Below are 57,671 nucleotides of genomic sequence, written 5' to 3'. Positions count from 1 at the left end.
CTGGACTCCGCCACACGCTGGTTCGGCCGACGCTTCGCCGACCTCGATCACAGCACGCGGCGGGCGCTGACCCACGCCGCGGATCGCCGCGCCATCGCCACGGCCCCCGGCGCGCACGCGGAAGTCGCGGCCAGTTTCGGTGAGCGCATGGCCGACCGCGTCGCGCGCTTCGGCGGTTCGTGGGTCTTCATCGGCTTGTTCTGGCTGTTCCTGATTGGCTGGAGCGTGCTCAACACGCAACTGCCGCGTGCGCTGGCATTCGATCCCTATCCCTTCATCTTTCTCAACCTGATCCTGTCGATGCTCGCAGCGCTGCAGGCCCCCGTGATCATGATGAGCCAGAACCGGCAGGCGGCCAAAGACCGCCAGATGGCCGTCTACGACTACGAAGTCAACGTGAAGGCCGAGATCGAGATCATGGCCTTGCACGACAAGCTGGACGCCCTGCGCAGCGACCATCTGGCGGTACTGCTGCAACAGCAGCAGGCTCAGATCGACCTGCTCACCCGCCTGATCGCAGCGCTACCGGCCGCAGCTGCGCCGGCACCGCGCTGAATCCCGCTTCCACGGCACCGGCATCGAGTTGATCCGCATCAAGTCGGCCCGTGCTGCAAAGCGCATCCTGTTGCTCACGCCCCGCTACCGGAGTCGCTCATGAACCCATCCAGCAACAGCAATGGCACCTCTCCCCCGCAGAACCTGTCAGCCCTGCCGATGAGCGCCGAATCTCCGCAATGGACACACACGTTGCGCAACGGTTCGCAGGTCACCATCCGTCCGCTGGGAAAGGGCGATGCCGCGCTCGAACGCGCGTTCATCGAATCCCTGTCCGCGCAGTCGCGCCGCTTCCGCTTCCTCGGCCAGATCGGCTGCCCCAGCGACGAGATGATCCGTGGGCTGACCGATATCGACTATGTGCGTGATGTTGCATTTGCCGCGATTGCCGACTTCGGCGGCACGGCACGGGAAATCGGTGTCGCCCGCTTCAGCGTTTCCAAAGACGGACAGTCCTGCGAAGCTGCGGTCGCCGTCAGCGACGACTACCACGGCCAGGGCCTGGGCACGCTGCTGATGAACCACCTGATCGACATCGCGCGTGAGCGCGGCATCGACGAAATGATTTCGCTGGATTCGGCCGAGAACTTTGCCATGCGCGATCTGGCCGAATCGCTGGGCTTCCGGCGCGAGCCGGACCCCGATGACGGCGCGCAGGTCATACACCGGCTGAAGCTTTGACGGAAGGCGGACGCCACGCAATTTGTGATACCTCAGCCGCATCTGCGATGCGGCTGCTTCCTGCGTGAGTACCGCGACCCCCTGCGGCCGATGACACGACATTTGCTGCTGCGCTCGCGCGTGGTCTAGTCGCTGCGCTGGCGAATTCGTGGTCCCGCGGCGGCACGCTGGCAAGACTGTTGCTCCACAGCCAGCCAGCGCGAAATGGAGGGGATCGCCCGCGAGCAGAGCGCGCGAGCGAAGGCTTCCCGCAGGACACGGCAAGCGCGGCTCGCGCCGTTCGAGCAAGGCGCCTGCGCTGCTTTCTCAACAACCGGCCAGATCAGCGCCCTGGGCAGCCCGGGCAAGCATCAGCTCTTCGTCGACATGTACCACGTAGACCGCAACGCGCGTGCCGGTAAGGCTGATGCATTCGTCGCCCCGCTGGTTGGCGGCAGCATCGAGTTCGACGCCGAGCCAATGGCAGCGCTCCGCGATGCGCGCGCGCAATGACGGAGAGCCGGCGCCGGCGCCGCCGCTGAATACGATCGCATCCAGCCCCTGCAGGCGCGCAGCCATCGCGCCGATTTCGGCCACCGCGCGGTATACCAGCAGATCGAGAGCCTGCCGCGCATGCGGATCGGTGCTGGCTTCCAGCACACGCATATCGGCGCTGACACCGGAAACACCGAGCAGGCCGGAACGGCGGTACAGCAGGTCTTCGACGTCCTTCACGGACAAATTGCAGGTGCTGAGCAAGTGCAGGACCACGCCCGGGTCCAGGCTGCCGCAGCGCGTTCCCATGGGCAGGCCGTCCAGCACGCTGAAACCCATGCTGCTGGCGATGCTGCGCCGCTGCTGCAGCGCGCACAGGCTGGAGCCGGAGCCCAGGTGGACGACGACGACGCGACCGTCCGCCGCCGGGCCAGCCAGGCGCGGCAGTGCATCGGCGATGAATTCGCAGGCGAGACCATGGAAGCCATAGCGACGGATGCCGGCTTCCGTGTACTGGCGCGGCAGCGCATAGCATCGGGCCAGCTCCGGCTGATCGGCGTGGAAGGTGGTGTCGAAGCAGGCCACTTGCGGCAGGTCGGGCCAGCGCTGCGCCAGGCGCGACACGGCTTGCAAGGCCACCGACTGATGCAGCAGCGCCATCGGCGCCCAGCGCTGCAGGCGCTCGATGAGCCCCGCATCGATCCGATGCGGCCGTGGCTCCAGGTCACCGCCGTGCACGATGCGGTGGCTCGCACAGCGTAGCGACAGCTGCGGCAGACCGCTGTGCAGACTGTCGATCAGGTGCTCGACGGCCTCACCCGCATCCTGTCCCGCCACGACGAAGTCGCCCAGTTGTCCGGCCAGCGGCCCGCTCAGCGATGTGCGCGCAACGGCATGGCCAAAATCCACATGTCCACGCAGGCGCAGCGCAAGATCGGCCGCGTCGAACAGCGCAAAGCGCAGGCTCGACGAACCCACGTTCAACGCCAGGATATCGTCGCTCATGGCTTGGCCGCCCTGTGCTGCAGCAGCCGCTGCGCCAGCGCGCAGGCGGCCATCCGGGCGGCGACGCCATCGGCACGGCTGCTCAGCATGATCGGCACGCGCGCGCCGATGATCAGGCCAGCCGTGCGCGCACCGGACAGATAGACGAGCTGCTTGACCAGCATGTTGCCCGACGCCAGGTCAGGCACCAGGAGGATGTCGGCACAGCCGGCGACCGGCGAGCTTATGCCTTTGGCTGCCGCCGCCTGCGGTGAAATGGCGTTGTCCATCGCCAGCGGCCCTTCCAGCAGCGCCCCGCTGATCTGTCCACGATCCGCCATCTTGCACAAGGCCGCTGCGTCCAGCGACGAAGTGACGGCCGGATCAACCTCTTCCGACACGGAAAGCAGCGCGACCTTCGGTGTGGCCACGCCGGTCGCCTGTGCGAGATCGATCGCGTTCTGCACGATGTCGCGCTTGTGCAGCAAGCCCGGGGCGATGTTCAGGGCCCCGTCGGTGATGAACAGCGTCCGTGGGTAAAGCTCCACCTCCAGCGCGAACACATGGCTCATGCGCCGGCCGGTGCGCAGCCCGGACTCCCGCGCGACCACAGCCTGCATCAGTTCCTGCGTGTGCAAGGCGCCCTTCATGAGCGCCGCCACGCGTCCGTCACGCACCAGCTCGACGGCGCGATCGGCTGCAGCGTGGCTGTGCGGCGCGTCAATGAGCTCCGTTCCGGCCAGATCCAGCCCGGCCTGTTGCGCCACTTCGGCGATGCGCGCCCGCGGGCCGACCAGCACGGCCTGCATCAGCCCGCGCGACTGCGCCTGCAACGCCCCCGCCAGGGATGCCGGATCGCAGGGATGGACTACCGCTGTGCGCAGCGGCGGCAGCGCGCAGGCCGCGTCGACCAGAGTTTCGAGCACGTTTTCACCTCGGTATTTTCACCAGCTAGGGTTGCGTCGACGGCGTCACCGGTCAGCCGGCGGGAGCAGCGCTCGCACGCGGTGCCGGCATGGAGTTGCGACGCGCATCCGCCAGCGATACCCGCGGCAACGCGGCTGTCCCTGCAGCATACAGGGGACCGGCAACGGCGCAGCCCGACCACCGGCCGTTGCGTACTACTGAGCCGGCCACGCTAGCGAGTTGCAGAGCTTAGGTGCTTGATCTGCGTCAACGCTCGCGCCCGATTGACACGCGTCAATTCCCGCAGGCGCTCCTCGGCCTACGCTCTGGTTTCCGCAACAAAGCGAGGATTTCCCCATGGTCGAGTCCACCCGCTCCGCGACACCGACGAAGGCCGGCACCTGGCTGCCCGGCCTGGAAATACCGTCAGGCGCCTTAGGCACAGTCGGACAGGATTGGCTGCAGCTGGCCCGGCACTGGAACAGCGAACTGCTGCGTTTTGCCAGGCAACGCTGGGAGAAGGATCTCGACACGATGGTCCAGCTCGCCTGCTGCCGCAGCGCAGCCGAGATCTTCTGCGTCCAGTGCGATGTCGCGGCCGATGCGGCCTCGGACTACCTCGGCGAAAGCCAGCGATGGCTGGCCAGCCTCGACACTGCCCTCCGGCCCGATGCGAAAGCGACCGCGTCCACGGATGAGGGCTGAGCCGTCCGTCGTCTGCCCGCCGCGACGAACCGGCGGGTCTGTGCGCCGGTCAGGCGAGGTCGAGCACCACACGGCCGTCCACGCGGCCTTGCCGGAGCTCCGCGAATATGCGGTTGATGTCTTCCAGCGCAGCACGGTGGTAGTGCGCGCGCACCTTGCCTTCGGCCGCCAGGTCGATGGCCTCTGCCAGATCGTTGCGGGTTCCGACGATGGAACCACGCAGTGTGATGCGCTTGAGCACCACGTCGAACACCGGCGTGGCGAACTCGCCCGGCGGCAGGCCAACCAGGCAGACGGTGCCGCGCCGCCGCACCAGTTCCAGCGACTGACGGAACGCGGGCAGCGAGACCGCCGTGACCAGCACGCCGTGCGCGCCGCCGCCCGTTGCCTTGAGCACCTGCGGTACGGCATCGGCGGCGCTGGCGTCGACGGCGAGATCGGCACCGAGCGAGCGCGCCAGAGCGAGCTTGTCTTCACTCACGTCCAACGCGGCCACCAACAGGCCCATGGCCTTGGCGTACTGCACCGCGATATGGCCCAGCCCTCCGATGCCGGAGATGGCAATCCACTGGCCCGGCCTGACTTCGGTTTCGCGAATGCCCTTGTAGGTCGTCACGCCGGCGCACAGGATCGGCGCAAGCGCATGGAAATCGGGTTGATCCGGAAGGCGCGCGACATAGTCCGCCGCGCCAATCGCGTACTCCGCAAACGTGCCGTTCACGCTGTAGCCGCTGTTGTGCTGCAGTTCGCACAAGGTTTCCCACCCGCCGATGCAGTGCTCGCAGCGGCCGCAGGCGTCATGCAACCAGGCCACGCCGACCGCATCGCCTTCGCGCAGGTTTTTCACGCCCTCCCCCAGCGCCGCCACGATGCCGGTGCCTTCATGACCCGGAATGAACGGCAGCGAGGGCCTGACAGGCCAGTCGCCGTCGGCGGCATGCAGGTCGGTGTGGCAGACACCACTGGCCCGCAGCCGTATCAGCACCTCACCCGGACCCGGCGTCGGCACAGGGACGGATTCGATCTGCAAGGGCTGGCCGAATTCGCGCACGACAGCCGCTTTCATCATCGTGGACATGACGGGATTCCGCAGTGACTTCGAGGAGACGAAACTAGCCGGACGCGCAGGCGCCGCGCTTGATCGAAATCAATGCCCTAAACTGACCCGCGATTGATCCCGATCGATGCTGCCGCCACCGGTGGACGCGCCATCACAGGCGAAGTCCTGCTACTGCTTACCGCGACGGGAGGCAGCACTACGTCACTCGCATGCCCGCACCAAAAGGAAGCCCATGAACGCGCTGTCCGGGAATACGTCGTCGCGCTATCCGTTGTTGCTCCTGACCGTATTTGCCATCGCGTGGATCGCCCTTGCCATAGCGCCAAGCTACCGTCAGGACTGGCTGCTCGAAAACGTGCTCGTGCTGATCGCCGTGCCGCTGCTGGTGGCCGGCCATTCCCGAATGCGATTCTCCAACACCGCATACACCTGTCTGTTCGTATTCCTGGTGCTGCATGAGATTGGCGCGCACTACACGTATTCCGAAGTCCCGCTGCCCTCCTGGTTGACCGGCTTCGGCGCGGACGGGAGCCTGGCCGCGTCGCGCAACCATTTCGACCGGTGGGTGCATTTTCTCTATGGGGTGCTGATCACTCCCATGGCGGTGGAGCTGCTCGATGCCCGCGCGCCGCAGCGGGGAATGTGGCGCTGGCTGCTGCCGTGGTTCTTCGTCGTCTCTCATGCGACCCTGTTCGAGATCGTGGAAGCGGCGGCCGCTGGCGTATTTGGTGGCGAACTGGGCCAGGCCTATCTCGGCATGCAAGGCGACGTCTGGGACTCGCAGAAAGACTCCGCCCTGGCTGCGGTCGGTGCGGCCCTGGCCGTCATCGCGTTGCGATGGGGCGCGACCCGGACAGCGCCTGCACGCTGAGGCGCTGTGTGGATATTTGGATTAAGTGATTACTTCCGCCCGTCCTTGCACGACCACATCCTTCGGCGGCGACGGGAAAGCCCGAGACGCTGCGCTGTTGCGGGTTGCGCCGCCAGAGAACTGACCTTACGGGTACGCGCGGGAATAGCGTTGGCATCCATCGATCTCGCCGCGGCTCACGTAGAGAAAAGCAGGATTTCTGCTTTCAACCACTGACAACCCGGCGCCAGGGACGATGGCGCCGGTCTGCGGCGCTGTCCCTATGAAACTGGCCCGAGCCTGGGATGCAGGTGCCAACGGCAGCTTCACCGGAAGCCGCGCGCCGACAGCGTGTTCGCGCCGTCGATCGCTGGCGCGCGTCAGGACGATGGCCAACCGTTGATCGGCCGCGCTATCAGGCGGATCGATGCCGTTCGCCCTGCGCAGGCCGCGAATGATCTCCACCGAATCGGCGTCGAGGTGTATGGAAACAGCAACCCCAGCCGCTTCGCAGCGCTTTTCGTGGCAGGCCAGGCAGAGTGCGAGCGCAAGAAACAACGGCCCGGCAATGCGTTTCGCTCTGACCCGCAGGAAGGACTTACGACCGCACTTGGCCTGTGTCATAGCCACCTCGGCGCCTAGCCTGCCAATCCGACCAAATTCTATATTTTGGTCAAATATCTATTTATGCAGACTAGCGCCGAGGAATGCCGCGCAGTTGACCCACATCAAGCGAAATGGGGCGCCGGAGCGACTGTTACAAAAAAACCAATCGTCAAAGAAAAAAGCTGAATATTTCAATCACGCAGCCGCGCATGCGGACGCGCCCGGTCCGGCGAGCACGCGCCCCATCGACCGGGCGCCCGTTCCGCATCGTGGCGGTCGCGTGAATTGCCGGCTTCAATGCTGCAGGAACAGCGGCAATGCGGAGTGCTGCAACAGATGGCGCGTGGCGCCGCCCAGCATCCACTCGCTGAGGCGGTTATGGCCGTAGGCGCCCATGACCAGCAGGTCGGCGCCGGCATCGGCGGCGGCGCGTGCCATTGATTCGCCGGCGGCGTCGGAGTCGATGCGGTGTCGGCTGGCGCTGAGCGGTACATCCTTGGACTCGAGGTAGGCGGTAATGCCGCCGGGCGGGCTGCCGCAACCCCGCGGTCGCGATAGCCCGACGTCACCGAGCACGATCACTTCCTCCGCTCGCTGCAGCAGGTCGAGCGCGGAACGGACGGCGCGTACGCACTCGGCAGAACCGTTCCAGGCCAGGGCGATGCGGCGCGGCGGCGCGAACACCGCGGCGCTGCGCACCACCAGGCACGGTCGCCGGCAGGTCAGCACGAGCTGGCCGAGCGTGGTGACATCGGCGCACTCGTTGCCTTCGTCGGCTTCCAGCACGACCAGATCGTGCCAATCGGCGGCGGCGGCGACGGTTTTTTCATACGGCGCCTCGACCGCCTGCCAGCGATACCCATCCAATCCACGCCGTTGTGCCCAGTCGCCGAAAGCCGCACTGCCCTCGCCCGCTGCGCGGCGCTGCTCCCGAAGGAATTCGATGGCATCGGAGATGACCGCCGGGGAATCGAAGACCGGGCCGCCGAGAAAGGCCTGGATCACGTACAAGGCCGTCAGCGGGGCTTTGAACTCGGCACTCAGCCACGCCGCGTAGTCGAAACTCGCCGGCCGCGCATAGGCACGGGTAAGGGGTAGCAGCAGATCGCGCATGCTTGTCTCCGTAGAAGCAGGTTCAGTGGGCCAGCAACAGCGGCATGTCGGCGCTTCGCAGCAGCCGGGCCAGGGTCGTCGCGCCGTCCCACTCGCTGAAACGCACATGCGGGAAGGCGCCGAGTACGAGCAGGTCAAGCTCATGCCGACGGGACAGTTCGGTCAGGTGCGCGCAGGCATCAGCCGGCGCGGCAGTGCTGTCGATCCGGAGCGTTCCCACCCCATGCCGGCCAAGATAGGCGCACGCGGCATCGGCGTCGGCCGCATGGCCGCCGGCCTGGAACATCACCACCCGCGTGGCGTCCTGCAACAGGGGCAGCGCCGCGTGCAACGCGCGCCGGCATTGCAGCGAACCGTTCCAGCCCAGTCCGATATGCCGGGGCGGCGGCGGCTCCGCACGATCATGTGCGGGCAGAACCAGACACGGCCGCGCGCTGTCGCAGACGACGCTGCGCCAGACCGTGAGATCGTCCAGTCCATCGATGAGCACGGCATCTGTCCAGGCCGAATGCTGCACCAGTGCTTCCGTCAGCGACGGCGCTCCCCGCGCGACCTCAGTGAGCAGCACCCCGCCTTCGAGCGGCGCTGCGCAGACCTCGCTATCGCTCGACGAATCATCATGCAGCCTTACGATGAGTCCGGCACCCGGCGTGAGCAGGCAGCGCGCATAGGCCAGGACATCAGGCCAGCGTGCAGGGTCGCGGCAATAGACGAGCAGGTCCTGATACATGGCGATTCCGCTTGTCGATGGAAGGAGCAGCGGCCTGCGCCGCACTCGTGAGGCACAGCCTAGTCCCGTCGCGAAGTCGCAGTGACCACAGCCGGGCAACCGTCGGTAACGGTCGGTAACGACACACGGACTACCGGCCGTGGCGATCGTGGCAGGTGCATGCCCGGGGGTGCGCGCCTATAGTGGGCGGAGCTATCAACTGGCGTCACGATGGAAGCACGTATTCCACATATCATTTGCGTGGACGATGAGGAAGAAATCCGCATCCTGCTCGAACGCTACCTCGGTCAGCACGGTCTGCGCGTCAGTCTTGCCGCCAACGGCAGCGAGATGCGCCGACTCATTGCCGAGGGTGGCGTGGATCTGGTGTTGCTCGACCTGGGCCTGCCGGGAGACGACGGCCTGACGCTGATGCGTTACTTGCGCGAGCACTGGAACGGTGCGGTGATCATCGTCAGCGGCCGCGGCGACGCAGTCGATCGCGTGGTCGGACTGGAACTGGGTGCCGACGACTATGTGACCAAACCGTTCGACCTGCGCGAACTGCTGGCGCGTGTGCGCAGCGTGCTGCGGCGGCTCGAGGCGACTCGCACCGTGCCATCAGCCACGGATCAATTGCGCCGCGTTGCGGTATTCGCGGGGTTCCGCTTCGATCTCGGCGCCCGCACCTTGCACGACCGCGCCGGCGCGAGCATCGACCTGACCAGCGGCGAGTTCGACCTGCTGCGGACGTTCGTGCAGCAGCCCAACCAGGTGCTGTCGCGCGACGCCCTGATGAACAGCATCCACGGCCGCGAAGCCGGTCCCTACGATCGCGCCATCGACATGCAGATCGGCCGGCTGCGGCGCAAGATCGAGGCCGACCCGGAGCGGCCGGCGCTGATCAAGTCGGTGCGCGGCGCCGGCTACCTGTTCGTCCCCGCGGTGGAGCTTCAGCCTTGAACATCCCCGGCGAAGCGTCCTCGCCCCTTTATCGCGCGCTGTTCGAGACGGCACCCGACGCCATGATCGTGGTCGCCCGCGACGGACGCATCGTGCTGGCCAACCCGCAGGCTGAGCGGCTGTTCGGGTACCCACAGGATGAGCTGGCTGGCCAGCCGGTGGAGCTGCTGATGCCAGAGCAGGTACGCGACCGTCACCATGCCCACCGTGCCGGCTACATGGAACGTCCGCGCGAGCGCCCCATGGGAGCGGGCCAGGAACTGGTCGGCCGCCGCCGCGGCGGCGGCCACTTTCCGGTGGAACTCGCGCTGAGCCCCATCAACAACGGCAGCGAAACCCTGTTCGCCGCCTCGATACGCGACATCTCCGAAACCCAGCGCCAGCGTCAGGCGCGCGCGCGCGCGCTTCGACGCCTATGCGGCACAGATCGGCCAGCTCGCCCTGCAGACCGGCAATTTCGAAAAGATGGGGGAAAAGATCGCCCAACTCATGCTCGAAGCGCTGCAGGCGCGCGCGGTCGGGATCGCGCTGTTCCACTCCCCACGCGGCCAGCTGCTCAGCAGCGCCGTACAGGGCACGGACGAAGACATCGTGGAGAAAGCCTGCGAGGCCTTGGGTCTCGGCCCGGACAACTGTCCGGCTGATCTCGATGCCTGGCTGCAGGATACAAAGTACGCGTCAATGTGGTCCCGCGCCGGTGTCGGCGGGGGCCGCCTTTTTCCCATCCTGGATCACGACCGCACCTTGGGCGCCTTGATCGTGCTGAGCCGCGCACCGTGGCAGGCCGAGCGCGACGCAGACCACTTCCTCAGCATGGTGACCAACGTGCTGGCGACGGCGGCCCTGCGTCATCACGCCCAGGAGCAGCTCGCCCATTCGCAGCGCCTCGAGGCGGTAGGACAATTGACCGGCGGCATTGCCCATGATTTCAACAATCTGCTCACTGTCATATCCGGCAACCTGCAATTGCTCGAGGATCTCGCGGAGCGTGATCCGGCCGCCAGCGATGCCATCGCGCGCGCGCTGCGCGCCGTGGGGCGCGGCGCCGAGCTCACGCGCAAGCTGCTTGCCTTCGCCCGGCGCCAGCGCCTGAGTCCCGACGCGGTCTCGCCGGCAGAACTGCTGCGCGAACTCGGCCGCATGCTGGAACGCACACTGGGTGAAACCATCCAGCTGCAGATCGACTGCCCTGACGACCTGCCCGCCGTGTTCGCCGATCCGGCGCAGCTGGAGGGTGCGCTGCTGAATCTGGCCCTGAATGCCCGCGACGCGATGCCACGCGGTGGCCGTCTGTCGATCAGCGCCCGGGAGCACCACGTCGCAGACACCAGCGACGGCGTCGAGCTGCCTCCCGGCCACTACATCCGCCTGACCATCTCCGATACCGGCCTGGGCATGACACCGGAGGTACTGGCGCGCGCCTTCGAGCCGTTTTTCACCACCAAGGAATCGGGCAAAGGCAGCGGACTGGGTCTGAGCATGGTCTACGGATTCGTCAAGCAGTCGGGCGGCCATCTGGTGGCGCAAAGCCAGCTCGGCTACGGCACGCAGATGGATCTGGTCCTGCCGCTCGCGCCGTCCGCCGCTGTCAGCCCGGCGGTCCAACGGACCCAGCCGGGTCTGCGCGGCAACGAAACGGTGCTTGTCGTCGAGGATGAACCGGAAGTACGCGGCATCGCTGTCGCGTTCCTGAAGGCCCTCGGCTACGTCGTCCACGAAGCGGCCGATGCCCAGAAGGCTTTGCAGCACCTGCGCGACGATCCGGCCATCGCCCTGCTGTTCAGTGACGTGGTATTGGGCGGCGGCACGAACGGCATCGAACTCGCCCATGCGGCGCGTGTACTGCGTCCTACACTGCCAGTACTGCTGACCTCGGGCTACGAACTGGGCAACACGGAGACACGGCACGAATTTCCGCTGCTGCGCAAGCCTTATCGCAAGGAAGATCTGGCGATCGCCTCACACGAGGCATTGCACCAGCACCGGTAAGTCAGCGGACTCAGGCAGCGCACCGTGCCAGCTCGGTACCACCGGCGCAGCGGTCCAGCCGCTCGGCGCACGCGATACGGATCTCCCGCCGTTCCACCGCGATGATGCCGGCAGCCGCCAGGTGGGACAGGGCACGGGTAACTGTTTCGTGCTTGAGAGCAAGAAAGCTCGCGATGTCGATGCGACTCATGCGCAACACGAAATGGCTGGCGGAAAATCCCAGCGCGCGATGACGCGCGGCAAGATCCTGCAGGAAGGCTGCTACCCGCTGATCCGCGTTCAGCGTTCCCAGCGTGAGCATCCAGTACTGGTCGCGGCGCAGTTCCTGTGCCAGCGCCTGCGTCAATGCGCCCTGCAGGGTCGGTGTCGTGGCACACGCGTCGAGCACGGCCGGATACGGCAACTCGATGATCTCGCAGTCGTCCAGGGCGATCACGTCGATCGAATAGTGGCTGCTGCCGATGGACTCGACACCCAGCAGCTCGCCGCGCATGGGAAATCCGGTCACCTGCTCGCGCCCGTCCGCCGTCGCGACGCTGCGGCGAAGGAACCCGGCATGGACGAAGAACAGCGCCCGGAACGGCTGACCGGCCCGGTAGACAGCCTGCCCGCCGCGCACCCGACGACGCAGCACCGCCATGTTCGCCGACAAGGCGTTGATGTCGAGCGAATCCGCGACGAGGCGCAGCGTCGACGACGGAAACGGAACGGGGTTGGCAGTGGTCATGGCATTCATGGCGGTTCCTGATCGGCGACGGCGTTGACTACGGGAGCAAGCCTAGCGACCGCCAATCACGTGGTGACCACGCGCCGGCAACGGTGAGTAACAGCGCGTAACGTCGCCGGGAATTGACATGGCTCAACATCGGCACTGGCCGTTGAATCCCATAGTGCGCCCCATGGATTACGGGTTCCGCTATCGCTCCGGCGTACATGCCACACCAACCTCTTTCGTCGACCCGGTTGCGGTCGAGGCCTGGGACGCCTGGTTTCGCTGGCGCGAAGGCAACGAACTGCGCGACCTGACCATCGACGCGACATGGTCGCGGGTCACGGGCGCACTGTCGTCGCTGACCCCGGGCCAGCCGGCGCAGCATGAGCAACAGATCGGTGACGCGATCAGCAGCTGGCGGCTGCTGCCCGACGAACGCATTCTCGCCGGCGCCGGCACCCCCGGCTTCGCCTGGCCCGGCCACGGGCTCAGCGCCACCATCAATCTCGCGCGTTTCGTCTCCCTGCCGTTTACCGAACGCGCCGGCTTACAGGTCGAAACACTTGCCGCTACGGTGCTGCTGGCGCTGCGTCTGCTGGACGACGTGCGTCTGGCGGCCGGCTGCGCAGACGCCCCGCTGCGGCTGGGCATCGTTGGCCTGGCCGATGCCGTGGCTTTGCTCGGCGCCGACTACACCGGCGCGAGCGGGGTCGCGGCGGCCGAGCAGGCCGCGCGCCTGTTCGCCACCGCCAGCCTCGTTGCCAGCAGCCAGCTGGCACACGAGCGCGGCGCGGGCGTCGGCACCGAAGCGACGGCGTGCGCGTTGCGACGCTTCGAGGGGCAGCTTTCCGTCACCGAAACCCGCGCGGTTCTCGACCACGGCCTGCGCTTCGGGCCACTCACGAACGCGGACAGCCAACCTCGCCTCGCCCTGCTTGCCAACAATGTCGCCGACGCCTTGCGACCCTTGCGCGGGGAACGGCAGACCTACGACATCACGGGGCCGCACGGCACGCGCCAGGTCGTCGGCTCCGGTTTCGCGCTGACGCTGTGGCGCCAATTGGGCGCCCGCTTCGGTGAGGACACCTACCCTTACCCGACGGCTGCGACGACGGCAGCCGAGGGCCAGGCACGCATCGAATCGGCCGTCCTGCCCTGGCTGGATTTCCCGGCGCGTGCCGCAGCCGCCTGACGCCGAAGCGCCGCCCAGGAACGCGCTCGAGCCGCATGACGCGACCGTGGCCGAGGCACTGTCTGGAGTTGGACGCAGAGCGACCCCGAACGGCTTGCGCACGTCGGGGGCCGCCGATGACTGCCGGATCGGAACGACGCAAGCAGCATGCCGCTCCCGCCAGCAAGCCTGACCTGCCGGCCCTGAGTCTCCGGACATTGCGGTGTCTTCGCCGCGATACGTCGATGCTTGTGGTCGCGCTGATGCGGCACGACTCCTCACGGCGCCTCGTCAGACGGCAAAAGCCGTCCGGAATATCCAGCCCGCTTTTCTCACACCCGTTCGTAGCGAGGCCATCGAGAGACAGCCCGCCAGGGCGATCCCGTCACGTCAGGGATCGCCCGAGCGTCGAGCGCGCAGGCGATTAGTTCTCGCAGAACGTGCGCGAGTTTCGCTTGCGCCATTGGATCGGAAAACCGGCAGAGGCCAGCTTCTCAATACCCTGCTAACGCACCACCAGCACCGGAACGGGGCTGTGAGCCAGTACTTTTGTAACGACTGAACCCAACAGCAGGTTGCGCCACGCACCGCGCCCGTGCGAACCCATGACGAGAAGATCAGCCTGGGTCGCCACCTGCGCCTGCAAGATCACATCGGCCGGATCACCCACGGCCGTGCGGCTTTCCACCGCGATGCCGGCCGCCGCGAAGTCCGCCTGGGCGTCGCGAAGCGCGTCGGCGGCGTTGTCGGCGTGGTAGCGCTCGACCTCGGCCCGCCCGAGCGCATTGGACACGTGCGGCGTCAGCGGCGGATCGCCATGACACAGAACCACGCTGAGCTGGGGATCGAGCGCTGGCCAATGCGTGATGACGTAGCTGACGGCTCGGCGGCTGTGCTCGCTGCCATCCGCAGCAATAAGCAGTTTCATGGATCAACTCCCGGGTCGGATGAACACGGCCGCCGTCGGCGTACGACGTCAGCGTTGGTGCGCGGTGGGTCGCAAGCCGTCGAATCGAGCCGGCGAACGGAAGCCGCGCATGCCACACGTTCGCCGGAATTCGACATGTCGCTGTTGATCCAGATCAACCCGGGCGTCGCATTCCGACCGCGACTCGCAGCCGTGTTAACGCATGCCTGAGATCTGCATGAGGCGCGCTTACAGGCGCGCGGCGACGCTGTCGCCACCCGCGCCGTCCTGCGCCGTCCCGAGAAAGCACTTTGTATACGATCGCTTCCGTCTGGCCGCGATTCCGGCCGCTGGCCTGGCTCGTCGTGGTCTTCATCGGCATCTCGACGCTGACGCGGCTGGCCCTGCTGATCGCGACCGGCGACGGCATTCCGGCGTCGCCAGGCTACTGGCTGTACGCGTTCGTCGCCGGCTTCGGCTACGACTTGCTGACCTTCGTGTATTTCGCCTGGCCGCTGGTGCTGCTGCTGTGGCTGATGCCGCGGCGCTGGTACGCCGCGCGCTTCGGCCGGGCGGCACTGGCCACCCTGTGCTTCGTGCTCGTGTTCGTGCTGCTGTTCGTCGCCGGTGCGGAGTGGACGTTCTGGGACGAATTCCAGACACGTTTCAATTTCATCGCCGTGGATTACCTGATCTATACCAACGAAGTGATCGGCAATATCCGCGAGTCCTATCCGGTCCGCAGCATCATCGCCGGCATCCTGGTCGCGACGGCGCTGCTCATGCTGGCGGGTCGCCGCTGGCGCCGCGCCGGGGACGACTCGTCCACGCTCGGCGCGCGCAGCAAGGTCGCGCTGGGCTGGCTGCTGGCCACCGTGCTGGTCACGTTCGCCGTCGACGGCAACCTCAAGCAACGCACCTCGAACGAGTACGTCAACCAGCTCGCCGGCAATGGCATCTACGAATTCTTTGCCGCGGTACGCTCGAGCGAGCTGGCGTATGCGCGCTTCTACAGGACGCTGCCCGAAGCAACCGCATTCGCAAAGCTGCGCGTGCTGCTGCAGACGCCGGACGCGCGGTTCGTCAGCGACGACCCGCTCGACATCACGCGCGACATCACCTCCGATCGTGGCGCCGGCAGCGAGGAGCGCCGGCTCAACATGGTGCTGATCAGCGTCGAGAGCCTGTCGGCGTTCTATTCCGGCGCCTACGGCGGCAACCCGAGCCTGACGCCGGAACTGGATCGGCTCGCGGGCGAGTCGCTGCTGTTCACGCGCCTGTTCGCCTCCGGCACGCGCACCGTGCGCGGACTCGAAGCCCTGGCCCTGTCGGTGCCGCCGACGCCAGGCGAGTCCATCGTGAAGCGGCCGCGCAACGAAGGCCTGTTCAGCATGGCGACCGTGTTCAATGCCAAGGGCTACGTGTCGGAATTCCTCTACGGCGGCTACGGCGCCTTCGACAACATGAATCACTTCTTCGGCAGCAATGGCTACGAGGTCCGCGATCGCAGCGACATCGCGCCGGAGAATATCCATCAGGCGAATATCTGGGGCGTGGCGGACGAGGACCTGTACACCCTCGCGCTCGGCGAATTCGACCGCGTGCATGCTATGGGCAAGCCGTTCTTCGCCCACATCATGACGACGTCGAACCATCGTCCGTATACCTTTCCCGAAGGCCGCATCGACGCACCGCAGGGCAAGCGAGAAAGTGCCGTGCGTTATACCGACTGGGCCATCGGCGACCTGCTGCGCCGCGCGCGCGGCAAGCCCTGGTTCGACGACACCGTATTCGTCATCACCGCCGACCACTGCGCGTCGTCCGGCGGCATCGCCAGCCTGCCGGTGTTCCGCTATCACATTCCGCTGCTGGTGTATTCACCCAAGCACGTCCCGGCCGGACGCATGGAACGGCTGATCGGCCAGGTCGACATCGCACCGACCGTGCTCGGGCTGCTCGGCATGAACTATCGCAGCCGTTTTTTCGGTGCCGACATCTTCCGGCTCGAACCGGGACGCGAACGCGCCTTCATCGGCAACTACCAGCGCCTGGGCTATCTGCGCAACGACCAGCTCATCGAACTCGCACCCGGCAGTCATCTCGGCAGCGTCAGGCCGGACTACGACAAGAACGCCGTGCAACCGAAAATGCCGGTCGACGCGGCGCTCGCGGACGAGGCAATCAGCTACTACCAGACTGCGAGCTACCTGTTCAGCCACGGCATGCTGGCGGCGCGCGGCGCCGAAGCGACCGTGGCGCGCTGAGACGAACCGAAGAATGCCGGCAACCCGGCGGGCCGCATCAGGACCGGGTTGCGGCGGTCTGCGCCGCGGGCAGTGACACCACGATGCGGCGCTCGTCGATGCCAGCGGATTCTTCGTCGAGCCGCCAGCCCAGGTGCTGCGCGAAGCGGCCCATCAGCGTGAGGCCGAGATGGCGATCGCTACGTGTGGCGTCCAACCCGCGCGCCGTAGCCGGCGCGCGATAACTCAGCTCGATGCGTTCGCCGTGCGCGCGCAACCGCACGGCACCGCCAGCGCCCGGCGGCAGCAGCCGGCGCAGTATCCCGCGCAACGCGAGCACAGCCTCCATTCGCGGCACGCACAGGCTGCCGGTCGCTTCGATGTCGACGCGCAGCAGGCCCGGCTCCAGCGCCGAGGCCAACGAGGCCACGCTCTCTTCCAGCAGCGTGCGCGCATCGACGCTGTCGGGAAAATACGCGCTGCGCCGGGCCAGCCCGAGCAATACGTTGATGAGATCGGTCAACTCGTGCATGCCGCGTTCGAGCCGCGCGAGCCGGCGGCGCTGCGCCGGATGCACACCGGCTTCGTCGAGCAGCACCTCCGCCGCGCCCTGGACCACGGCGATAGGCGTGCGCAACTCGTGGCTGGCGTCAGCGAAGAACGCACGCTCAGCGGCATCGGCATCGACGAGCCTCGACTGGTAGGCATCGATCGCCGTGGCAACACGGCCCAGTTCGTCGTCGCCGACGAGTTGCGCCAGTTGCGTGGCCTGCGGCCGCGACGGCAACGCGTCCACCGCCGCGGCAAGCCGGCGCACGGGACGTATGGTCCGACCGGCGAACAGCCAGCCGACCCAGCCGCCGGCGGCCGTGCCGAACACGACGACGGCAAGCATGAACCAGAGCAGGTAGCGCTCCAGCGACTCGATCGAACCGAGACTGACGACGAAGGTCAGCCGGCCCGCATCGATGTCGAACACGCCGGCGTGCTTGCCCGTATCCCCGGCGTCTGCCACGTCGTGGATACCCGGCGGCAGATCGGCCACATCGGGCGGCACGAAACCGCTGCCGTCGTGACGGCGCAGGTAACCGCTGAGCCGGGGCGTATGCGGCAGCATGAAATCCGGCTGTTCGCGCAGCCGCTCGGCCGTGTCCTGCGCCTGCCCGAGCAGGATCTCGGTGACAACGATTTTCTCGTAGTCCTCGGTCAGGTAGAACGACGCCAGCGCGAACAGCAGGCTGAGCACGAAACCCAGCGCCGAATACGCCAGCGCAATGCGCCGGCGCAGGGTCAGCCGGCCCGCCATCAGTCTTTCTCCAGCCGATAGCCGATGCCGTGCACGCTACGGATCAGCGCTTCGCCGAATGGACGATCGACCGCCTTGCGCAACTCGTAGACGTGGGTATGCAGCGCGGCGGGGTCGCCGCCCTCCTCGCCCCAGACCGCGGTGATCAGTGCCTGATGGGTCAGCACCCGTGGCGAATGCTGCATGAGCTGGTGGAGGATCACGGACTGCGCGCGGGTCAACTCGATGTGGCGTCCCTGCCGCGTCGCGCGCAGGGTGCTGGGGTTGTAGCGCAGGTCGCCGACGACGAGCGGCGCATCGGTGGACAGCTGGCCGCGGCGGTAGACGGCGCGGATGCGCGCTTCCAGTTCGCGCAGCGCGAAGGGCTTGACGAGGTAATCGTCGGCGCCCTCGGCAAAACCGCGCAGCTTGTCATCGAGCGTGTCGCGCGCGGTCAGCATCAGCACCGGCGTGCGCCGGTCGGTCTCGCGCAGGCGCCGGCACAGGTCCAGTCCGTCGAGCCGCGGCAGGCCGAGGTCGAGCACGATCACGTCGAAGTTGCCGCGCAACGCTGCAGCCATGCCGGCCTCGCCGTCGGCGGCGTGGTCGACGTGGTAACCGCGCCGTTCGAGGAAATCCCAGATGTTCGCGGCGATGTCGCGCTGGTCTTCCACCAGCAGGACGCTGCGGGGTTCGTTCATGCCAGCCGTTCGCTCCGGAGGTTTGCGCCGATTTTGACCTATCCCAGGCAGCTTAACCTTTGCCTGAGATTCGGCTGAGACGGCTTTACATCAGTACGACGACGCTCTGCCGCGCATTTTCCGCCCCTGCCATCCCGGCGGGTTGTTGCTTTCTCTATTTCGTGTGCCCTGCCGGAACGGCGGCGTAGGAGCGTCCACGGCGACGTGCCGGGCCGCTGCCGCGGCGGCCTGCACCGTTATCCACGACGCCCGTTCTCCATGCCCTCACGCGCTCCACATCTGCCGCCGGTCTGGCTGTTGCTATGGTCCTGTCTGGCGCTGTTCGCGATCTTCCAGCACGGCCCGATGCCGCTGTATTCGACGCGCACGCTGGCCGTCGCCTGGGAAATGTGGAACAGCGGCCAGTTCCTGGTGCCGCATATCAACGGGCAGCCGTACAGCCACAAGGTGCCGCTGCTGTTCTGGCTGATTCACGCCGGCTGGGCCGTGTTCGGCGTCAGCGACATCTGGCCGCGCGTGCTTCAGGTCGGGATCGGCGCGGGTTGGCTCGCCGCGTCGGCCGCGCTGGCGCGGCGCGTACTCGTGCTGCGGCCGGCAGCCGCCACGAGCGTGCCGTGGCTGCTGATCGCGCTGGCCTATCCGTTCCTGTTCGGCCTGCAGCTCATGTACGAGACGCTGCTGGCGCTGTGCGTCGTGCTGGCGCTCTGGGCGATACACGGACGCCCACGCTGGGGCTGGTTCGCCGTCGCGCTCGGCGCCGGTCTGCTGACCAAGGGTCCGGTCATGCTGCTGCATGTCGCGTTCCCGCTGCTGCTGGGGCCGTGGTGGAGCGAATACGCGCGGGCCGACCGGCGCGGCTGGTACCTGCGCGCCGGCCTCGCCGTCGGCGCCAGCCTGGCCATCCTGCTCGCCTGGGCGCTGCCGGCCGGCATGGCCGGCGGCGAGGCGTATCGCAACGAACTGCTTTTCCTGCAGACCGCGGGACGCGTCGTGGACAGCTTCGACCATGCGCGGCCGCTGTACTGGTATCTGCCGATGCTGCTCGTGCTGCTGTTCCCGTGGGTGGCCTGGCCGCGGCTGTGGCGCGCCGCGTTCGCGCAGCGGCCGCGCCTGGACGACGCCAGCCGGTTCCTCGCGAGCTGGCTGCTGCCGACGTTCGGCGTGTTCTGCCTCGTATCGGGCAAGCAGGTCTACTACCTGCTGCCGCTGCTGCCGGCCGCCGGCATGGCCATCGCGCTGGTCCTCGCGCGCACCATTCCGGAGGCGACACTCACGCGCCGGCGCTGGAGGGCGTGGCCGCTCGCCCTGCTGCTGATTGCACTGGCATTGGTGCTGCTGGCACTGTCCATCGGTCTCGTCGATGCGCAGCGCGGGCCGCGCTGGATGGCTGACATCGCCGGCATCGGCGGCTGGTTTGCTCCCGGCTTCATCCTGCTCGGCGCCGTCCTGCTGCTCTGGCCGCATGAGCGTCACGCGGTGGAACGCATCGCCACGGTTGCTCTGTGCGCCGCGGTGCTCGCGCAGATGCTGTTCGCGCAGACCCTGTTCCGCAATTTCGACCTGCGCCCCGCCGCCGCACGGATCGCGCTCGCCCAGGCGGCTGGCCGACCGGTCGCAAACCTCGGCGGCTACGCCGGCCAGTTTCATTTCCTCGGCCGTCTCGCGCAGCCCATCGACGACATCCACACGCGCGACCTGCCCGCCTGGACGCAGCAGCATCCCCACGGCATGGTGGTGCGCTATCCCGCCCGTTCCGATCCACGCGCACCGGAACGCGCCGAATGGATACAGCCGTTCCGCTCGCGTCAGCTCGAGATCTGGGATGCGGGCGCACTTGCGAAATTCGAGGCCGTCGCGGTGTCCAGCCCACCGGCCGAGGCCGACCCGGAACCGTAGCGCCGCGCGACACGCGGTCACTACACGCACGAGTGGTCGCCATGTACGGCTATCGGACTACCACGGATGAATCGAACGGCACGCTTCCATCGCTACGCGCGCGCCGGCGGGAAACGTCCACCGGTTGCCGCGTTCCTCGCGAAGTGGCCATACGTCCAGGCTGATCGCCGCGCTACGCGGCTCCGGACTGCGCTTCACCATCACGCCCGCGCAACAGACGCAGGTCACGCACGAATCCGTCGTACGCAGCGCCCTGCTCCGCCGCATCGGCCAGGCGCAGGATCCAGGATGGGTGCACGGTCGCCATCGCGCGACGACCGCCGCCGAGGTCGACCCATTGCCCGCGCTGTTGCTGCAGACGAAAACTGCTGCCGAACACCGCTGCTGCGGCCACTGCGCCGAGGCAGACGATTTGCCGGGGTGCCACCAGACGCAGCTCGTGTTCGAGCCAGCCGCTGCAGGCTTCGGCATGCCGGCGCAGCGGGTTCTTGTGCAGGCGCAGCTTGCCGCGCTGCTCGAAGCGGAAATGCTTTACGGCATTGGTGAGGAACAGCGTGTCGCGGTCGATGCCCAGTTCCACCAGCGCCCGATCGAGCAGGCGCCCGGCGGGGCCGGCGAAGGGTCGGCCGACGAGGTCCTCGCGGTCACCCGGCTGCTCGCCGATCAGCATCGTGCGCGCCTCACGCGGGCCTTCGCCCGCGACCACCTGTGTCGCCGGCTGCCACAGTTCGCAGGCGCGACACGTGGTCAGCGCATCCCGCAAGGTCGTGAGGCTGTCGGCGACCACCGGCGGCGCTGTCGTTACGCGGACGGGAATGCGCCGGCGCGGTGCGGTGGCCTCGCGCGTGAGCATCGCCTCGACGTTCGCTGCGGACTGGTTCAGCAGCTCAGGGATGAGGCGGGCCTCGGGCAGATGCTTCCAGTAACGCTTCGGCATTTCCTGCTGCATCATCCGCGGGTTCGCGCGCGCCGGGTTGTAGATGTGCGCGAAGTAGATGCGCCACAGTTCCTCATTGGCGTCATCCGCCGGCGCTTCGTCGCGATGCCCGCCGGCGCCGAGCGCCAGCGCTTCGCCGTCCCACGTGGCGCGGCGATACGGTGTCACGATTGCCCAGCGCATGCCGGCGAAGCGACGCATGAAGAACGGCGCGACACGGTCGACGATGAAGTGCTCGGGCTCGAACCACGCGAGGAACGCATCGGTTTCTCCGGGCACGGCGCGGAAGCGCACGAATGCTTTCATCTTGTGCACGTCGCGCTGTACGGCCTTGCGCAGCATCAGCGCGCGATTGATATCCGCATCGCTCGCGCGATCGAGCAGCCCGCGCTCGCCCTGGCAAAGCCGCCAGAGCACGCGATAGAGCAAGGCATAGCGCTGCGGATCGCGATGACACAGCACGGCTTCCGCCAGTTCGACGAATCCGGCCGGCACGGATGGCGCCGGATGCAGCGCTGGCGCATCGGACAACGCCGCTGCCGGCAGCAGCATGGCTTGCGCATCGCAAGGCCAGTCGATGGCATCCGGTGCTATTCCGCCGCGCAGCCCGAACCGGGCCGCGGTGCGCCAGGCGTCCAGCGACCAGACCGGCTCCACCGCCACCGCATAGCGCATCAGTCGAACAGGCCGATCTGCGTCGGCGGACGCTGCAGCTGCTGGCGCAGGCGGCGCGGATCGTCGAGCTGCTGCTGCGGGTGATGATCCGGCAGCAGCACGAACGGCAGCACCTTGCGCAGGGGTACGCGCAAGCGGGCCAGATCGTCGGCGCGCAACGCGCCGCTGCGCCGCGAAGTGATGATGCGCTGGACGTTGCGCGTGCCCAGACCAGGCACGCGCAACAGCATTTCTTTCGGTGCACGGTTGATGTCGACCGGAAATCGCTCCGGGTGCCGCAGCGCCCAGGCGAGCTTCGGGTCGATGTCCAGATCGAGCATCGTGGCCGCGCCGGCGCGCGGCGCTATCTCGTCGACCTCGAAGCCGTAGAAGCGCAGCAGCCAGTCGGCCTGGTACAGGCGGTGCTCGCGCGCCAACGGCGGCGCGCGCGGCGGCAGCCGCGACGGCGCGTCCGGAATCGGGCTGAACGCGGAATAGTAAACGCGTCGCAGGCGGAAGTTGCCGTAGAGGTTTGCGCTCGCATCGAGGATCGTGCGGTCGTCGGCCGCATCCGCGCCGACGATCATCTGCGTGCTCTGACCCGCCGGCGCAAAGCGCGGCGGCCTGCGCGAACGCTTCGTGGACGAGGCCTGCGGCTTCGGCGTGCCGGACGCGCCCAGGCCGCGCGCTTCCTTGTTTTCGTCGATGCGCCAGCGCAACTGGCCCATCGCGCTGCGGATATCAGGCAGGTTCTTCTCCGGCGCGAGCGCGGCGAGGCCTTCCGCGGTCGGCAATTCAACGTTGATGCTGAGACGGTCGGCGTACAGCCCGGCCGCGGCGAGCAGTTCCGGCGAGGCTTCCGGGATGGTCTTCAGATGGATGTAGCCGCGGAATTTGTGTTCCTCGCGCAGGCTGCGCGCGACCGCGACGAGCTGTTCCATCGTGTAGTCGCCATTGCGGATGATGCCGCTCGACAGGAACAGGCCTTCGATGTAATTGCGCTTGTAGAAGTCCAGCGTCAGCGCGACGACTTCGGCCGGCGTGAAGCGTGCGCGCGGCACGTTGCTGCTGACCCGGTTGACGCAGTAGGCGCAGTCGTAGACGCAGAAATTGGTCAGCAGGATTTTCAGCAGCGACACGCAGCGGCCGTCGGGCGTATACGAGTGGCAGATGCCCATGCCCTCGGTGCTGCCGATGCCGCCGCTGCGCAGGGAGTTGCGCTTGCCCGCACCGCTGGACGCACACGATGCGTCGTATTTCGCCGCGTCCGCGAGGACGGCAAGCTTCTTGATGAGTTCCATGGTCAGACAACGGGCGGGGCCGCCGACGATGATAGCGCGCAGTCTCAGGCAGCGAGACGCGTCGTGGCGTTCATAGTGCGGCCGATCGGTCGCTGGCGCGAAAAGTGCGACGCTGGCTTCGGATCGCGTTGCGACAGACGCGATGCCTCCCGCGGCTGCGCAGGCTACGATCCGGTTTCGAACCCTGCGATTCTGACCCGATGAACCGTATCCTGCTGCTTTCCGCTACCCGTGTGCTCGCCCTGGCCGTCGCCCCCTTCGCGCATGCGGAACCCTGGCAGCCTCTCGGTCCCGACGGCGGCGAGGTCACCGCGCTGGTCGCCTCGCCCGGCGCCAATGGTCGCGTGCTGGCGCTGACCGCGGGCGGACTGTTCAAGTCCGACGATGCCGGACGCCACTGGCAGGAAACCGGCGGCGGGCTCAGCTTCGACGTCACCTACGGCAGCAAGATCTCGCGCAGCGTGGTAACGCCACAAGAACACTACCTGTTCGAAGCCGGCGTGCGCCTCATGCGCAGCGAGGACAACGGCGACAGCTGGACGCCGACCGGCCTGTACCTGCCCAGCGGCGCCATCGCAAGCGCGATGCTCGCAATACCCGGTGGCGTGATCTATTCGTCGTATCTGGGCACGTTCCGCAGCACCGATGCCGGCACGACCTTTGCGCCGGTCCAGGGACTTCCGGTCGGACAGTGGATCGCGGTTCTGCGCATGAATCCAGACAGCCAGCATATGTTAGCCGGCACCGCAATTCGAACTCCTGGAGAACCGGCGGTCTATCGCAGCACCGACCTCGGCGTGACCTGGGTGCCGCTGCTGACGCCGGCCCAGGGCGACCCCGTCACCGACATCGTGATGGTCGACGCGCTGACCATGGCCGTGTCGCTGGGTGACCGCCTGTTCGTCAGCACCGATCAGGGCGCGACGTGGTCCCAGCGCGTCACGCTGGAATCGGCCCGCCTGGCACAGACGACGGTCGGCGGCGCCGAGCTGATCGTGTTCAACGGCCGGCAGTGCCTTCGCAGCAGCGATTTTTTCGCAACCACATACCCCTGCGACGGCGACCTGCCGCCGTCGACCTATGGCGACGGCCGGCTGGCTGAGGTCGTTGCGGTATCCGACGGCGGCAGCTATCGCGTGCTCGCCACGGCGCGAGCCATCGGCGTGATTGCACTGCAAGGCACGGCATCGGCGTGGGCACCGAGCAACGCGCAGCTGCAGGCCGAGCCACGGCGTGGACTGGCATTGGCGGCCGAAGATCCGAGCCGGTTCTGGAGCGGCCGCTCACGCAGCGACTCCGTGGCACCCGGCGTAGTCCGCAGCGACGACGGCGCGCAGAGCTGGCAAGGCAGCCTTGCCCAGCGGGCCCAGTCCATACGCACGCTGGCGCTGGATCCGACGACCCTGGCGGCACCGGGCGGGCGCACGCTGTACGCGGCCGGATCGAGCGTGCGAAGTCAGCTCGCACCGATCACCAGCGGCATCTTCAAGAGCATCGACGACGGCAGGACCTGGACGTCGCTCGATGAGGGCATTCCGCCCTACACAGGTACATTGCCTCTGACCGGCGTGATGTTGAGCAACGTGCGCAAGGTTTTGCTCGATCCGCGCTCGTGCGCCAGTCCGCCAGTCCAGGGGGCTTGCACGTCCGGTCCGCTCGGCACCGTCTATGCACTCAGCAACGGTTCGAATTCCGACCAGCGCTTCCGCGTCATCAAGAGCACGCAGGCCGGCGCGAACTGGATACCGGTCGGCACCAGCCTTCCTGATGACATCTCCGTCGACGCGTCTTATCAGAGCGTCGATCCGGTCGATATCGAGATCGACAGCAATGGAATCTTGTACCTTTCGGTATTTAGCAACCTTGAGGACGAGAAGGGCGGCATACCGACACCAACCATCACGAGCGGCGTATTCCGTAGCAACGACGGCGGCCAGACCTGGGCGCCGCGCAACGCCGGCCTGCCGCACGTCGGCGACTCGGCGACGACGACACGCGATGTGTTCGCGCTCGTGATCCACCCGCGCCAGCCGGGCGTGGTGTGGGCCTCGACGATCGAAGCAGGCCAGTCCTCGCAAATCCATCTCAGCGTCGACGGCGGCGAGAACTGGAAAGGCATCGGCACCGAACTCAAAGACTGCGATGTGCGCGACCTGCAGATCGACAGCGCCGCACCGCAGGTCCTGTATGCCGCCGGCATTGCCTTGAACGGCAGCAAGGGCTGTATCTGGCGCAGCGAGGACGGCGGCTTCAACTGGACCTCGCTCAGCGCAGGCCTGCCCGTGCACGGCGTCTACGATCTGCGCCAGCAGCCGCAGGACCACCGCCGGCTCGTCCTCGCGACGACCAGCGGTCTGTGGCATGGACTCGTGCCTTCGGACCGGATCTTCAACGACACCGAGTAGGCATAGTAACGAGGGAAGAGAAGTGAGAATCGAGCGAACGATCGGCCGCTTTTTACTCACTTCCCACTTCCCACTTCTCACTTATCTTGATTTTTTCCACACTTCCACTATAGCCGAGGACGACAGCAACGAACGAAGTGGAGAGAAACGAGCGAGCACTCGGCCGCCGTTACTCGTTTCTCACTTCTCTTCCCTCATTGTTCGCTTCTTCCCTCGTTGCTCGCCAACTACGGCGAAATCAGCCGATACCCCACGCCCGGCTCCGTATGGATCCAGCGCGGCGCGCTCGCGTCGTCACCGAGGCGCCGGCGCAGCCGGCCGATCGCCACGCGCAGATAGTGCGTATCTTCCACATGTGCGGCGCCCCAGAGTTCGACGAGTATCTGTCGCTGGGTCAGGACCATGCCCCGGTTGCGCACGAGCAGGGACAGGATCTCGAACTCCTTGCGCGGCAGCGCAATCGTGACGCCATCCAGCTGCACTTCACGTCGCGCCAGATCCACGCGCAGCCGGCCGTCGTCGAACACGACCGGCGCGGCCGGCGCGGCCGAGGCCCGCAGCAGCACGCGGATGCGCGCGCCGAGTTCCTCCACACCGAACGGTTTCACCAGGTAGTCGTTGGCGCCTGCGTCCAGCGCGCGCACTTTCTCGGCCTCGCCGGAACGCGCGGAAAGCACCAGGATGGGCACTTTGGTCCATTCCCGCAGCCGCTGCAGGACCTGATGCCCGTCCATGTCGGGAAGTCCCAGGTCCAGTACCACCAGGGCTACGCTCCGGGTAGCGGCGAGCTTCAACGCTTCGGCACCGCTGTCCGCCGACAGTGTCTCGTAACCTTGCGCCTGCAGGCTGATCTCCAGGAAGCGTCGGATCTGGCGCTCGTCGTCCACGATAAGGACGACTGCCGGACCGACCTCGCTCATGCGACGGTCATCCGCACGCAGCTCGCACCGCTTGCCCCTGCAACTGCTGTCATGTCTCGTCCTCGGCTGCTGCCGGCACAGGTACGCCGGACAGCGGAAGCGTGATGCGGATCGTGGTGCCGACCCCGCCCTCGCCCGGCAGCGCCTCCACCGACCCGCCGTGCGCGCCGATCATACCCTGGCAGATCGACAGACCCAGCCCCGTGCCGTGCTTGCCGCGATCGCCGCGTTCCACGGAATAGAACATGTCGAAGATCCGGCTGCGTTCCTCGGCCGGAATGCCGGGACCGGCGTCGATGACATCGATGCGGATTTCCTCGCCGGCCTGTCTCGCGCGGATGCGCACCGGCACGCCGGGCGGCGAAAATTTCGCCGCATTTTCCATAATGTTGAACAAGGCCTGTTCGATCAGCGCCGGATGCACGTAGAGCAACGGCAGCTCCTCGGCCGGCGCCTCGAGCGCGACGCGCACCTCCGGGAAAACCTTGCGCAGGCGCAGCACACAGGAGCCCACGATCTCCTCGACGGCCACCCAGTCGCGCGCAAGCTTGAGCGTGCCATGGCCCAGCCGGGTCATGTCGAGCAGGTTCTGGATGTAGCGGTCCAGGCGCTGGCCCTCCGACACGATGCCGCCCAGAAGCTCGTCGCGCTCGGCGGCGTCGAGCCGCGTGCCGTAGCGCTGCAGGCTTTCGGCCGACCCCAGCATGGCGGCCAGCGGCGAACGCAGATCGTGCGACACCGAGGACAGCAACGCGGCGCGCAGGTGTTCCGTTTCGCCCTGCAACCGCGCGCTTTCCAGTTCGGCGGCGAGCCGGGTGCGGGCCAGCGCCTGGGCGATGTCGTGGACGATGGCCTGGACCAGATCGCGACGCTGCGAGGACAGTACCGTCTCCTCTGCGTCGAAGCGGATCGCGACCACGCCAAGCCGCGCACCGTCGTCGACCAGCGGCAACAGCCAGCAGGTGGCGGCGTTGAGGGTGCCGGTATAGCGTCCGGCCGGCTGATCGTGGTTCATGGCCCAGTCGGCGGCCGCGCTGTCCGTAGTGCTCAAGGTCATCGATCGCGGTGCGGCCGCCGCCAGGGCGAGGAGGCCCGACTCGGGCGTCAGCACGGCCACCTCGGCGTCGAATGCCTGCGCCAGGGTCTTGGCACCGATCGCAGTGACCTGGCCGGCGTCGGCAGCCGCCGCCAGTTCGCGTCCGAGTCTTCCGAGGATCCCCGCGTGCGAGTTGGCCTCGCGCAGCATCTGCACCTGCATCGACAGCCGCGTTGCCAGGCGCGAGCAGATCAGGGCAGTCGCCAGGAACAGAACGACGGTCAGTGCGTCGCCGCCGTTGGCGATGGCCAGGGTGTAGCGCGGCGGCGCAAAAAAGAAATTGTAGCCAAAGAAACAAATCATCGCGCTGAACACCGCGACGCTCATGCGTGAACGTACCGCCACGATGAGCACCGCCACCGTGAACAGCTGGGACAGATTGGACACGGACAGGACCCGGTCGGCCAGGTGAGCCAGTACCAGGGCCAGGAGGGAAACGACCAGGGCAAAACGGTAATCGCGCAGCGGCGCCTTCGGCATATGCAACGCACGGCGCGAGCGGGCGCGCGCCATCGGCGTGGCGACGATCGTGAGTTCGAAATGCGCCCCGCGCATCAGCAGTTGCTGGGTCAGTGTGCGGTTGAGCAAACGCGCCAACGGACGTTCGCGCGTACGGCCGATCACGATGGTCGCGACACTGTTGCGACCCGCATAGCCGAGCAATTCGTCGACCACATCGACACCGCTGAGGGTTTCCGTCGTGCCGCCCAGGCGCCGCGCCAGGTGCAAGGCCGCGTCCAGGCGCGTGCGGTGGTCCGCGTCGTTGTCCGCACGGCCGGAATCCACATGGACGACGGTCCATGGCGCGTGGCGTCGTTCGGCGATGCGCCGCGTGATCCGCACGAGGTACTCACTGTTCTCGCTGCCGTCGACGGCGGCCAGTACGCGGCGGCGCACCGGCACCGGACCGCCCCCCTGCGCAGCCTGGTATTCGCGCAGGTCGGCATCCACGCGATCAGCGACCGTCTGTACGGCCAGTTCGCGCAGCGCGGTCAGGTTGGATGCGGTGAAAAAGCGCTCCAGCGCGCTGGCGGCCAGCTCCGGCAGATAGACCTTGCCCTGGCGCAGGCGCGCGATCAGCTCCCGTGGCGGCAGGTCGATCAGCACCACGTCCGCAGCGCGATCGAAGAACGCGTCCGGCACGGTCTCGCGCACGCGCACGCCAGTGATCTGCTGGACGACGTCGTTGAGGCTTTCCAGATGCTGGATGTTGACCGTGGTGTAGACGTCGATGCCGGCGCCGAGCAGTTCCTCGATGTCCTGATAGCGCCGCTCGTGCCGGCTTCCGGGCACATTGCGGTGGGCCAGTTCATCGACCAGGATCAGCCGCGGTTTGCGCGCCAGCGCCGCATCGACATCGAACTCGTCGTGCGCCCGGCCGCCGCTGGCGGGCCGGCGCGGCAGCAACTCCAGACCCTCCAGCAGCGCCTGCGTTTCGGCACGCCCGTGGGTTTCCACCAGACCGACAACGACATCGATGCCCTGCCGCATGAGCTCGCGCGCCGCGGAAAGCATCGCGAATGTCTTGCCGACCCCGGGCGCGGCGCCCAGGAAGACCTTGAGCTGGCCGGCTTCCTCGCGCTCGATCTGATCGAGCAAGGCATCGGCCTTGGCACGGCGCGATCGGTTGTCGGCAGTCGTCGCTTCAGGCATCGGGTTCACTCTGCACTGCATTGCCCATGAAAGCGGGCGCCAATGAAAGCGCGTTGCCTCCGCGCCGCGCTGCTATGGCGCGAAGCGGCGGCGCAGCAGGGTTTACTGCCTCGCACTGCGCGCGTCCAGTGCCAGGTTCAGCTCCAGCACGTTGACGCGCGGTTCGCCCAGCACGCCGAGCGTGCGCCGCTCCGTATGACGGTGGACCAGCGCGACAACCTCGTCGGCCGGCAGCCCACGGGCAAGCGCCACGCGCTTGACTTGGACTTGCGCACCGGCCGGCGACACATGCGGGTCGATGCCCGAACCCGATGTGGTGATCAGGTCGCCCGGCAACGACAGGGCCGGAACGCCGTCCCGCGTCGCCACCGCGGTCGAATCCTTGGCCATGCGTTCCCGCAGCGCCGGATTGCTGCTGGCCAGGTTGCTACCCGACACCGCCTTGGGATCGAAGCTGGCCGCCGAAGGCCGCGGCTGGAAATAGCGCGCATCGGCAAACGGCTGGGCCACCAGGCTCGACCCGACCACGCGTCCGTCGCGCTCGATCAGGCTGCCGTTGGCCTGGTGCGGAAACAGCCATCCGCCGAGCAGCGTGGCGACGGTCGGATACACCAGGCCACAGACGACGACGAACAGCGCGCTGCCGGCCAGCGCGGGCCAGGCACCGCCACCGCCGCTATCGGGTTTCCTTGTGGATTTAATAGCATTCATGGCTTTCTCCAGAATCGTTTCAACGCGCGCCGGTGGCGGCGGCGAGCAACAGGTCGATCAGCTTGATGGCGACGAACGGGAGCACGACGCCGCCGACGCCGAACACCAGCATGTTCCGGCGCAGCAGCGACTCGGCGCTGCCCGGCTTGAACGACACGCCGCGCAGGGCCAGCGGAATCAATGCCGGAATGATCGCGGCGTTGAAGATCAGCGCGGCCAGCACGGCGTTGACCGGCCCGGACAGGTGCATGATGTCCAGCGCCGCCATGCCGGGTATCGCCGCGACGAAGATCGCCGGAATGATGGCGAAATACTTCGACACGTCGTTGGCGAGAGAGAACGTGGTCAGCGCACCGCGCGTGATCAGCAGCTGCTTGCCGATCTCCACGACGGCCAGCAGCTTGGTCGGATCCGAATCGAGATCGACCATGTTGCCGGCTTCCTTGGCCGCCTGCGTGCCCGAGTTCATGGCCAGGCCGATGTCGGCCTGCGCGAGCGCCGGCGCATCGTTGGTGCCGTCGCCGACCATGGCGACCAGACGTCCTTCCGCCTGTTCCGCCCGGATCCGTGCGAGCTTGTCCTCGGGTTTGGCTTCGGCGAGGAAATCGTCCACGCCGGCCTCGGCGGCGATCGCCGCGGCGGTCAGCGGGTTGTCGCCGGTGATCATGACGGTGCGCACACCCATCGCGCGCAGCTGGGCGAAGCGTTCGCGCACGCCGTGCTTGACGATGTCGGCCAAGGCGATGACGCCGAGCACGCGGTTGCCGTCGGCCACGACCAGTGGCGTCGCGCCACCGCGGGCGATGCGGTCCACGGCCGCATCCAGGTCGGACGGTACGGAAATCTGCACGGTCTTCGCCCAGCCGACGATCGAGCTCTTCGCACCCTTGCGGATATGGCGCGTGCCGAGATCGACACCCGACATGCGCGTCTCCGCACTGAACGGAACGAACACCGAATCGGTCATGTCGCCGGCAATCGCGCCCTGCGCCTGGGCCAGCGCGACGATCGACTTGCCTTCCGGCGTGGGATCGGCCAGCGAAGCGAGCAACGCCGCTTCGCGCAGGTCCGGCACGCGCGCGCCGCCGACCGCGATGAACTCGGTCGCCCGGCGGTCGCCCAGCGTGATCGTGCCGGTCTTGTCCAGCAGCAGCGTGTCGATGTCGCCGGCCAACTCGACCGCCTTGCCGGACTTGGCGATCACGTTGGCCTCCAGCGCGCGGTTCATGCCGGCGATGCCGATGGCCGGCAGCAGGCCGCCGATCGTGGTCGGAATCAGGCAGACCAGTAGCGCCACGAGCACGACGACATCAATGTGCACATTGGCAAACTCACCCATCGCGGGCAGGGTCACGACGACGATCAGGAACACCAGGGTCAGCGCCGCGAGCAGCACCGTGAGCGCCAGTTCGTTCGGCGTCTTCTGGCGCTGTGCGCCTTCGACCAGCGCGATCATGCGGTCGAGAAAGCTCTCGCCGGGCTGCGCGGTGACTCGCACCTTGATCTCGTCGGACAGCACCGTCGTACCGGCGATGACGCCGGACCGGTCGGTGCCGGCTTCGCGCAGGACGGGAGCGGATTCACCGGTGACCGCCGCTTCGTTGATGGAAGCCACACCCTCGACGATTTCACCGTCGGCCGGGATCTGCTCGCCGGCGCTGACCACGACGATGTCATCGGGGCGCAGTTCGGCCGCAGGCAGGTATTCGAACTGGCCGTTGCGCCAGCGCCGGCCGACCAGTTGCGAGCGCGCCGCACGCAGGCTGGCGGCCTGGCCGCGACCTCGAGCTTCGGCCACGGCCTCGGCAAAGTTGGCGAACAGCACAGTGACGAACAGGATCAGCGCGACGACCATCGCGTAGAGCCACGGCTGGCCCTCGACGATGGCCTTTACCGACAGCGCGGCGGTGATGACGGTGCCGACGAGCACCACGAACATCACCGGATTCTTCATCGCGGTACGCGGCGTGAGCTTGATGAAGGCGTCGCGCACGGCTTCCTGCAGCGCCTGCGCGGTGAAGCGGGCCGCGTGCGCCTTGACGCCATGACGGGATGAGGTTTGCATGATTGTTCTCGATGCGATTTAGGTCAGGCGCTCCCGCCCTTGCGAGCGGGGGCGGTCGTCGATCACGGACTCGCAAGCATCAGCTGCTCACCCACGGTGCCCAGCACAAGTGCGGGCAGGTAGGACAGCACGGTGATCACCACGATGACGGCGATCATCGTGGCGCCGAAGGTGGCGCTCTCGATGTTCAGGCTGCCCGCGGTCTGCGGGGCTTGGCGCTTTCGCGCCAGGCTGCCGGCGACCATGAGCGGAATGATCAGGCAGGGATAGCGGCCGAGCAGCAGCGTCACCGACGCGGTGAGGTTCCACCAATAGGTCGCGTCGCCGAGCCCCTCGAAGCCCGAGCCGTTGTTCGCATAGGCCGAGGTGTACTCGTACAACACCTGCGCGATGCCGTGCAGACCAGGATTGGAATTGCCGGCCACATCGGGAATCACCAGCGCCAGCGCGGTGAAGCCGAGGATGGTCAGGCTCTGCAGCACCACGAGGAACGACAGCAGGCGCACCTCGGCCGTCTCGAGCTTGCGACCGAAGACCTCCGGTGTCCGCCCGATCATGAGGCCCGCAATGAAGATGCTCAGCAACAGGAACACCAGGAAATTCACCATGCCGCAGCCGATGCCACCCCAGGTGGCATTGATCAACATGTTGAGCAGCACCACCGTCCCCGCCAGCGGGTTGAGCGAGTCGTGCATGGCGTTGACCGAGCCGTTCGAGGTCTGCGTGGTGACGGCTGCCCACAGCGCCGAGCCTTCGGCGCCGAAACGCACTTCCTTGCCTTCCAGGTTGGGACCAGGCGCGGCCAGTCCGGTCGTGGCTGCGTTGGGCTGCTGCTCGGAATACAGCGCGGCCCCCAGGGATGCCAACGACAAGGTCGCCATCACACCGAATACCAATGCGGTGAGCCGGCGCCGCCCGGTGAATGGCCCGAGCATGAACACCACAGCAAGCGGGATGATCACGATGGCCATGATCTCCAGCGCATTTGCCAGCGGTGTGGGATTTTCCAGCGGCACTGTGCTGTTCGGTCCATACCAGCCGCCACCGTTGGTGCCCAGCTGCTTGGTCGCGACCATCGCCGCCACCGGGCCGACCGGAATCGTCTGCTCGGCCATGCCCGCGCTCGCGTCGATGGGTTGTGCCGTCTTCGCACCGGCGAAAGTACTCGGCACGCCTTGCATCGTCAGCGCGAGCGCCAGCAGCAGCGACAGCGGCAGGAAGACGCGCAGCGTCAGCCGCGTCACGTCGACCCAGTAGTTGCCGAGGTCGCGCGCCTCGCCTTCCTGCGCGGTGGCCGCGTCGCGCCCGCCGAACAGCCCGCGCAACATCGCCGCGGCGATGCCCAGGCCCATCATCGGCGTGAGTACCTGCAGGCTCACGATGCCGATCGTCTGCGACAGGTACGACAACTGCGCCTGACCGGAATAGTGCTGCTGGTTGGTGTTGGTCAGAAACGAGATCGCGGTATGCAGCGCGAGATCCCAGCGCATGCCCGGCACGTTGTCCGGATTCAGCGGCAGCAGATGCTGGAACATGAAGACGAGCCAGGCGAACACGCCCAGCACGGCATTGCTGAGCAGAAAAGCCAGCGCATAGCCGCGCCAGGTCATGCCCTGCTGCGGATCCACGCGCAAGACGCCGTAGATCATGCTTTCGATCGGCGCGAACACCACGTCGGTGCGGCTCGCGTCGCCCTTGAGCACGCGCGCGAGGTAGCGTCCCAGCGGCCAGGCCAGCGCCACCGACACGGCAAGAATCAGAATCACTTCAGCCACGGCACGCTCCCGGTCAGAACTTGTCCGGCCGCAGCAGCGCGACCAGCAGGTAGCCCCCGAGCGCAAGACTCAGGAGCAGGAGAAGAACGGTCAATGCGCTCATGGCGCCCCTTTTGTTGTGATGGAAATGCATCGCCCTCGACCGGGCGATGCCTGATCAGAAGTTCCAGGTGACAGCGGCTTCGAAACGGCTGCCGGCGACGCCGGGGAAAATCCGCTTGGCGCTGTCGGTGGTCCAATGACCCGAGGCACGCAGGTCGACGCTGCCGAGGGTGTAGATCGCCGAGAGCTGGGCGCGGCTGTAGCTGTCGCCGTAGGCATCGTCGAGGTCGTAGTGCGCCGCAACCGTTTCCAGGCGGAACTCATCGGTGATTGGGAACTTCGCCCCGACTTCGACGTAGATGCCACGCTCGCCGCTGGCCAGCGCGTTGTCCGACCAGCCGAGCATCGCCCACCAGCGCTGGTCCAGCGTCAGGGTGGTGATGACCTCGTTGTAGTCGAGATTCAGCGGTGCGCGCGTACCCGGATAGGTGAAGCGCGTGAGGTTGACGTCGAGGTTCCAGCGCTGCGCGAACGTGCGGTTCCAGCCGGCCACCAGATCGACCTCGGCATCGCTGCCGACAGCGTCGCCGTAGTCGACCGTCGACGCCCAGGCGGCGCCGTAGAAGCCGGAATCGAAGGCGACTTTGCCGCCGAGCTGCGGAGCGACGTCGCCCTGCGTCTGGGAGATGCCGCGGAACACGTAATCGCTCGTCAGCGTGGCGGAACCGCTGAAGTCAGCCGCCCAGGCGCACGGCGCCGCACAGCCTGCGGCGACGACGATCGCGGCACCGAGATAATTTTTTGCAGGAGCTTTCATCGCCAGCGGACTCTTTTCCACTCCGGAATGGAGCGGGGAAAGTCTCCTCCCGGACCGCGTAAATAGACTAGATGCAATCCGGGCTGCCGGCGTAACGGCAGCGTAAATTCGTCGCGCCGAAGCGGCATTTCACGGTCCCGCTGTGGCGCCTGGGTGCGGCGCGAGCCGCGTCGACCATGGCACGCGAGGACATCGATCCCGCTGCACGCAAGAAGCGGATGGCCAGGGCCGGCGCCACGGCCTACGCTCGCGTTTTGCCATCAGGATCAGGAAGCCGTGGACGCCAGCATTCCGCAGGACCGTTATTCAGATCGCACTGACGGCGCAGCACCGGTTCCGCTCACCGACCGCATCGCCGCCCTGCCCTGGCACGCGTTGTCCGGGACGCTGGACGCACACGGCAACGCGCTGATTCCCGGCCTGCTGTCGGGCGAGGAATGCGCCGCACTGACCGCGCGCTACGACGACCACGCGGCGTTCCGCAGCCGCGTCGTCATGTCGCGCTACGGCTTCGGCAGCGGCGAATACAAGTACTACGCCTATCCGCTGCCGGCCGTTGTCGGGGGCCTGCGGTCGGCGTTCTATCCTCGCCTCGTCGACGTGGCGAACCGCTGGAACGAAGCGTTGGATGACGCCACGCGCTATCCGGCGTCGCATACCGATTTCCTCGCGCGCTGCCACGAGGCCGGCCAGCAGCGCCCGACCCCGCTGATGCTCAAGTACGGCAGCGGCGACTACAACTGCCTGCACCAGGATCTCTATGGTGAGCAGGTGTTTCCGCTGCAGGTCGCCGTGCTGCTGTCGCAGCCGGGCCGCGATTTCAGCGGCGGTGAGTTTGTCCTGACCGAGCAGCGTCCGCGCCAGCAGTCGCGGGTCGAGGTCGTACCGCTGCAGCAAGGCGACGCGGTCGTCTTCGCGGTGAGCCACCGGCCTGCCCAGGGAACCCGAGGCGCCTATCGCGTCAACCTGCGCCACGGTGTCAGCCGCGTCCGTTCAGGCCAGCGCTTCACGCTCGGCGTGATCTTTCACGACGCGACCTAGGATGGCCTGCGGCAATGCCGCGCAGAATTTCGTACGTACTCCCCTGGGAGCTTTGGCTCAGGGCTGAAACTCACTGGCCCGGACCCACGCGTTGCGCGACCATCGCCGCGGGCGACGAAGCCCGCACGCGGAGCCCGCCAATGTCGCTACGCCTCTATGCCGGAGCCAGCGGCTATTCGTTCAAGGACTGGAAAGGCGTGTTCTATCCCGCCGCGCTGAAGTCCGACGCGATGCTGGCCTACTACGCCGGGCACCTGCCGACGGTCGAGCTCAACAACACCTTCTATGCCATGCCGCGGCTGGCCAACGTCGAGCGCTGGGCGGCGAGCGTTCCCGCGCGCTTCCGTTTCTCGATCAAGGCACCCGGTGCGATCACGCACAAAGCCAGGCTCAGCGCCGGCGCGTACGACGCGCTCGACACGTTCTATGCGGCTATCGCCGGGTTCGGCAGCAAACGAGGACCAGCGCTGTTCCAGCTGCCGCCTGCCATGAAGAAAGATCTGCCGCGCCTGCGGGATTTTCTGCAGCGCCTGCCGGAAGATCACCGCGCCGCGTTCGAGTTCCGCCACGGCAGCTGGTTCGCCGACGAGGTCCATACCGCGCTCGCTGACGCCGGCGCGACGCTCTGCGTGTCGGAACGGGAGGATGCAGGCCCGGCACCGCTGATCGACGCTACGCCCTGGGGCTATCTGCGGCTGCGCCTGGAAACGTATACGAAGCCGCAATTGACAGCCTGGTGGAAACGCCTGCGGGCCACATCGTGGCAGACCGCGTACGTGTATTTCATGCACGAGCCGACGGCGCCGGAGTATGCCGCGACCTTGCTGCAGATCGCCGAGGACGGCTAGCGGGAAATCAAGGCTTGGCGTCGGGCTGCACGACGGGCGTGCCGCCATCCGGGCGCTTGGATTTCTTGCTGTCCGCAAAATTCAGCACGGTCAGCACCAGCAGCGTGAGCAACGTGACCGCGAGCGACAGCACGTAGTAGCCGAAACCGACCGCAACGCCGACGATGGCGACCATGAGCAGTGACGCCGCCGTGGTGATGCCGGCGACCGTTGCGCCTGAGCGTGCGGCGAAGATGGTGCCTGCGCCAATGAAGGCGACGCCGGAAACGACGGATTCGACGAGGCGCAGCGGATCGATCGTGATGAAGGAGCTGCCGCGATAGCGCGAATCGAACATCAGCAGCTCACCGATCTCGATCAGCAAGGTCGCCGCGCCGGCCACGAGCATATGGGTGCGGAATCCCGCAGGCCTGTCCTTGAGTTCGCGCTCGTAGCCGATGACGCCGCCGAGCACCATCGCATAGGCCGTGCCGGCGACGACCCACCACTGATTCATGATATCCATGAGCCCGACGGTGCCGGCGTCGCCGTCAAAGTGACGTCAACGCCTACGCAAACATGGCCAACGGAAACCGATCGCAGGCCGCCACGACGGCCGAGCAGCGGCGGCATGCTCCGGCGCGCCAGCGCCGGCACCGCGAGCCAGCCGGTAGGCTTGTGTGTCGCACGTCGGGAGGTTCGGCCATGAGCCCTCGGCCAGTGTGGGCGGCATTCGCAGCGATCTCTCCTCAACCGGAAGGCCTGCTGTCTTCTTGCCAGCGTTGTTGAGAGAACCTAGTGTCGACGCACACAATATTTGCGCCGGACGCAAGAATGAAAACGACGCTGGATGAGCTGCAGGTCTTCGCCGCGGTGGTCGACACGGGCTCCATCACCGCCGCCGCCGAACGACTCGGCCAGACCGTTTCCGGCGTCAGCCGCGGCTTGAGCCGGCTCGAGGAAAAACTCGCGACGACACTGCTGCGCCGGACCACGCGGCGGCTGGAGCTGACCGAGGAAGGCGCCGTGCTGCTGCAGCGCGCTCGCCTGATCATCGACGCGGTCGACGAAGCCGAGGAAGCACTCGCGCTGCGCCAGCAGCAGCCCGCGGGCCGCCTGCGCGTGGATACCGCCGCGCCGTTCATGCTGCATGTCGTCGTGCCGCTCGTGGCCGGCTTCCGCGCGCGCCATCCGCAGGTCGAACTGGAACTGCATACCAGCGATCTCATCACCGACCTGCTCGAACACCGCACCGATGTCGCCCTGCGCATCGGCAGCCTGCGCGACTCCACGCTGCATGCACGGCCGCTGGGCACGAGCCGGCTGCGCGTACTCGCCAGTCCAGCCTATCTCGCACGCGCCGGCCGGCCGACGATCAGAACGCTGGCGCGGCACAGCCTGCTCGGCTTCAACCAGCCCGAATCGCTGAATCACTGGCCGCTGCGCCACGACGGCGGCGAGCGCCTGCACATCCGGCCCAGCCTGCTCGCCTCCAGTGGCGAAACCTTGCGCCAGCTCGCGCTCGCCGGCGAAGGCCTCGCCTGCCTGTCGGACTTCATGACGGCCGGCGATCGCGCGTGCGGCGCGCTCGTGCCGGTGCTGGCGCGCGACACGGTCGAGGTGCGCCAGCCGGTCAATGCGGTCTATTACCGCAATACCGCGCTCGCTGCGCGGATCCGCTGCTTTCTGGACTATCTGTCCTCGCAGATACGTGACGGCTGGCAGTGAATGCGAGGCGGGCACCTTGATTGTTGCCGCGACCGCAAGGATCTCTTGTCGCGAAGCCGCTGTTTCGGCAGCACCGCGCCCGCTACCGTGGGTCCTTCCCCTTCATCGTCCCCGCACCAGGAGTTGCCATGAGTTCCCTGATCGCCACGTTGTTGCTAGGCATGACGGCCAGCGCCGCCCCGCCTGCCGCCGTTAACCGGGCTACGCTCAAACCGGTTCTGATCGTACTCACCAGCCATGGCACCAAAGGCGCCAGCGGCAAGCCGACCGGCTTTTATCTCGGCGAACTGACCCATCCTCTGGCCGTGTTCGATGCCGCCGGCATTCCGGTCGAGCTCGCGTCGATCCAGGGTGGAGAGCCGCCCGTCGACGGCGTGGACCTCGACGATGCGGTCAATGCGCGCTATTGGAAGGATGAACAATTCCGCAGCGCGATCCGCACGACGCTACCGCTGGCCGACGCCCAACCGTCGCGCTATTCGGCGATCTTCTTCGCCGGCGGCCACGGCGCGATGTGGGACTTCCCCGACAGCCCGGCGGTACAGACCATCACGCGCGCTATCTACGAACAGGGCGGCATCGTGGCCGCGGTCTGCCACGGTCCGGCTGCACTCGTGAACGTGACGCTGAGCAACGGCGACCATCTGGTCCGCGGCAAGAAGCTCAGCGCCTTCACCGACGACGAGGAACGCGCGGTGCAGCTGGACGACGTCGTGCCGTTCCTGCTGGCCAGCCGGCTCGCCGCCAACGGCGCGCTGCACCAGCCGGCGCCGAACTGGACCGCGCAGGTCGTCGTCGACGAACGCCTCGTCACCGGACAGAACCCGCAGTCGGCGACCGGCGTCGGTGAGCAAGTGCGTGATCTCGTGCTTGCGGCGGCCGCACGCTGAGCCCCGCGCAGCGCCTCATCGGCGAGGCGCTGCGCGGAAACCGCGCTATTGGGCGCTGCGCCGGGAGTACGCCGTATCGCCGGTGCGTTCCACCGAGGCGCCGCGCACCTGCCCGCGCGCGTCGCGATGCAGCCTGAACTCGAATGGCGTGAACCCATCGCCGACGAAACGATCCGTTGCCAGGGCCTGGGCGGTGTAGCGCTTGGGCTGCTTGGAATCGTCGTCGCCCGGCAGGACCAGCGTGAGCTTACCGTCGCCGTGGACGAGTTCGAAGCCGGGATAGTCGAACGAGTCGATGAGGCCGCGGCGGATGTCGGCCGGAACGGTAGTGTCGAGTTCATAGCGCCCCGCATAGTCGGCATAGACTGGTGCCCCCAGATCGATGTCGACGACGCGCAGCGCCGAGTTGATGCCGAGTCCGATCGCATCGGAGAACGCAGCGCGGATCTCGCTGCGCAGCGGCACACCGCCGTCGCCGTTGGTCAGGATGACCAGACCGTCGCCGGTTTCCAGATAGCCTTCGATCCAGGCGTGGTAGCTGTCGTTGTCGCCGCCGTGATGAAAAACGCGCGCGATGCCCGTGCCCTCCAGCCGCGGCCCGAGGCCATGCATGCTCGGCGACACCTCGGTCATCATCTGCTGCGCGAGCGGTCGTGGCAGAAAATCCGCGCGGCCCTGGTAGCTCCTGAGCAGCACGCCGACGAAGCGGCCAAGTTCGTTCGCGCTGGTCCACAGGCCCGACGCGGCCTGCTCCGGGAAGCTCTCCCAGCCGCGCGGCAAGGCAACGCGCGCGCCATCCTTGTCATGTGCCTTGGCGATGTTGCCGCGTTGCGCCGGCAGCGGGTTGGCGAAGGTGCTGCGCGCCATCTGCAGCGGGTCGAACACTTCGCGCCGCGCGACCGTCTCGAAGTCCGCGCCACCCAGTTCCTGCAGCAGCAACTGTCCGATCATCGTGCCGCCGCCGGAATAGTCGTAGCGCGCGCCGGGTTCGTGGATCAGGCGCACCGGCCCGACCTTCGCCGGCGGCGTGCCATCCAGGGTCTGCAGCAGTGTCGGCATCGCTTCGCCGGGCTGGAAATCCGGAAACCCATGCACATCCAGGCCGGCGGTATGCGACAGCAGCATGCGCAGGCTCACGCGCGCATCGGCGATGCCGGGCTGCGGCGCGAGCTGCCACGACTTCAGGTAGGTGTTGATGTCGCGATCGAGATCGAGGCGACCGTCGGCGACGAAGCGCAGCGCCGTGGCCGCGGTCGCGATCTTGCTGACCGATCCGACCGAGAAAAGGGTGTCGGCGTCTACGGCATCGGTCGTGCCGGCCTCGCGCAGACCATAGCCGCGGGCCGCGACGACTTCGCCGTTGCGCAGCACCGCGATCGCCACGCCAGGCACCTTGTGATGCGCCATGCGTTCGGCCAACGACCAGCCGGGCAAGGCCTCGCCGGCCTTGAGCCGGTTCAGGCGCAGGCCACGCTGCAGCGGCGCGAGCGGGTCGTCGGACGTGGCCGCTGCCGCGATGGCTGCTGGCTGGGTCGATACGGCCGGCGGCGATGCCGGCGGCGACGAGGCCGACGGCGGCATGGCTGTACTGCAGGCCGTCAGCAGCGTGGCGAGCAGCGTGGACGCGCACATGCCGATTACCGTCGTTGCGCGCGCGGAAATGGCACAGACGCGCGCGCGGCGCGGATCGGCTTCCTGTCGAAAGGTGCTGCGGGACATCGGTTGCTCCGGAAGGCAGGACGAACCGCTTGGATGCGATCCCGGCCGCGCCGGTTAGCAACCACCTCCGAAAAATGCGTGACGGTGGGCTGGCGCGGGAGCCACGTCCGCAGCACAGCGTGTCCGCGACTGCGGAAAAATGCGCCCACATGCTGACGACGCACGGCCCGCCACGCCCCGGCGCGAACACGCCGCGCCGGCCTCGCGAGCGCATCGGCGAAACCTCAGCCCTCCCGCCGCCCCGGTTTGCTCTCGCGCGGCAACAGCACCTCGAACACCGTCTTGCCGTCCTCGCAGCGCGCCGTGACGTCGCCCTCGTGCGCGTCGACGATCTGCTTGACGATGTACAGGCCCAGGCCGAGGCCGTCGCCACGGCCGCGGTAGCGGCCGTCGCGGAACGGCGTGAACAGCGTCGGCAGCACGTCTTCGGCAATGGAGCCTACGTTGCTCACGCGCAAAACGATACGTTCCGGCGCACTGCCGTCGAGGGTGATTTCCACCGCGGAATCCGGCTTGCCGTGTTCGACCGCATTGCCGATCAGGTTGCTCAGCGCCTGTTCGAGGCGGTCGCCGTCCCAATGGCCGCGCAGGTTGCCGGTGAGATCCAGCAACAGTTCGCGCCGCGGCGTCATGACTTCGCGCTCGGCCTTGATGCGCGTCGCGATGATGCCGAGGTCGGCTTCTTCCACATTGATCGCGATGCCGCCGGCCAGGCGCGCGCGCGCCAGGTCGAGCAGATCGGCGATCATGCGGTTCATGCGCCAGCCCGTCTGCACGATCAGGTCGGCGCTGTTGCGCGTCGCCGCGTCGGCCGAGCGCTGCAGGATGGAACCGGCGAAGATCATCGCGCTCAGCGGATTGCGCAGGTCATGCCCGAGCACGGCGACGAACATCTCGTTGAGCTGCAGCGTACGCGTGCGCTGGTCGAGCTCGTGGGCGAGCTGGCGCTTCTGCCGGTACAGCTGGAAGAACACCTCGGCCTTGCTGCGCAGGACGAAGGGCTCGATCGGCTTGTGCAGGAAATCCACCGCGCCCGAACCGTAGCCCTTGAACTGGCGCCGCGAATCGCTCAGCCCGGCGGTCAGGAAGATGATCGGCACATGCCGCGTGCGTTCGCTGCCGCGCATCAGTTCGGCCAGCTCGAAGCCGTCCATGTTCGGCATCTGCACGTCGAGCAACGCCAGGGCGACGTCGTTGACCAGCAGCAACTCCAGCGCCTCCGCGCCGGAGCGTGCCTGCAACAATTCCACATCGAGATTTTCCAGCAGCGCCGAGAGCGCAAGCAGGTTCTCTTCGAGATCGTCGACGATCAGGCATTTGACCCGCTCCAGCGACGGGAACGGTGCCGGCAGTTCGTGCCGGTTCATGCGCGCCCCGCGCGCGGGAGCGCCTGAAACATGGTCATGATTTCTTCCAAGGTGAGTACATGGTCAACGGAAATGCGCTCCAGCGCCGCCGCGGGCATCTGCGGCATGCGCGCGCTCTCGGGCTGCTGCACGACAGTAAGGCCACCGGCGCGCTGCACTGCCTGCATGCCGGCCGCTCCGTCGCTGCCGGCACCGGTCAGCAGCAGCGCGAGCAGCCGGTCGCCGTAGACCGCCGCGGCGGTCTCGAACAGCACGGAGACGGACGGCCGCGAGAACTCGACCGGTTCGTCCATCGACAGGGCCAGCTGGGGGCCCTCGTCGATGAGCAGGTGGTAGTCCGGCGGCGCGAAATAGATCGTACCCGCGGCGATCGGATCCTTGTCGTGGACCTCGCGCACCGGCAGCTTGCAGCGCGGCGCGAAGACGTCGACCAGCAGGCTGCCGCGCTCGCGCGGCAGATGTAGCACGACGAAGACGCTCGCGCGCGTGTCCGCCGACAGCGCGGGCAGCACGCGCGTCAGCGCCTCGACGCCACCGGACGACGCGCCAATCACGATGGCCTCGACGGGACGGTCGAACCGGACGCTCATCGCGCGTCCGCCTTCTGGTAGATGCGGTCCTCGCGCGCCACTTCGACGAACGAATCGGCGTGGCTGGAAAAACGCAGCGACTCGCGCAGGCCGATGCCGAGAAATCCCTTGCGGCACAGCGATTCGTGGAAAAGGTCCAGCGCACGGCTCTGCAGTTCGCGGTCGAAATAGATCAGCACATTGCGGCACGACACCAGCTGCACTTCCGCGAACACGCTGTCGGTGGCGAGGCTGTGGTCGGAGAACACGATGTTGCGGCGCAGGTTCTTGTCGAAGATGACGCGGTCGTAGGCGGCCGAATAGTAGTCCGACAGCGATGAGCGCCCTCCGGACAGATGGTGGTTGCGGGTGAAGTCGGCCACCTTGGCCGCGTCGTAGATGCCGGCCTCGGCGCGGCGCAGCGCGTTGGGGTTGATGTCCGTCGCGTAGATCAGGCTGCGTTCGAGCAGCCCTTCCTCGCGCAGCAGGATGGCCATGGAATAGGCCTCCTCGCCCGAGCTGCAGCCGGCGATCCAGATCTTGAGCGACGGATAGGTGCGCAGCAGCGGCACGACTTTCTCGCGCAGCGCGCGGAAATAGCTCGGGTCGCGGAACATGTCACTGACCTGCACCGTGAGGTAGTCGAGCAATTCGGCGAACACGTCCGACTCGTGCAGCAGGCGCCCCTGGAGCTGCGAGAGTGTCCGGCAGTCGAAGCGCAGCATCGCCGCGGACAGGCGCCGGCGCAGCGAGGCTCGCGCATAGCGCCGGAAATCATAGTGGTAGGCGTGGTAGATCGCCTCCACGAGCAACTTGAGCTCGACGTCGTTGACGGACGGATCGGTCGGCACCAAGCTCACCGCGGCATCCAGATCCGTACCAGGGACAGCAGACGGTCCACGTCCAGCGGCTTGGCGATGTAGTCATTGGCGCCGGCGGCGAGGCATTTCTCCTGGTCGTCCTTCATCGCCTTGGCGGTCAGCGCGATGATCGGCAGACGGCGCCACTCGGGGCGCCGGCGGATCTCGCGCATCGCGGTGAAGCCGTCCATCTCGGGCATCATGATGTCCATCAGCACGAGGTCGATGGTCGCATCCGGCGACTTGTCCGCGCGCGCGAGCACGTCCAGCGCCTCGCGGCCGTTGCGTGCGATCTCGATCTTCGCGCCCTTGGGCTCCAGTACGCTCGACACGGCGAAGATGTTGCGCACGTCGTCCTCGACCACGAGGATGCGCCGTCCCTCCAGCGCCGAGTCGCGGTCGCGCGCAGCGCGCAGCATGCGCTGCCGGTCCGGCGTCAGCGTCGATTCCATCTGGTGCAGGAACAGGGTGACCTCATCGAGCAGGCGCTCGGGCGAGCGCGCGTCCTTGACGATGATGGACTTGGAGAAGCGCCGTAGCGACTGTTCTTCGTCACGCGACAGCGCACGCCCGGTGTAGACGATGACGGGCGGGAACGACACCTCCTCGCGCTCGGCCATCTTCTGCAGCAGCGTATAGCCGCTCATGTCGGGCAGGTTGAGATCCAGCACCATGCAATCGAAGGTGTTCGCCTGCAGCGCCGCGAGCGCCGCGCCGGCGGAGTCCACGCCGACGATGTTGACGTCGTCGGCGACCAGCAGCTGGCGCACGCTTTCGAGCTGCACCGCGTTGTCCTCGACAACGAGCACGGTGCGCAGCCGCGATGTGCTGATGGCTTCCATCTGGCGCAGCGCGTCGATGAGCTGCGAGCGCATGACCGGCTTGACGGCATAGCCCATCGCGCCGCGCTCCAGCGCCTGCTGCGCGTAGTCGGCCACCGACACGACATGGACCGGGATGTGCCGCGTCAGCGGGTTGCGCTTGAGCTGGTCGAGCACACCGAGACCCGACTGGTCCGGCAGGTTGACGTCGAGCAGGATAGCGACCGGACGGTAGCGCGTCGCCGCGACGAGGCCATCGCCGCCACGCTGCGCCACGACGCAGGCAAAACCGGTTTCGCGCGCCACGTCGCGCAGGATCGTCGCGAAGTTGGGGTCGTCCTCGACGACGAGCACGCAGCGGTCGCCATCGGCCAGCGTATCGCGGTCGTCGTCGATCGCCGCCGGCGCCAGCGGCGGATCCTGCCGGGATGCTCTTGGCAGCGCGAGCGGAACGACCGCAGCCGGAGGAATTTCGGGTGCCACGATGGCGCCCTCGACCGGCTGCGTCGGCAGGGTCAGCACGAAGATGCTGCCCTTGCCCGGCGTGCTGCGTACGAGGATGTCGCCGCCGAGCAGGCGGGCCAGGTCGCGCGAGATCGACAGCCCGAGGCCGGTGCCCCCGTACTTGCGGTGCATGCTGCCATCGGCCTGGCGGAAGGCCTCGAAGATCACGTCCTGCTGCTGCTCGGGAATGCCGATGCCGGTATCGTGCACGGCGAACACGACCTGGCCCTGCTCGCCAGCGGACACGCGCAGCGCGACCTCGCCACGCTCGGTGAACTTCAGCGCGTTGGACAGCAGGTTGCGCAGGATCTGGCCCAGCCGCAGCGGATCGGTCAGCAGTTCCACCGGCGCGCCGATCTCGATCTCGCAAATCAGCTGCAGCCCCTTGTCCTGCGCGACCGGCCGGAATGTGCGCACGAGCGCATCGGTGGCGGCGACAAGGTTCACTTTTTCACGATTGACCTCGACCTTGCCGGATTCGATCTTGGCCAGGTCCAGGATGTCATTGATGATCTCCAGCAAATCCTTGCCGGCCGAGGAAATCGTCTGCGCGAACTTGACTTGCTCGTCGGTGAGATTGCCCGGCTTGTTGTCCGCCAGCAGCTTGGCCAGGATCAGCGTGGAGTTCAGCGGCGTGCGCAGCTCGTGGCTCATGTTGGCCAGGAACTCGCTCTTGTAGGTGTTGGCACGCTCGAGCTCGGCCGCCTTGTCGATCAGCACGACCTGCGAACGCGCCAGCTCGTCGCGCTGATGCTCCAGCTGCTGGGCGAATTCTTCGAGCTGGGTATTGGTCTGTTCCAGCTCGCTCTGCTGGTTTTCCAGCTGCGCGCGCGACGCCTTGAGCGCGTTGCTCTGCTCTTCGAGTTCCTCGTTGCTGACGCGCAGCTCTTCCTGCTGGGTCTGCAGCTCCTCGGCCTGCTGCTGGGTTTCCTCGAGCAGCTCCTGCACGCGCGCGCGGTCCTTGGCCGTGCGCACGGCGATCGCGAACGCTTCGGCGGCACGGCGCAACAATTCCTTTTCGGGTTCACGCACCGGGCGCAGGAAACCCAGCTCGAGTACGGCTTGCACGACGCCGTCGATGGCGGTCGGCAGGATCAGCAGTTCGCCGGCTTCGCCGCGGCCCAGGCCCGAGCTCAAGGGCAGATAGCCCGGTGGCAGGTGGCGTACATGCAGCAATGCACGATCCTTGATCGCCTGACCGACCAGGCCTTCGCCGAGACGCTGGTCGGCCCGGTCGCTGCCGCCGCTGGGCGCGTGTGCCGCGACCTGATGGAAGCGGCCGCCGCCGGCCAGCACATAGACCACGCCGACGGGCGCTTCCATGTAGCGCGTGAGGAAGGCCAGCGCGTTCTCGCCGATCGATTGCAGGCCCTGCTCGCCGAGCAGGCGTTCGGCCACGCCGGCCTGGCCCTTTCTCACCCAGGCCTCGGTTTCGCGTGCCCGGTATTCGCGTGAAGTCGCGACGGCGGCAATCAGGATCAACCCGAACAACGTCGCCGCACCACCCATCGACACCCAGACGGTGCGATCGGAAGCGTCACGCCAATCTTTTTGCTGTCGTTCCTGCTTGCGCTGCTCGTTGTCATCGATCTCGGCAGCGACCGCGCGAATCTTGTCCATGACCAGTCGGCCGCGATCGCTCGCGAACATGGCGAGCGCGGCGGCGCCGTCGCCACGCTGGCGCAGGCTTACCGTCTCGTCGAGTTCGGCCAGCTTCTCGAGCGTGAGCTGGCGCAGCGTGACAATGCGGCGCTCCTGCTCGACGTCGTCGGCCATCAGTTCCTGCAGGCGCTGCAGGCGTGAATCGACACCAGCCTTGGCGAGCGTGAACGGCTCCAGGTAGCGCGCTTCACCGCTGAGCAAGAAGCCGCGCTGCCCGGCTTCCGCATCTTTCATCAGCGACAGGCTGTCGGCGAGCGCGGCCATCACGGCGGCCGATCGCTCGACGCGCGCAGACGTGACCGTGCGATTTACCAGCGAGTCATAGGAAAACCATGCGATGAGCACGACGGCGAGCGCGGCGAGCGTGAACCCGATCGCCGTGCGCAGCGGCAGGAATCCGAGCGAGCGGAGTCCACGCAGATCTTCCACCACCAACGAATGGGGCATGCAGGAACCTTGTAGGCTGATGGGGCGCAGAAGAAAGGGCGTTCGACCGTGCCAACAAGGCAGAGTCCGCCGCTGTTTCTAGCAACATACGCCTTGGAATGCCATCCCCGGGATCTCGGGTCAGCAGCCGGATGAACAATCAGCCTCTGCAAGCCTCGAACGGCACAAAAAATGTGATCGAAACGTGACGGAAAGGCGGCTCCACGACGCCGATCAGAGAGCGGCAGGCACCTGCGATGCCTGCCGCCAACGGACGGCCATCCTCAGAGATCGCGCCTTGCCGGCGCATCGAGACCGGCGCCATTGTCGCGACGATCGCTGGTATGGCGCTCCGTGCGGCGTATCTCTTCCTCGCCACCGGTTTCGCCACGCGCGGCAGCGGCCTTGCGATGCGCATTGCCGCGCGCTTCTCCACCACGCCGGCCGATTTCGGCCATGTGCTCACGATTCTGGCTTACCGCTTCGCCGCCCTTGCGGCCCGCTTCGCGCGCCTCTTCGGACGTGAACTCGTGCGCTGTGCCGCGCGCATGTGCGGCCCGTCCGCCTTCACTGGCGATGGCGCGCTGACGGCTCTCGTCCATGGACGCGAAGCCGCGCCGGCTCGTGCCGTTGCTCTCGGCGGAACGGCTCTCGGCAGCTTGGCGGGATTCATCGCCGGTCTGCACCGAGTCGTCGGGTTTGCGCTGGTCGTTCGGGTTCATTGCACTCTCCATAGGGTGACCATCCTTCCTCGCTGCGACCGCCCTGCCATATACGCGGACGGATGATCTGTCTGTCAGGCGGCGAGGAAGACACCGCAACGACCATGCCAACCGCACTCAACAACTTTCGCGCATTCATGTTGGAACCTATTCACGCGCGCATCACGCGCTTCACGCGGCGCATCGGATGAAAATCGGGCGGAAATCAGGCGGGCGCGCCCACAGTTGACTCTGGTATGCGTGAGTGCGACGTCATTGCAAACACGATTCAGCCGTACCTGTCGCGAGATCCCTCGCAGACCTGCGCCGATTGGCCGACGCTCGCTCCACGCGCGGGACCATCAGGCACGCCGATGCTGCGCCGCGGCCGGACGAAACCGCCGAGGCGGTCCATGCGCTGCGCAACGCGCTCAATGCCGTGGTCATGAACGCCGCGGTGCTGGAGCAATATCCACTGCCCGACCGCGCCCAGATCATCGCGCAGGAACTCCGGATCGCACTCGCCCGCAGCCTCGAGGCGCTGAACCGGTTCGCCCTGCTGGTTCGGTGGTGGTGCAATCGATCGCTCGTCGACGCCAGTCGTCGCAGAATCCGGCATGGATCACGACGCCCCGTTTCCGTTCGCTTCGACCAGCAGCGTCGCGCGCGCCTTCCTGTACGTGCTGCCCTGCCACGGCGAAGACCTGCTCAAGCTCGGCTTCTCGCGCGATCCGCTCGCGCGCATGCAGCAGTTGCACCCGCGCTACTTCGAGTTTTTCGATACCGAACTCGCCTTCGCCGTGGAAACCGAGACCGTACGCGATGCGCGCGCGCTGGAAACACGGCTGGGTCGCGCGCTGCAGCTGCATGCCGCGCCGGCGCCACTGACCGTGCCGATCGACGCCGGCGGCGCCACCGAGTGGTACCGCGGCGCCTATGCCGCGCTGGATACCGCCGCCACGACGCTGCTGCGCGACGGCTATCGCCTGCATCGCCCGCTGCGCGGCTGGATCCGCGAACGCCTGCTCGCGAGCGCCGAACTGCTGTACGCCTGGACCGCCCTGCTGCATCCGTTGGAACTGGAAGCGCGCGGCGCGGCCAGCCGGGCGAGTCGTGCCCAGCGCCGCGTCGCCGACGTGCTCGACGCCTACCGCAGCGAAGACATCGACCTGAGTCGTTGGCTGCCCGCCGCGGTGCTCGAATGGCATGACGCGGCGAGCCTGACCTCGGTTCGCGACTGCCGATTTGCTGGACCGTCGTTCTCGTGATCAGCACCAGATCTCCACAACCCTGGCCAAACGCTTCGCGTTCGGCCGCCCCCTTAACTTAAGGGGGCTCCAAAAAAGTAAAAGGCCAGCCCTTTTGAGCCCTTTCCTTCAACGGTCAGGGGTAGCGTTTCATCCGGCAAGCGAATTGCAGCACGCATCGCCTGATCGCCTACCTGCCCTCGTGCAATGGAGCTGCCATGAGCCTGACCGCGTACCAGCGCAAGCGTGATTTCTCCCGTACGCGCGAACCTGCGCCGCGCGCGGGCGCCGCGGCCGGGCAGCGCAGCCTGTTTGTCGTCCAGCTGCACCACGCAAGCCGACGCCACTACGATTTCCGCCTGCAGGTCGGGGATACGCTCAAGAGCTGGGCCGTACCCAAGGGGCCGAGCTTCGATCCGGCAGTCAAGCGCCTCGCTGCCGAAGTCGAAGACCATCCGCTCGACTACGCCGACTTCGAAGGCGAGATTCCGGCCGGCGAATACGGCGGCGGCCACGTCGCGCTGTTCGATCGCGGCGTATGGACCTGCGACGGCGACGTCGAGGCGCAGCTGCGCAAAGGGCATTTGCAGTTCGAACTCTTCGGCGAGCGGCTCAAGGGTGGCTGGCATCTCGTGCGCACGCGGCGCGGTCGCAGCGGCCACCCCGAATGGCTGCTGATCAAGCAGCACGATGCCTACGCCGGCCAGCGCGAAGCCGACGATCTGCTGGCCGGGGTGACGCGCCCGCCCGCCGCGACTGGGCCGGCCTCGAAGACGGCCGCGAAGAAGTCCGCGAAGCGCGTCGCGACCGCGCGCAAGTCTCCTGCACGCAGCGGCGCCCGCAGCGCGCCGCAACCACGCCGCGGCCGCCGCATCGACTGGGCCGTGCGCGCGGCCGCGCTGCCCGCGGCACGGCGCGGTGCACTGGCCGATGCGCCGTTCGAGCCGCAGCTCGCCCAGCTGGCCACGCAGCCACCCGCCGGTGACGGCTGGCTGCACGAACTCAAATGGGACGGCTATCGCCTGCTCGCCGTGATTCGCGGCGGCACGGCACGACTGTGGTCGCGCAACGCGATCGAGTGGACCGCAAAGCTGCCCGACATCGTCGCCGCGCTGGAACGTCTGGGTGTCGAGCAGGCTGCCCTCGACGGCGAACTCATCGCCGGCAACGGTGCGCACCAGGACTTCGCCCTGCTGCAGTCCACGCTGTCCGGGCAGGCCCAGGCGCGCCTGAGCTACGTGCTGTTCGACCTGATCCACCTCGACGGCATCGACCTGCGCGCGAGCCCGCTGCACGCGCGCAAGGAATTGCTCGCGCAATGGCTCGGCAAGCCCCCGGCGCGTCTGGCCTACAGCTCGCACATCGCCGGCGACGGCGCGGCCGCCTTCGAACTCGCCACCGCCCGCGACTTCGAAGGCACCATCGCCAAGCGCGCCGACGCGCCCTATCGCAGCGGACGCAGCGACGACTGGCGCAAGATCAAACGCGCGCACAGCGACGAATACGCCGTCGTCGGCTATACCGCGCCGCGCGGCAGCCGCAGCGGCTTCGGCTCTCTGCTGCTCGCGCGCCACGTGGACGGCGCCTGGCAGTTCGCCGGCCGCGTGGGTTCCGGCTTCGACGACGCACAGATGCGCCAGATCGCCGCGGCACTGCCGGAAAAGACCAGTGCGACACCCAGTGTGCCGGTCGAGGCCATCGACACCGACCTGCGCACCGCGCGCTGGTTCGCGCCGGCCTTCGTCGTCGAGGTCTTCAGCCGCGGCCAGGGCCGCCAGGGCCTGCTGCGCCAACCTTCCCTCAAGGCGATACGCATGGACAAGAACCTCCGCGATCTGCGCAGCGACGCACCCACCGCGCGCACGCGCAACACCAAGGGCGCCGCGCCGAAAAAGAAACCCGTGTCGGCCGCGCGCGAAACGTCGCCAGGGAAACCGGTGCCCGTTGCAACAGCAACGCCGGCAAGGAAGAAAACCGCGCGCGCTGTGGCAACGACCGCACCGAAGAAATCAGCCGCGAACAAACCAGCCACGAACAAGCCAGAAAAGAAATCCGCGCCGGGCAAATCAGCAGCGGAAAAATCAGCGTCCGCAAAAGCCGCGCCGAAAAAATCCACACGCGCCGCCACGAAAGCTCCAGCCGCTAAACCCGCACGCAAGCCAACAGCCGCGGCACCGCGGCTGACCAGCCCCGAACGCGTCGTGTTTCCGGACGACGATATCCGCAAGCAGGATGTCGCCGACTATTACCGCGCTGTCGCGCCGCTGCTGCTGCGCGAAATCGCCGGCCGGCCCGTGTCGGTCGTGCGCTGTCCCGACGGCATCGGCCAGGCCTGCTTTTTCCAGAAACATCGCACTGCCGGCATCACCCAGGTCGACCGCGTGCGCCTCAAGGAAGAGTCTGGCGCAACGCGCGACTACCTCGTGGTCAACGACGAAACGCAACTGATGGAACTCGTCCAGTTCAACGCGCTCGAGTTCCACCCGTGGGGATCGACCGCGGCCAGACCTGATCGCGCCGACCGGCTCGTATTCGATCTCGATCCCGGCCCCGGCGTAACCTGGGCCGCGGTCAAGAGCGCCGCCAGGCAGCTGCACGACCTGCTCGCAAAGACCGGGCTCGAATCGTTTCTGCGCACCTCGGGTGGCAAGGGCCTGCACGTCGTCGTGCCGCTGAATCCCGGCTGCAGCTGGAACCTCGTCAAGCGCTTCGCCCAGGGCTTCGCCGCGAGCCTCGCGCAAAGCGAGCCCGAGCGCTATGTCGCCGTGGCGAGCAAGGCCAAGCGCAACGGCGTGATCTTCATCGACTACCTGCGCAACGGCCGCGGCGCCACGAGCGTGGCGTCGTACTCGCTGCGCGCGCGCCCCGGTGCGCCGGTCGCCATGCCGCTGGCCTGGAGCGAGCTGGCGCGACTCAAAAGTGCTGCAGCGTTCGACCTGCATTCCGCACGGCGACGCATCGCCCGTCGTGCGCAGGACCCCTGGTCCGGCATCGATGAAGTCCACCAGAACCTCGCGCGCTGGGCCGATTGAGGCTGTTTCCGCGAGCGGCGTCCACAAATCATGATTGGCACATGGCTTGCTGAAACCAGCGCGAAGCGCCGCAGGCGTGGATTTTCGTTCCCAGCAACCGAGTCAGCCGGAGATCGCCATGATCGTCACCAAGTACCTTTCCGCCTTTGCCACCGGCCTCGCCCTCGCCGTCGTCGGCGTAGCGACCGCACAGAATCCGCAACCCAACGCTGCCGAACAGACCGCGCCCGCTCCACAACCTGCGGCCGGCGACAGCGAAGCGCTGAGCACGCTCAGCGTCGTGAACAAGCACGAGATCGCCGCGGCCGAGCTGGCCCAGTCGAAGAAAATCGACAGCGCGACAATGGGCTACGCGAAGATGCTGCAGACCGATCACACGGCTAATCTCAAGAAGGTCGAGGAGATCAGCCAGATGACCAAGGCGCCGATCGCCGAAACACCAGCGGTGAAGGAATTCAAGGACAAAGCCTCCGCCGAACGCGACACGCTCGCCAAGCTCGATGGCCCTGCCTTCCAGACCGCGTATCTCGACGCGATGATCAAGGGCCACGCCAACCTGCAGAGCATGATCGACAGCAAGCTGCTCCCCGGCGCAACCGATGTCGCCGTGCAGCAGCATCTACGCACAACGCGCGAAAGCGTAGCCAAGCATCTGGACCAGGCCAAGCAGCTGCGTGGCCAGGCCAAGTAGTTCGCGAAATCCCGTACAGATGCGTAGTCCCATCCCCAGCACACGCTGCCTCTACGGAGAACCGGCATGAACCGAAACAGCAATCCACGTGACCGCGCGCCGCGCAGCGAACCGCAGCGTGACCTCGGCGAATACGCCGGCGTACAGCGCGACAGCTACGGTCGCTACGACGAAGATGATTGGCAAGCGCGCGAGCAGCACGCCGGCGAGCGCTGGGGCTATGGCGATTTCTCCGCGGAGCGTGGCACGAGCTACGGACCGCGCAACGACGGGGATCGCCACGGTTCGCCGCATACATCGGGCGACGCCCAGCGCGGCGACTACCGCCACCACTACGGCGCGGAACGCGGCCACACTCACGACAGCGGCTACTACGGTCACGGCGCTGCATCGAACCCGAATTCCGCCGCCTCGCATCCAGGCCGTGGCGGCTTCGGATCCGGCGCCAACGGCGGCTATGCAGAACACACGAGCGGCCAGCCCGGCAGCGGCGCCTACGGCCATCCGCGCGCTCGTCCCGGCGAGGATTTCCGCGGTCGCGGTCCGAAGAACTACGTGCGTTCCGACGAACGCCTGCGCGAAGACATCAGCGAACGGCTCACGGCCGATCCGGATATCGACGCGAGCGAGATCGAAGTCCAGGTCACCGACGGTGCCGTCACGCTGAGCGGCCACGTCGACCGGCGCCAGACACGTTATCGCGTCGAGGACCTCGTCGACCGCTGCCACGGCGTCGCCAGTATCGATAACCGCCTGAACATCGGACCGGCGCAGACCCGCGGCAGCGGCGATGCGACGAACCTGACGCCGCCGAAGACGTAGGCGTCACCCGCGACCCGCCAGCGCGGCGACCCCAGTTTCACAGCAGCGCCATCGATCTGGCGTATGTGCGCCGTGCACCCCAAATACCATTTACTACTTTTCCACTTAGCACGTTTACCACCTAGCAACGGAGAGTCCCATGGCCAAGAAATACGATCAGAAGCAGGTAGAGGAATTGCTGTACCAGGCCCTCGAAACCGAACAAGGCGGCATCAAGATCTACGAAACGGCGATCACCTGCGCCGTGAACGATGACCTGCGCAAGGAATGGGGCGAGTACCTCGAGGAGACGAAGACACACGAGAAAGTGCTGTTGAACGTGTTCGAATCACTCGGGCTCGATCCTGCTACGCGCCCGCCGGGCCGTGAAGTGGTGGGACACATCGGCAACTCGCTCGTAAGCGCGATGGAGATGGCCAAGGCCGCCGGCGACCCGGCCGCTGCCGAACTCGTGGCGTGCGAGTGCGTGGTGCTGGCCGAAACCAAGGACCATCAGAACTGGGAACTCATCGGTCATGTGGCCGAAAAGGGCTCCGGGCCGGCGATCAAGATCCTCAAGCAGGCGCACGAGGCGGTCGAAAAGGACGAGGACCACCACCTCTATCACACCAAAGGATGGTGTCGTGAGCTGTGGATCCAGTCGCTGGGTCTGCCGGCCGTGTTGCCGCCGCCGGAAGAGGTCAAGAAGGTCGAGACAGCGATCGGCGCATCACGTGCGGAGCAGGCGCGCGACGATTTGCTCAAACGGCACTGACACCCGCTTTACCCGGACACGTCACGGATGACTGCCTCCACACCGCTGAAGAGCCCCGCGCACAACGCGTGCGCGGCGGCTCTGCTGATGATCGACTTCATCAGTGAGTGGCGCATTCCCGATCGCGCAAAGCTGCTGCGCCAGGTCGAACGGGCCGTGCCGCAGGCGGTACGCCTGATGACCGCAGCGCGGCGCGCCGGCGTTCCCGTGATCTACGCAAACGACAACTTCGGCCATTGGCGCTCAGATTTCAGTGCCGTGTGGTCTGCGGCTATTGCCGCCGGCGAGGCACCGGCCCGCATCGCCACGGCCGTTGCGCCGGAGGAATCCGACTATCGCGTGCTCAAGCCAAAGCATTCCGCGTTTTTCGGCACGCCGTTGGACCTGCTGCTGGAACACCTCGGCGTGTCCACCGTGGTCCTGTGCGGCGTCGCGGGTAACCAATGCGTCACCGCCACAGCGATCGACGCGCACATGCGCGACTACAGACCGATCGTGGCACACGACGCGTGCGCGTCCAGGACTCCTGCCCTGCACCGCCATGCGATGGAGCAGCTGAAAGACATCGGGATTGGCGTGGTCGCCGCATCAACCGTGCGGTGGGCATCCCTGAAAGCGTGACCGGAGAAGAACCGTGTTCTCGACCGATCTGAGTTCCTGGGAGTTTGTCGCACGCGCCGCAGTGGTCTACTTCGCGATCATGGTGCTGGTCCGCATCTCCGGCAAGCGCACCGTTGGCGAGTTCACGCCGTTCGACCTCGTTGTCGTCATCCTGATCGGCGAGTCCACGCAAGGCGCGTTGACCGGTGGGGATGAATCGGTGATCGGCGCGCTCATCGTGTCGGCGACGCTGATCGCGCTGAACTACACCGTCGGCTTCGTCACCACGCGCAGCAAGCTCGCAGACAAGATCGTCGAAGGTGAAGCGGTCCTTCTGGTGCGCGACGGCTGCGTCCTCGCCGAGGCGTTGAAACGCAACAACCTGCCGGAGTCCGATCTCGACGAGGCGCTGCGTGCCGAAGGCGTGGAGGAACGCAGCGAGGTGCGCCGCGCGTTCCTGGAAACGGACGGCACCATCAGTGTCATCAAGCGCAAGCCCGACTGAGCAGAGCTGCACTGCCGCCGCCTCATTAATCACACATGTACTAATCCGCTCGGTCGAAGGCGCAACGAGCCGCGCTGCCACCGCCCGACCCAGCCACCCTCAGGTGCCGGACGGTTTCGTGGTCGGAGCACTCGCAACCGGCCGCTGGGAACCTGATCCGGGCAGATCCGTGTCCGATTATGGGTTGAGCAGCACAAGCGTCCCTCATCGGGCGCCGCCGGAACGACGCTTCTTCGCTGTGATGATCTGACCCACGATCGCCGTCACGAGAATGCAGCAGTTGGTCACCACGAAGACGATGCTGCCGACCATCGCGCTGTAGACGATGAAACCGATGGACGCGACGATCTGCCCGGCGAATAGCCACTGCGATACTCCTTGTGCCGAGTCGTCGTTGGCTTGCTTGATTACCTGCTGCACCAGGGTTGCCATCAGAACCGCTGAAGCGGCCCAGCCAACCACATCGGGGTTCATATCATCTCCAGTGGCTACAAATCGGCGCTAACAGATCGGGGCCAACCAGGGCTCGGCCCACCCAGTCGGCATCAACGGAAAGTGTTACGGAGGTGCCTCTCTCCTCGGCGCTACATCAGAACCAGCCCCTGTGCCGGGCCAGCGCGATGGCAGTCGTCGCTAACAGTGCCATCGCGCCGACTGCAGTCCAGAATCCGGCCGCCTGGGTCTCGAACAGCGGTGCGTCGAAGTTCATTCCCAGGATTCCGGCGATCACGGCGAGCAAGCCCACCACCACGGCGATGAAGGACAGCAGCCGCATCGAATCATTGGTCTGAAGTGCGATCTGGCTGGTGAAGAGCTCGAAACTTCCGACGACCAGATCGCGGGTATTTTCCACCATGTCCATGGCCCGTTCGTAGCGCGTGTCCAGCGCCGCGAAATGCGCATCCGCTTCCGCGGCTTCTCTGGGCCGGAAATCGGGACGCGACAGCGCGGAGAACACAGCCCGGTGCGGCGCAAGCATGCGACGCAGGCGCGATGCAGCCTTGCGCAGGCGCCGCAACTCAGGAAGCGATTCGCGTTGTCGTTCAGTGAGGATGCCCACCTCCAACCGCTCGATCGCGATTTCGAAATCCGCGACGGTGTCGAAATACGTGACGAGATGCCAGTCCAGCAACGAAGCCACGAAGCTCTCGGCGCTCAACGCGCCAATGTCGGAGCCGGCCGCTTCGCGGTCGAACAGCGCATCCACGAAAGGCAGCGGATCATCGTGCATGCTCACGACCGCGTTGCGCGTCGCCACCAACGTCAGGACCCGGCCGCGCAGCGCGAGTCCATCGTTTCCACTGACCGCTACGACGCGAACCCAGAAGACTTCGCCGGCCTTGCGCAGGCAGGGGGTGGTTCGCGCGGAACCCACTTCAGCCTTTGCCGCCAGCGGCAACGCCAATGCCTTCCACACCTCGTCAAGACGACTGGGGCTCGGGTTCGTGAGATCGACCCACAGCAGACGATGATCGCTGAGCTCCACCGCCGCGAGATCGCCACACGCGACCGCGGCGTCCCTGCCGCGCGCGTCGAACAGCCGGGCACGGCATGAGTTTCTTTCGTCCGCCGTTGAACCGTCCATCGAGTCGTTCCTGGGGTCCTGTTCACTGGTGTGCACGCTACGGAACTCCTCGTGATTCACACGTAAAGCCCGAACGCGCAAAGCCGATTGAAGCGTCATGCAAAAACAACGCGGGCTTCATCCGAGGTGGACTCATGCGTCGCCGACTGGCCGGGCCGTCCACTAGGCCTTGCTCACGCTGGTTGCCGCCGAGGCAGGTCTGGCGCGAGCGGTGCTTCGGACCTTCGCAATAGCCAAGCCGAATCTGACAGCGGCGCACATGAACTCCGGAATGCGATGCACGCAAAACGTGCTTCTGGCGCCCCCGACATGCCGGCACGGTTCCCGCCGCACGACGGAGCGCTGGCCGAGAGGCAAAGGCGCGACATGTTCATTTTGCAGGCTCATCGCGGAATCGTGTGGGTGATTCCGGCATCCAGTAGTTGCTGTCACGT

At 66.9% G+C, this 57,671-nt stretch carries 51 protein-coding genes (1 of these 51 running past the window's edge); 21 read left to right on the top strand and 30 right to left on the bottom strand.

From position 1 onward, the window contains the following. Together RUU78_RS07695 and RUU78_RS07690 are read left to right on the top strand one after the other, a co-directional pair. Positions 1–555, top strand: partial view of a DUF1003 domain-containing protein gene (locus RUU78_RS07695; RefSeq protein ID WP_313915272.1) — the 3' portion only. 24 nt of this gene lie to the left of the window's left edge; the window shows 555 of its 579 coding nt (coding positions 25–579); the start codon falls outside the window, past its left edge; the stop codon is at positions 553–555. A gap of 99 nt (positions 556–654) precedes the next feature. Next, a complete protein-coding gene (locus RUU78_RS07690; protein ID WP_313915270.1) occupies positions 655–1,236 on the top strand; it encodes a GNAT family N-acetyltransferase in 582 nt (193 codons plus the stop codon). A 306-nt stretch (positions 1,237–1,542) separates the two neighbouring features. Here RUU78_RS07690 and RUU78_RS07685 read toward each other — a convergent pair whose 3' ends face one another. After that, positions 1,543–2,715, bottom strand: coding sequence for an acetate kinase (locus tag RUU78_RS07685; RefSeq protein WP_313915268.1), 1,173 nt, complete (start codon positions 2,713–2,715; stop codon positions 1,543–1,545). Further along, complete coding sequence (locus RUU78_RS07680; RefSeq protein WP_313915266.1) at positions 2,712–3,620, bottom strand: bifunctional enoyl-CoA hydratase/phosphate acetyltransferase; 909 nt, start codon at positions 3,618–3,620, stop codon at positions 2,712–2,714. Before RUU78_RS07680 ends, RUU78_RS07685 begins: the two co-directional genes overlap by 4 nt. 337 nt (positions 3,621–3,957) lie before the next feature. Here RUU78_RS07680 and RUU78_RS07675 point away from each other — a divergent pair, with 337 nt between their 5' ends. Then, positions 3,958–4,305, top strand: coding sequence for a hypothetical protein (locus tag RUU78_RS07675; RefSeq protein WP_313915263.1), 348 nt, complete (start codon positions 3,958–3,960; stop codon positions 4,303–4,305). A gap of 49 nt (positions 4,306–4,354) precedes the next feature. Here the strand turns inward: RUU78_RS07675 and adhP are convergent, their stop codons facing one another. Further along, complete coding sequence (gene adhP, locus RUU78_RS07670; protein WP_313915262.1) at positions 4,355–5,383, bottom strand: alcohol dehydrogenase AdhP; 1,029 nt, start codon at positions 5,381–5,383, stop codon at positions 4,355–4,357. Positions 5,384–5,489: 106 nt separating this feature from the next. On the opposite strand from adhP, the gene RUU78_RS07665 reads away from it, so the two are divergent. Next, positions 5,490–6,236, top strand: coding sequence for a DUF2238 domain-containing protein (locus RUU78_RS07665; protein ID WP_313915259.1), 747 nt, complete (start codon positions 5,490–5,492; stop codon positions 6,234–6,236). Positions 6,237–6,362: 126 nt separating this feature from the next. Here RUU78_RS07665 and RUU78_RS07660 read toward each other — a convergent pair whose 3' ends face one another. The 3 genes from RUU78_RS07660 to RUU78_RS07650 form a co-directional block, all read right to left on the bottom strand. Then, entirely contained in the window at positions 6,363–6,839 is a 477-nt protein-coding gene (locus tag RUU78_RS07660) for a hypothetical protein (RefSeq protein WP_313915257.1), read from the bottom strand. A gap of 276 nt (positions 6,840–7,115) precedes the next feature. Next, complete coding sequence (locus RUU78_RS07655; RefSeq protein ID WP_313915255.1) at positions 7,116–7,934, bottom strand: universal stress protein; 819 nt, start codon at positions 7,932–7,934, stop codon at positions 7,116–7,118. Positions 7,935–7,956: 22 nt separating this feature from the next. Next, positions 7,957–8,664 carry a hypothetical protein gene (locus RUU78_RS07650; protein ID WP_313915254.1) on the bottom strand — a complete coding sequence of 236 codons (708 nt, stop codon included), beginning with the start codon at positions 8,662–8,664 and terminating at the stop codon, positions 7,957–7,959. A gap of 210 nt (positions 8,665–8,874) precedes the next feature. Between RUU78_RS07650 and RUU78_RS07645 the strand changes: the two genes are divergently transcribed. Continuing rightward, a complete protein-coding gene (locus RUU78_RS07645) occupies positions 8,875–9,606 on the top strand; it encodes a response regulator (protein WP_313915253.1) in 732 nt (243 codons plus the stop codon). Here the strand turns inward: RUU78_RS07645 and RUU78_RS07640 are convergent. Further along, on the bottom strand, positions 9,597–9,896 hold the full coding sequence (locus RUU78_RS07640) for a hypothetical protein (RefSeq protein ID WP_313915251.1): 300 nt from the start codon (positions 9,894–9,896) through the stop codon (positions 9,597–9,599). The genes RUU78_RS07645 and RUU78_RS07640 overlap by 10 nt on opposite strands. A 175-nt stretch (positions 9,897–10,071) precedes the next feature. Between RUU78_RS07640 and RUU78_RS07635 the strand changes: the two genes are divergently transcribed. After that, positions 10,072–11,595 carry an ATP-binding protein gene (locus tag RUU78_RS07635; RefSeq protein ID WP_313915249.1) on the top strand — a complete coding sequence of 508 codons (1,524 nt, stop codon included), beginning with the start codon at positions 10,072–10,074 and terminating at the stop codon, positions 11,593–11,595. Between the two features lie 10 nt (positions 11,596–11,605). Here the strand turns inward: RUU78_RS07635 and RUU78_RS07630 are convergent, their stop codons facing one another. Further along, positions 11,606–12,331 (bottom strand): Crp/Fnr family transcriptional regulator, encoded by a 726-nt coding sequence (locus tag RUU78_RS07630; RefSeq protein WP_313915246.1) that lies wholly within the window; start codon positions 12,329–12,331, stop codon positions 11,606–11,608. A gap of 118 nt (positions 12,332–12,449) precedes the next feature. On the opposite strand from RUU78_RS07630, the gene RUU78_RS07625 reads away from it, so the two are divergent. Continuing rightward, a complete protein-coding gene (locus RUU78_RS07625) occupies positions 12,450–13,499 on the top strand; it encodes a hypothetical protein (protein ID WP_313915244.1) in 1,050 nt (349 codons plus the stop codon). 484 nt (positions 13,500–13,983) lie between these two features. Here the strand turns inward: RUU78_RS07625 and RUU78_RS07620 are convergent, their stop codons facing one another. Continuing rightward, complete coding sequence (locus tag RUU78_RS07620; protein WP_313915243.1) at positions 13,984–14,406, bottom strand: universal stress protein; 423 nt, start codon at positions 14,404–14,406, stop codon at positions 13,984–13,986. 290 nt (positions 14,407–14,696) lie between these two features. On the opposite strand from RUU78_RS07620, the gene RUU78_RS07615 reads away from it, so the two are divergent. Then, the gene (locus RUU78_RS07615; RefSeq protein ID WP_313915241.1) at positions 14,697–16,649 is read left to right on the top strand and encodes a sulfatase-like hydrolase/transferase; all 1,953 of its coding nucleotides are present in this window, start codon (positions 14,697–14,699) and stop codon (positions 16,647–16,649) included. A 37-nt stretch (positions 16,650–16,686) separates the two neighbouring features. Here the strand turns inward: RUU78_RS07615 and RUU78_RS07610 are convergent, their stop codons facing one another. Then, positions 16,687–17,934: a HAMP domain-containing sensor histidine kinase gene (locus RUU78_RS07610; RefSeq protein ID WP_313915239.1), complete on the bottom strand. Its 1,248-nt coding sequence runs from the start codon at positions 17,932–17,934 to the stop codon at positions 16,687–16,689. Further along, the gene (locus tag RUU78_RS07605) at positions 17,934–18,614 is read right to left on the bottom strand and encodes a response regulator transcription factor (RefSeq protein WP_313915237.1); all 681 of its coding nucleotides are present in this window, start codon (positions 18,612–18,614) and stop codon (positions 17,934–17,936) included. Before RUU78_RS07605 ends, RUU78_RS07610 begins: the two co-directional genes overlap by 1 nt. A gap of 258 nt (positions 18,615–18,872) precedes the next feature. On the opposite strand from RUU78_RS07605, the gene RUU78_RS07600 reads away from it, so the two are divergent. Further along, positions 18,873–20,510 carry a glycosyl transferase gene (locus RUU78_RS07600; protein ID WP_313915236.1) on the top strand — a complete coding sequence of 546 codons (1,638 nt, stop codon included), beginning with the start codon at positions 18,873–18,875 and terminating at the stop codon, positions 20,508–20,510. A 172-nt stretch (positions 20,511–20,682) separates the two neighbouring features. On the opposite strand, the gene RUU78_RS07595 is transcribed toward RUU78_RS07600, so the two are convergent. Further along, positions 20,683–22,122, bottom strand: coding sequence for a UdgX family uracil-DNA binding protein (locus tag RUU78_RS07595; RefSeq protein WP_313915234.1), 1,440 nt, complete (start codon positions 22,120–22,122; stop codon positions 20,683–20,685). Beyond that, the gene (locus RUU78_RS07590) at positions 22,122–23,402 is read right to left on the bottom strand and encodes a putative DNA modification/repair radical SAM protein (RefSeq protein ID WP_313915232.1); all 1,281 of its coding nucleotides are present in this window, start codon (positions 23,400–23,402) and stop codon (positions 22,122–22,124) included. Before RUU78_RS07590 ends, RUU78_RS07595 begins: the two co-directional genes overlap by 1 nt. A gap of 200 nt (positions 23,403–23,602) precedes the next feature. Here RUU78_RS07590 and RUU78_RS07585 point away from each other — a divergent pair, with 200 nt between their 5' ends. Continuing rightward, positions 23,603–25,807: a hypothetical protein gene (locus tag RUU78_RS07585; protein ID WP_313915231.1), complete on the top strand. Its 2,205-nt coding sequence runs from the start codon at positions 23,603–23,605 to the stop codon at positions 25,805–25,807. A 227-nt stretch (positions 25,808–26,034) separates the two neighbouring features. Here RUU78_RS07585 and RUU78_RS07580 read toward each other — a convergent pair whose 3' ends face one another. The 7 genes from RUU78_RS07580 to RUU78_RS07550 all read right to left on the bottom strand — a co-directional run bounded on the left by RUU78_RS07580 (position 26,035) and on the right by RUU78_RS07550 (position 34,886). Beyond that, the gene (locus tag RUU78_RS07580) at positions 26,035–26,727 is read right to left on the bottom strand and encodes a response regulator transcription factor (RefSeq protein ID WP_313915228.1); all 693 of its coding nucleotides are present in this window, start codon (positions 26,725–26,727) and stop codon (positions 26,035–26,037) included. Between the two features lie 49 nt (positions 26,728–26,776). Beyond that, positions 26,777–29,476 carry a sensor histidine kinase KdpD gene (locus tag RUU78_RS07575; protein WP_313915225.1) on the bottom strand — a complete coding sequence of 900 codons (2,700 nt, stop codon included), beginning with the start codon at positions 29,474–29,476 and terminating at the stop codon, positions 26,777–26,779. A 102-nt stretch (positions 29,477–29,578) separates the two neighbouring features. After that, positions 29,579–30,187 (bottom strand): potassium-transporting ATPase subunit KdpC, encoded by a 609-nt coding sequence (kdpC, locus tag RUU78_RS07570; RefSeq protein WP_313915223.1) that lies wholly within the window; start codon positions 30,185–30,187, stop codon positions 29,579–29,581. A gap of 19 nt (positions 30,188–30,206) precedes the next feature. Further along, positions 30,207–32,252, bottom strand: coding sequence for a potassium-transporting ATPase subunit KdpB (gene kdpB / locus RUU78_RS07565; protein ID WP_313915221.1), 2,046 nt, complete (start codon positions 32,250–32,252; stop codon positions 30,207–30,209). A 62-nt stretch (positions 32,253–32,314) separates the two neighbouring features. Then, positions 32,315–34,027 (bottom strand): potassium-transporting ATPase subunit KdpA, encoded by a 1,713-nt coding sequence (kdpA, locus tag RUU78_RS07560; RefSeq protein WP_313915219.1) that lies wholly within the window; start codon positions 34,025–34,027, stop codon positions 32,315–32,317. 13 nt (positions 34,028–34,040) lie between these two features. Next, positions 34,041–34,130 (bottom strand): K(+)-transporting ATPase subunit F, encoded by a 90-nt coding sequence (kdpF, locus tag RUU78_RS07555; protein WP_313915216.1) that lies wholly within the window; start codon positions 34,128–34,130, stop codon positions 34,041–34,043. A gap of 54 nt (positions 34,131–34,184) precedes the next feature. After that, positions 34,185–34,886 carry a TorF family putative porin gene (locus RUU78_RS07550; protein WP_313915215.1) on the bottom strand — a complete coding sequence of 234 codons (702 nt, stop codon included), beginning with the start codon at positions 34,884–34,886 and terminating at the stop codon, positions 34,185–34,187. Between the two features lie 276 nt (positions 34,887–35,162). Here RUU78_RS07550 and RUU78_RS07545 point away from each other — a divergent pair, with 276 nt between their 5' ends. Both RUU78_RS07545 and RUU78_RS07540 read left to right on the top strand, forming a co-directional pair. Then, positions 35,163–35,927: a 2OG-Fe(II) oxygenase gene (locus tag RUU78_RS07545; RefSeq protein ID WP_313915213.1), complete on the top strand. Its 765-nt coding sequence runs from the start codon at positions 35,163–35,165 to the stop codon at positions 35,925–35,927. Positions 35,928–36,067: 140 nt separating this feature from the next. Then, positions 36,068–36,775 carry a DUF72 domain-containing protein gene (locus RUU78_RS07540; RefSeq protein WP_313915211.1) on the top strand — a complete coding sequence of 236 codons (708 nt, stop codon included), beginning with the start codon at positions 36,068–36,070 and terminating at the stop codon, positions 36,773–36,775. Between the two features lie 7 nt (positions 36,776–36,782). Here the strand turns inward: RUU78_RS07540 and RUU78_RS07535 are convergent, their stop codons facing one another. Next, positions 36,783–37,271, bottom strand: coding sequence for an MgtC/SapB family protein (locus RUU78_RS07535; protein WP_313915210.1), 489 nt, complete (start codon positions 37,269–37,271; stop codon positions 36,783–36,785). 317 nt (positions 37,272–37,588) lie between these two features. Here RUU78_RS07535 and RUU78_RS07530 point away from each other — a divergent pair, with 317 nt between their 5' ends. Beyond that, positions 37,589–38,482, top strand: coding sequence for a LysR substrate-binding domain-containing protein (locus RUU78_RS07530; RefSeq protein ID WP_313915208.1), 894 nt, complete (start codon positions 37,589–37,591; stop codon positions 38,480–38,482). Positions 38,483–38,610: 128 nt separating this feature from the next. Next, positions 38,611–39,372, top strand: coding sequence for a type 1 glutamine amidotransferase domain-containing protein (locus RUU78_RS07525; RefSeq protein ID WP_313915206.1), 762 nt, complete (start codon positions 38,611–38,613; stop codon positions 39,370–39,372). Positions 39,373–39,417: 45 nt separating this feature from the next. Here RUU78_RS07525 and RUU78_RS07520 read toward each other — a convergent pair whose 3' ends face one another. The 7 genes from RUU78_RS07520 to RUU78_RS07490 form a co-directional block, all read right to left on the bottom strand. Beyond that, on the bottom strand, positions 39,418–41,091 hold the full coding sequence (locus tag RUU78_RS07520; RefSeq protein ID WP_313915204.1) for a serine hydrolase domain-containing protein: 1,674 nt from the start codon (positions 41,089–41,091) through the stop codon (positions 39,418–39,420). Positions 41,092–41,315: 224 nt separating this feature from the next. Then, positions 41,316–42,458, bottom strand: coding sequence for a hybrid sensor histidine kinase/response regulator (locus RUU78_RS07515; RefSeq protein WP_313915202.1), 1,143 nt, complete (start codon positions 42,456–42,458; stop codon positions 41,316–41,318). Then, positions 42,455–43,048 carry a chemotaxis protein CheB gene (locus RUU78_RS07510; RefSeq protein WP_313915201.1) on the bottom strand — a complete coding sequence of 198 codons (594 nt, stop codon included), beginning with the start codon at positions 43,046–43,048 and terminating at the stop codon, positions 42,455–42,457. The genes RUU78_RS07515 and RUU78_RS07510 overlap by 4 nt, the downstream gene beginning before the upstream one ends. Then, complete coding sequence (locus RUU78_RS07505; protein WP_313915199.1) at positions 43,045–43,887, bottom strand: protein-glutamate O-methyltransferase CheR; 843 nt, start codon at positions 43,885–43,887, stop codon at positions 43,045–43,047. Before RUU78_RS07505 ends, RUU78_RS07510 begins: the two co-directional genes overlap by 4 nt. Continuing rightward, a complete protein-coding gene (locus RUU78_RS07500) occupies positions 43,884–47,321 on the bottom strand; it encodes a response regulator (RefSeq protein ID WP_313915197.1) in 3,438 nt (1,145 codons plus the stop codon). The genes RUU78_RS07505 and RUU78_RS07500 overlap by 4 nt, the downstream gene beginning before the upstream one ends. Before the next feature lie 263 nt (positions 47,322–47,584). Next, a complete protein-coding gene (locus tag RUU78_RS07495; protein ID WP_313915330.1) occupies positions 47,585–47,986 on the bottom strand; it encodes a KGG domain-containing protein in 402 nt (133 codons plus the stop codon). A gap of 304 nt (positions 47,987–48,290) precedes the next feature. Beyond that, positions 48,291–48,620 (bottom strand): hypothetical protein, encoded by a 330-nt coding sequence (locus RUU78_RS07490; protein ID WP_313915195.1) that lies wholly within the window; start codon positions 48,618–48,620, stop codon positions 48,291–48,293. On the opposite strand from RUU78_RS07490, the gene RUU78_RS07485 reads away from it, so the two are divergent. From RUU78_RS07485 to RUU78_RS07455, 7 genes are all read left to right on the top strand, one after another. Further along, a complete protein-coding gene (locus tag RUU78_RS07485; RefSeq protein ID WP_313915193.1) occupies positions 48,619–49,269 on the top strand; it encodes a GIY-YIG nuclease family protein in 651 nt (216 codons plus the stop codon). The two genes, RUU78_RS07490 and RUU78_RS07485, sit on opposite strands and share 2 nt — an antisense overlap. 197 nt (positions 49,270–49,466) lie before the next feature. After that, a complete protein-coding gene (gene ligD, locus RUU78_RS07480; RefSeq protein ID WP_313915191.1) occupies positions 49,467–52,280 on the top strand; it encodes a DNA ligase D in 2,814 nt (937 codons plus the stop codon). 118 nt (positions 52,281–52,398) lie between these two features. Further along, positions 52,399–52,971, top strand: a complete 573-nt coding sequence (locus RUU78_RS07475) for a DUF4142 domain-containing protein (protein ID WP_313915190.1) — start codon at positions 52,399–52,401, stop codon at positions 52,969–52,971. A gap of 66 nt (positions 52,972–53,037) precedes the next feature. Then, positions 53,038–53,793 (top strand): BON domain-containing protein, encoded by a 756-nt coding sequence (locus RUU78_RS07470; RefSeq protein WP_313915188.1) that lies wholly within the window; start codon positions 53,038–53,040, stop codon positions 53,791–53,793. Between the two features lie 139 nt (positions 53,794–53,932). Further along, complete coding sequence (locus RUU78_RS07465) at positions 53,933–54,547, top strand: hypothetical protein (protein WP_313915187.1); 615 nt, start codon at positions 53,933–53,935, stop codon at positions 54,545–54,547. A 27-nt stretch (positions 54,548–54,574) separates the two neighbouring features. Beyond that, positions 54,575–55,168, top strand: coding sequence for an isochorismatase family cysteine hydrolase (locus tag RUU78_RS07460; RefSeq protein ID WP_313915185.1), 594 nt, complete (start codon positions 54,575–54,577; stop codon positions 55,166–55,168). Between the two features lie 13 nt (positions 55,169–55,181). Continuing rightward, a complete protein-coding gene (locus RUU78_RS07455) occupies positions 55,182–55,652 on the top strand; it encodes a YetF domain-containing protein (protein WP_313915183.1) in 471 nt (156 codons plus the stop codon). 204 nt (positions 55,653–55,856) lie between these two features. Here the strand turns inward: RUU78_RS07455 and RUU78_RS07450 are convergent, their stop codons facing one another. Together RUU78_RS07450 and RUU78_RS07445 are read right to left on the bottom strand one after the other, a co-directional pair. Then, entirely contained in the window at positions 55,857–56,126 is a 270-nt protein-coding gene (locus RUU78_RS07450; protein WP_313915182.1) for a hypothetical protein, read from the bottom strand. A gap of 115 nt (positions 56,127–56,241) precedes the next feature. Then, positions 56,242–57,273: a CorA family divalent cation transporter gene (locus RUU78_RS07445; RefSeq protein ID WP_313915180.1), complete on the bottom strand. Its 1,032-nt coding sequence runs from the start codon at positions 57,271–57,273 to the stop codon at positions 56,242–56,244. Between the last annotated feature and the right edge of the window lie 398 nt (positions 57,274–57,671).

This window comes from Tahibacter sp. (assembly GCF_032229445.1).
Taxonomy (GTDB): Bacteria; Pseudomonadota; Gammaproteobacteria; order Xanthomonadales; family Rhodanobacteraceae; genus Tahibacter.
This window is presented reverse-complemented; position numbering and strand designations above follow the sequence as displayed.

Coding starts and splice junctions, on each gene's coding strand:
- RUU78_RS07690 (WP_313915270.1), top strand. CDS start 655: ATGAACCCATCCAGCAACAGCAATGGCACCTCTCCCCCGCAGAACCTG.
- RUU78_RS07685 (WP_313915268.1), bottom strand. CDS start 2,715: ATGAGCGACGATATCCTGGCGTTGAACGTGGGTTCGTCGAGCCTGCGC.
- RUU78_RS07675 (WP_313915263.1), top strand. CDS start 3,958: ATGGTCGAGTCCACCCGCTCCGCGACACCGACGAAGGCCGGCACCTGG.
- adhP (WP_313915262.1), bottom strand. CDS start 5,383: ATGTCCACGATGATGAAAGCGGCTGTCGTGCGCGAATTCGGCCAGCCC.
- RUU78_RS07665 (WP_313915259.1), top strand. CDS start 5,490: ATGCTGCCGCCACCGGTGGACGCGCCATCACAGGCGAAGTCCTGCTAC.
- RUU78_RS07660 (WP_313915257.1), bottom strand. CDS start 6,839: ATGACACAGGCCAAGTGCGGTCGTAAGTCCTTCCTGCGGGTCAGAGCG.
- RUU78_RS07655 (WP_313915255.1), bottom strand. CDS start 7,934: ATGCGCGATCTGCTGCTACCCCTTACCCGTGCCTATGCGCGGCCGGCG.
- RUU78_RS07650 (WP_313915254.1), bottom strand. CDS start 8,664: ATGTATCAGGACCTGCTCGTCTATTGCCGCGACCCTGCACGCTGGCCT.
- RUU78_RS07645 (WP_313915253.1), top strand. CDS start 8,875: ATGGAAGCACGTATTCCACATATCATTTGCGTGGACGATGAGGAAGAA.
- RUU78_RS07635 (WP_313915249.1), top strand. CDS start 10,072: ATGGGGGAAAAGATCGCCCAACTCATGCTCGAAGCGCTGCAGGCGCGC.
- RUU78_RS07630 (WP_313915246.1), bottom strand. CDS start 12,331: ATGAATGCCATGACCACTGCCAACCCCGTTCCGTTTCCGTCGTCGACG.
- RUU78_RS07625 (WP_313915244.1), top strand. CDS start 12,450: ATGGCTCAACATCGGCACTGGCCGTTGAATCCCATAGTGCGCCCCATG.
- RUU78_RS07620 (WP_313915243.1), bottom strand. CDS start 14,406: ATGAAACTGCTTATTGCTGCGGATGGCAGCGAGCACAGCCGCCGAGCC.
- RUU78_RS07610 (WP_313915239.1), bottom strand. CDS start 17,934: ATGGCGGGCCGGCTGACCCTGCGCCGGCGCATTGCGCTGGCGTATTCG.
- RUU78_RS07605 (WP_313915237.1), bottom strand. CDS start 18,614: ATGAACGAACCCCGCAGCGTCCTGCTGGTGGAAGACCAGCGCGACATC.
- RUU78_RS07600 (WP_313915236.1), top strand. CDS start 18,873: ATGCCCTCACGCGCTCCACATCTGCCGCCGGTCTGGCTGTTGCTATGG.
- RUU78_RS07595 (WP_313915234.1), bottom strand. CDS start 22,122: ATGCGCTATGCGGTGGCGGTGGAGCCGGTCTGGTCGCTGGACGCCTGG.
- RUU78_RS07590 (WP_313915232.1), bottom strand. CDS start 23,402: ATGGAACTCATCAAGAAGCTTGCCGTCCTCGCGGACGCGGCGAAATAC.
- RUU78_RS07585 (WP_313915231.1), top strand. CDS start 23,603: ATGAACCGTATCCTGCTGCTTTCCGCTACCCGTGTGCTCGCCCTGGCC.
- RUU78_RS07580 (WP_313915228.1), bottom strand. CDS start 26,727: ATGAGCGAGGTCGGTCCGGCAGTCGTCCTTATCGTGGACGACGAGCGC.
- RUU78_RS07575 (WP_313915225.1), bottom strand. CDS start 29,476: ATGCCTGAAGCGACGACTGCCGACAACCGATCGCGCCGTGCCAAGGCC.
- kdpC (WP_313915223.1), bottom strand. CDS start 30,187: ATGAATGCTATTAAATCCACAAGGAAACCCGATAGCGGCGGTGGCGGT.
- kdpB (WP_313915221.1), bottom strand. CDS start 32,252: ATGCAAACCTCATCCCGTCATGGCGTCAAGGCGCACGCGGCCCGCTTC.
- kdpF (WP_313915216.1), bottom strand. CDS start 34,130: ATGAGCGCATTGACCGTTCTTCTCCTGCTCCTGAGTCTTGCGCTCGGG.
- RUU78_RS07550 (WP_313915215.1), bottom strand. CDS start 34,886: ATGAAAGCTCCTGCAAAAAATTATCTCGGTGCCGCGATCGTCGTCGCC.
- RUU78_RS07540 (WP_313915211.1), top strand. CDS start 36,068: ATGTCGCTACGCCTCTATGCCGGAGCCAGCGGCTATTCGTTCAAGGAC.
- RUU78_RS07535 (WP_313915210.1), bottom strand. CDS start 37,271: ATGAATCAGTGGTGGGTCGTCGCCGGCACGGCCTATGCGATGGTGCTC.
- RUU78_RS07530 (WP_313915208.1), top strand. CDS start 37,589: ATGAAAACGACGCTGGATGAGCTGCAGGTCTTCGCCGCGGTGGTCGAC.
- RUU78_RS07525 (WP_313915206.1), top strand. CDS start 38,611: ATGAGTTCCCTGATCGCCACGTTGTTGCTAGGCATGACGGCCAGCGCC.
- RUU78_RS07520 (WP_313915204.1), bottom strand. CDS start 41,091: ATGTCCCGCAGCACCTTTCGACAGGAAGCCGATCCGCGCCGCGCGCGC.
- RUU78_RS07515 (WP_313915202.1), bottom strand. CDS start 42,458: ATGAACCGGCACGAACTGCCGGCACCGTTCCCGTCGCTGGAGCGGGTC.
- RUU78_RS07510 (WP_313915201.1), bottom strand. CDS start 43,048: ATGAGCGTCCGGTTCGACCGTCCCGTCGAGGCCATCGTGATTGGCGCG.
- RUU78_RS07500 (WP_313915197.1), bottom strand. CDS start 47,321: ATGCCCCATTCGTTGGTGGTGGAAGATCTGCGTGGACTCCGCTCGCTC.
- RUU78_RS07485 (WP_313915193.1), top strand. CDS start 48,619: ATGGATCACGACGCCCCGTTTCCGTTCGCTTCGACCAGCAGCGTCGCG.
- RUU78_RS07490 (WP_313915195.1), bottom strand. CDS start 48,620: ATGCCGGATTCTGCGACGACTGGCGTCGACGAGCGATCGATTGCACCA.
- ligD (WP_313915191.1), top strand. CDS start 49,467: ATGAGCCTGACCGCGTACCAGCGCAAGCGTGATTTCTCCCGTACGCGC.
- RUU78_RS07475 (WP_313915190.1), top strand. CDS start 52,399: ATGATCGTCACCAAGTACCTTTCCGCCTTTGCCACCGGCCTCGCCCTC.
- RUU78_RS07470 (WP_313915188.1), top strand. CDS start 53,038: ATGAACCGAAACAGCAATCCACGTGACCGCGCGCCGCGCAGCGAACCG.
- RUU78_RS07465 (WP_313915187.1), top strand. CDS start 53,933: ATGGCCAAGAAATACGATCAGAAGCAGGTAGAGGAATTGCTGTACCAG.
- RUU78_RS07460 (WP_313915185.1), top strand. CDS start 54,575: ATGACTGCCTCCACACCGCTGAAGAGCCCCGCGCACAACGCGTGCGCG.
- RUU78_RS07450 (WP_313915182.1), bottom strand. CDS start 56,126: ATGAACCCCGATGTGGTTGGCTGGGCCGCTTCAGCGGTTCTGATGGCA.